Origin of the sequence: Pseudomonas sp. PICF141 (assembly GCF_002286815.1) — a bacterium.
Lineage (GTDB): Bacteria > Pseudomonadota > Gammaproteobacteria > Pseudomonadales > Pseudomonadaceae > Aquipseudomonas.
Genome location: NZ_MUNM01000067.1, coordinates 1 through 57,671 on the forward strand (window position 1 = coordinate 1; position 57,671 = coordinate 57,671).

Annotated in this window: 47 protein-coding genes; 22 read left to right on the forward strand and 25 right to left on the reverse strand. The window is 60.0% G+C overall.

The features are described from left to right. Positions 1 to 159: 159 nt before the first annotated feature. Entirely contained in the window at positions 160 to 789 is a 630-nt protein-coding gene (locus BZL43_RS18635) for a glutathione S-transferase (RefSeq protein ID WP_095633732.1), read from the forward strand. A 34-nt stretch (positions 790 to 823) separates the two neighbouring features. Here the strand turns inward: BZL43_RS18635 and BZL43_RS18640 are convergent, their stop codons facing one another. Next, on the reverse strand, positions 824 to 1,330 hold the full coding sequence (locus tag BZL43_RS18640) for an ATP-dependent zinc protease (RefSeq protein WP_095633658.1): 507 nt from the start codon (positions 1,328 to 1,330) through the stop codon (positions 824 to 826). Positions 1,331 to 1,625: 295 nt separating this feature from the next. Between BZL43_RS18640 and BZL43_RS18645 the strand changes: the two genes are divergently transcribed. Beyond that, positions 1,626 to 2,510 (forward strand): acyltransferase, encoded by an 885-nt coding sequence (locus BZL43_RS18645; protein WP_095633659.1) that lies wholly within the window; start codon positions 1,626 to 1,628, stop codon positions 2,508 to 2,510. 1 nt (position 2,511) lies between these two features. On the opposite strand, the gene BZL43_RS18650 is transcribed toward BZL43_RS18645, so the two are convergent. The 9 genes from BZL43_RS18650 to BZL43_RS18690 all read right to left on the reverse strand — a co-directional run bounded on the left by BZL43_RS18650 (position 2,512) and on the right by BZL43_RS18690 (position 13,537). Continuing rightward, the gene (locus BZL43_RS18650; RefSeq protein WP_095633660.1) at positions 2,512 to 3,144 is read right to left on the reverse strand and encodes a DUF2780 domain-containing protein; all 633 of its coding nucleotides are present in this window, start codon (positions 3,142 to 3,144) and stop codon (positions 2,512 to 2,514) included. Between the two features lie 315 nt (positions 3,145 to 3,459). Next, positions 3,460 to 4,659: a formaldehyde dehydrogenase, glutathione-independent gene (gene fdhA, locus BZL43_RS18655; protein WP_095633661.1), complete on the reverse strand. Its 1,200-nt coding sequence runs from the start codon at positions 4,657 to 4,659 to the stop codon at positions 3,460 to 3,462. A 201-nt stretch (positions 4,660 to 4,860) separates the two neighbouring features. Next, positions 4,861 to 5,718: a formyltetrahydrofolate deformylase gene (purU, locus tag BZL43_RS18660; RefSeq protein WP_095633662.1), complete on the reverse strand. Its 858-nt coding sequence runs from the start codon at positions 5,716 to 5,718 to the stop codon at positions 4,861 to 4,863. 143 nt (positions 5,719 to 5,861) lie between these two features. Next, positions 5,862 to 6,494: a sarcosine oxidase subunit gamma gene (locus BZL43_RS18665; protein ID WP_095633663.1), complete on the reverse strand. Its 633-nt coding sequence runs from the start codon at positions 6,492 to 6,494 to the stop codon at positions 5,862 to 5,864. A 129-nt stretch (positions 6,495 to 6,623) separates the two neighbouring features. After that, the gene (locus BZL43_RS18670) at positions 6,624 to 9,641 is read right to left on the reverse strand and encodes a sarcosine oxidase subunit alpha (protein ID WP_095633664.1); all 3,018 of its coding nucleotides are present in this window, start codon (positions 9,639 to 9,641) and stop codon (positions 6,624 to 6,626) included. Further along, on the reverse strand, positions 9,638 to 9,967 hold the full coding sequence (locus BZL43_RS18675; RefSeq protein WP_008008142.1) for a sarcosine oxidase subunit delta: 330 nt from the start codon (positions 9,965 to 9,967) through the stop codon (positions 9,638 to 9,640). The genes BZL43_RS18670 and BZL43_RS18675 overlap by 4 nt, the downstream gene beginning before the upstream one ends. Before the next feature lie 14 nt (positions 9,968 to 9,981). Then, the gene (locus tag BZL43_RS18680) at positions 9,982 to 11,232 is read right to left on the reverse strand and encodes a sarcosine oxidase subunit beta (RefSeq protein WP_095633665.1); all 1,251 of its coding nucleotides are present in this window, start codon (positions 11,230 to 11,232) and stop codon (positions 9,982 to 9,984) included. A gap of 23 nt (positions 11,233 to 11,255) precedes the next feature. Next, positions 11,256 to 12,509, reverse strand: a complete 1,254-nt coding sequence (gene glyA / locus BZL43_RS18685) for a serine hydroxymethyltransferase (RefSeq protein ID WP_095633666.1) — start codon at positions 12,507 to 12,509, stop codon at positions 11,256 to 11,258. Between the two features lie 311 nt (positions 12,510 to 12,820). After that, a complete protein-coding gene (locus tag BZL43_RS18690) occupies positions 12,821 to 13,537 on the reverse strand; it encodes a TraX family protein (protein WP_095633733.1) in 717 nt (238 codons plus the stop codon). Positions 13,538 to 13,659: 122 nt separating this feature from the next. Between BZL43_RS18690 and BZL43_RS18695 the strand changes: the two genes are divergently transcribed. The 3 genes from BZL43_RS18695 (at position 13,660) to BZL43_RS18705 (ending at position 16,427) form a co-directional block, all read left to right on the forward strand. Continuing rightward, entirely contained in the window at positions 13,660 to 14,700 is a 1,041-nt protein-coding gene (locus tag BZL43_RS18695; RefSeq protein ID WP_095633667.1) for a low specificity L-threonine aldolase, read from the forward strand. A gap of 238 nt (positions 14,701 to 14,938) precedes the next feature. Then, entirely contained in the window at positions 14,939 to 15,472 is a 534-nt protein-coding gene (locus tag BZL43_RS18700) for a transposase (protein ID WP_095633668.1), read from the forward strand. A gap of 130 nt (positions 15,473 to 15,602) precedes the next feature. Further along, complete coding sequence (locus BZL43_RS18705) at positions 15,603 to 16,427, forward strand: NAD(P)-dependent oxidoreductase (RefSeq protein ID WP_095633669.1); 825 nt, start codon at positions 15,603 to 15,605, stop codon at positions 16,425 to 16,427. 142 nt (positions 16,428 to 16,569) lie between these two features. On the opposite strand, the gene gbcB is transcribed toward BZL43_RS18705, so the two are convergent. Next, positions 16,570 to 17,670 (reverse strand): glycine-betaine demethylase subunit GbcB, encoded by a 1,101-nt coding sequence (gene gbcB / locus BZL43_RS18710; RefSeq protein WP_095633670.1) that lies wholly within the window; start codon positions 17,668 to 17,670, stop codon positions 16,570 to 16,572. A 282-nt stretch (positions 17,671 to 17,952) separates the two neighbouring features. Here gbcB and gbcA point away from each other — a divergent pair, with 282 nt between their 5' ends. Beyond that, entirely contained in the window at positions 17,953 to 19,248 is a 1,296-nt protein-coding gene (gene gbcA / locus BZL43_RS18720; RefSeq protein WP_095633672.1) for a glycine-betaine demethylase subunit GbcA, read from the forward strand. A gap of 40 nt (positions 19,249 to 19,288) precedes the next feature. Here the strand turns inward: gbcA and BZL43_RS18725 are convergent, their stop codons facing one another. The 10 genes from BZL43_RS18725 to BZL43_RS18770 form a co-directional block, all read right to left on the reverse strand. Then, on the reverse strand, positions 19,289 to 20,539 hold the full coding sequence (locus tag BZL43_RS18725) for a metallophosphoesterase (protein ID WP_095633673.1): 1,251 nt from the start codon (positions 20,537 to 20,539) through the stop codon (positions 19,289 to 19,291). A 26-nt stretch (positions 20,540 to 20,565) separates the two neighbouring features. Further along, positions 20,566 to 22,434 carry a hypothetical protein gene (locus BZL43_RS18730; protein ID WP_095633674.1) on the reverse strand — a complete coding sequence of 623 codons (1,869 nt, stop codon included), beginning with the start codon at positions 22,432 to 22,434 and terminating at the stop codon, positions 20,566 to 20,568. A 233-nt stretch (positions 22,435 to 22,667) separates the two neighbouring features. Then, entirely contained in the window at positions 22,668 to 26,120 is a 3,453-nt protein-coding gene (locus tag BZL43_RS18735; RefSeq protein ID WP_095633675.1) for a GMC family oxidoreductase N-terminal domain-containing protein, read from the reverse strand. Between the two features lie 1,062 nt (positions 26,121 to 27,182). Continuing rightward, positions 27,183 to 27,749: a GNAT family N-acetyltransferase gene (locus BZL43_RS18740; protein WP_095633676.1), complete on the reverse strand. Its 567-nt coding sequence runs from the start codon at positions 27,747 to 27,749 to the stop codon at positions 27,183 to 27,185. 233 nt (positions 27,750 to 27,982) lie between these two features. Beyond that, positions 27,983 to 28,753 (reverse strand): electron transfer flavoprotein subunit beta, encoded by a 771-nt coding sequence (locus BZL43_RS18745; protein ID WP_095633677.1) that lies wholly within the window; start codon positions 28,751 to 28,753, stop codon positions 27,983 to 27,985. A 15-nt stretch (positions 28,754 to 28,768) separates the two neighbouring features. Next, entirely contained in the window at positions 28,769 to 29,989 is a 1,221-nt protein-coding gene (locus tag BZL43_RS18750; RefSeq protein ID WP_095633678.1) for an electron transfer flavoprotein subunit alpha/FixB family protein, read from the reverse strand. Continuing rightward, positions 29,989 to 31,938, reverse strand: coding sequence for a dimethylglycine demethylation protein DgcB (gene dgcB / locus BZL43_RS18755; protein ID WP_095633679.1), 1,950 nt, complete (start codon positions 31,936 to 31,938; stop codon positions 29,989 to 29,991). The genes BZL43_RS18750 and dgcB overlap by 1 nt, the downstream gene beginning before the upstream one ends. 111 nt (positions 31,939 to 32,049) lie before the next feature. After that, a complete protein-coding gene (gene dgcA / locus BZL43_RS18760; RefSeq protein ID WP_095633680.1) occupies positions 32,050 to 34,110 on the reverse strand; it encodes a dimethylglycine demethylation protein DgcA in 2,061 nt (686 codons plus the stop codon). Positions 34,111 to 34,125: 15 nt separating this feature from the next. Further along, positions 34,126 to 34,656 (reverse strand): DUF5943 domain-containing protein, encoded by a 531-nt coding sequence (locus tag BZL43_RS18765; protein WP_007907543.1) that lies wholly within the window; start codon positions 34,654 to 34,656, stop codon positions 34,126 to 34,128. A gap of 78 nt (positions 34,657 to 34,734) precedes the next feature. Next, entirely contained in the window at positions 34,735 to 35,712 is a 978-nt protein-coding gene (locus BZL43_RS18770) for a dipeptidase (RefSeq protein ID WP_007907542.1), read from the reverse strand. Positions 35,713 to 35,956: 244 nt separating this feature from the next. Here BZL43_RS18770 and BZL43_RS18780 point away from each other — a divergent pair, with 244 nt between their 5' ends. From BZL43_RS18780 to BZL43_RS18795, 4 genes are all read left to right on the forward strand, one after another. Then, complete coding sequence (locus BZL43_RS18780; RefSeq protein ID WP_095633682.1) at positions 35,957 to 36,358, forward strand: lysozyme inhibitor LprI family protein; 402 nt, start codon at positions 35,957 to 35,959, stop codon at positions 36,356 to 36,358. 214 nt (positions 36,359 to 36,572) lie between these two features. Further along, complete coding sequence (locus BZL43_RS18785) at positions 36,573 to 36,827, forward strand: type II toxin-antitoxin system RelE/ParE family toxin (protein WP_095633683.1); 255 nt, start codon at positions 36,573 to 36,575, stop codon at positions 36,825 to 36,827. Beyond that, positions 36,811 to 37,134, forward strand: a complete 324-nt coding sequence (locus tag BZL43_RS18790; RefSeq protein ID WP_095633684.1) for a helix-turn-helix domain-containing protein — start codon at positions 36,811 to 36,813, stop codon at positions 37,132 to 37,134. The genes BZL43_RS18785 and BZL43_RS18790 overlap by 17 nt, the downstream gene beginning before the upstream one ends. A gap of 26 nt (positions 37,135 to 37,160) precedes the next feature. Next, on the forward strand, positions 37,161 to 37,577 hold the full coding sequence (locus BZL43_RS18795; protein ID WP_095633685.1) for a DUF3010 family protein: 417 nt from the start codon (positions 37,161 to 37,163) through the stop codon (positions 37,575 to 37,577). 131 nt (positions 37,578 to 37,708) lie between these two features. Here the strand turns inward: BZL43_RS18795 and BZL43_RS18805 are convergent, their stop codons facing one another. Then, positions 37,709 to 38,653, reverse strand: coding sequence for a GlxA family transcriptional regulator (locus BZL43_RS18805; RefSeq protein ID WP_095633686.1), 945 nt, complete (start codon positions 38,651 to 38,653; stop codon positions 37,709 to 37,711). Positions 38,654 to 38,877: 224 nt separating this feature from the next. Here BZL43_RS18805 and BZL43_RS18810 point away from each other — a divergent pair, with 224 nt between their 5' ends. From BZL43_RS18810 to BZL43_RS18845, 6 genes are all read left to right on the forward strand, one after another. Beyond that, positions 38,878 to 39,822: a choline ABC transporter substrate-binding protein gene (locus BZL43_RS18810; RefSeq protein ID WP_095633687.1), complete on the forward strand. Its 945-nt coding sequence runs from the start codon at positions 38,878 to 38,880 to the stop codon at positions 39,820 to 39,822. Between the two features lie 100 nt (positions 39,823 to 39,922). Beyond that, the gene (locus BZL43_RS18815) at positions 39,923 to 40,810 is read left to right on the forward strand and encodes a 3-keto-5-aminohexanoate cleavage protein (RefSeq protein WP_095633688.1); all 888 of its coding nucleotides are present in this window, start codon (positions 39,923 to 39,925) and stop codon (positions 40,808 to 40,810) included. Positions 40,811 to 41,019: 209 nt separating this feature from the next. Beyond that, positions 41,020 to 41,985: an L-carnitine dehydrogenase gene (locus tag BZL43_RS18825; protein ID WP_095633689.1), complete on the forward strand. Its 966-nt coding sequence runs from the start codon at positions 41,020 to 41,022 to the stop codon at positions 41,983 to 41,985. 65 nt (positions 41,986 to 42,050) lie between these two features. Beyond that, positions 42,051 to 42,539, forward strand: coding sequence for a thioesterase family protein (locus tag BZL43_RS18830; protein ID WP_095633690.1), 489 nt, complete (start codon positions 42,051 to 42,053; stop codon positions 42,537 to 42,539). Between the two features lie 11 nt (positions 42,540 to 42,550). Continuing rightward, the gene (locus BZL43_RS18835; RefSeq protein ID WP_095633691.1) at positions 42,551 to 43,714 is read left to right on the forward strand and encodes a gamma-butyrobetaine dioxygenase; all 1,164 of its coding nucleotides are present in this window, start codon (positions 42,551 to 42,553) and stop codon (positions 43,712 to 43,714) included. 374 nt (positions 43,715 to 44,088) lie between these two features. Continuing rightward, on the forward strand, positions 44,089 to 44,352 hold the full coding sequence (locus BZL43_RS18845) for a hypothetical protein (RefSeq protein ID WP_095633693.1): 264 nt from the start codon (positions 44,089 to 44,091) through the stop codon (positions 44,350 to 44,352). A 129-nt stretch (positions 44,353 to 44,481) separates the two neighbouring features. On the opposite strand, the gene BZL43_RS18850 is transcribed toward BZL43_RS18845, so the two are convergent. Continuing rightward, the gene (locus tag BZL43_RS18850; RefSeq protein WP_095633694.1) at positions 44,482 to 45,585 is read right to left on the reverse strand and encodes a GlxA family transcriptional regulator; all 1,104 of its coding nucleotides are present in this window, start codon (positions 45,583 to 45,585) and stop codon (positions 44,482 to 44,484) included. A gap of 569 nt (positions 45,586 to 46,154) precedes the next feature. Further along, positions 46,155 to 47,531 carry an L-serine ammonia-lyase gene (locus BZL43_RS18855; protein ID WP_095633695.1) on the reverse strand — a complete coding sequence of 459 codons (1,377 nt, stop codon included), beginning with the start codon at positions 47,529 to 47,531 and terminating at the stop codon, positions 46,155 to 46,157. A gap of 437 nt (positions 47,532 to 47,968) precedes the next feature. Between BZL43_RS18855 and BZL43_RS18860 the strand changes: the two genes are divergently transcribed. The 3 genes from BZL43_RS18860 (at position 47,969) to choV (ending at position 51,017) form a co-directional block, all read left to right on the forward strand. After that, positions 47,969 to 48,919, forward strand: a complete 951-nt coding sequence (locus BZL43_RS18860) for a choline ABC transporter substrate-binding protein (protein WP_095633696.1) — start codon at positions 47,969 to 47,971, stop codon at positions 48,917 to 48,919. Positions 48,920 to 48,996: 77 nt separating this feature from the next. After that, a complete protein-coding gene (gene choW / locus BZL43_RS18865) occupies positions 48,997 to 49,842 on the forward strand; it encodes a choline ABC transporter permease subunit (protein WP_095633697.1) in 846 nt (281 codons plus the stop codon). Beyond that, positions 49,839 to 51,017, forward strand: a complete 1,179-nt coding sequence (gene choV / locus BZL43_RS18870; protein WP_095633698.1) for a choline ABC transporter ATP-binding protein — start codon at positions 49,839 to 49,841, stop codon at positions 51,015 to 51,017. Before choW ends, choV begins: the two co-directional genes overlap by 4 nt. Positions 51,018 to 51,270: 253 nt before the next feature. Here the strand turns inward: choV and BZL43_RS18875 are convergent, their stop codons facing one another. Beyond that, positions 51,271 to 53,220 (reverse strand): BCCT family transporter, encoded by a 1,950-nt coding sequence (locus BZL43_RS18875; RefSeq protein WP_256582881.1) that lies wholly within the window; start codon positions 53,218 to 53,220, stop codon positions 51,271 to 51,273. A 380-nt stretch (positions 53,221 to 53,600) separates the two neighbouring features. Here BZL43_RS18875 and betI point away from each other — a divergent pair, with 380 nt between their 5' ends. From betI to betA, 3 genes are all read left to right on the forward strand, one after another. Beyond that, on the forward strand, positions 53,601 to 54,194 hold the full coding sequence (betI, locus tag BZL43_RS18880; protein WP_095633700.1) for a transcriptional regulator BetI: 594 nt from the start codon (positions 53,601 to 53,603) through the stop codon (positions 54,192 to 54,194). A gap of 106 nt (positions 54,195 to 54,300) precedes the next feature. Then, positions 54,301 to 55,773 (forward strand): betaine-aldehyde dehydrogenase, encoded by a 1,473-nt coding sequence (gene betB / locus BZL43_RS18885; protein ID WP_095633701.1) that lies wholly within the window; start codon positions 54,301 to 54,303, stop codon positions 55,771 to 55,773. 145 nt (positions 55,774 to 55,918) lie between these two features. Then, a complete protein-coding gene (gene betA / locus BZL43_RS18890; protein WP_095633702.1) occupies positions 55,919 to 57,622 on the forward strand; it encodes a choline dehydrogenase in 1,704 nt (567 codons plus the stop codon). Positions 57,623 to 57,671: the final 49 nt, after the last annotated feature.

Genomic DNA, 57,671 nt, shown 5'->3' on the forward strand with positions numbered 1-57,671 from the left:
GCGAGGCTTGCCCGCGAAAGCGGAGTGTCATTCAACGCTGATGCCGACTGGCACTCCGCTTTCGCGGGCAAGCCTCGCTCCTGCAAAGGTTAAAGCCATCTTGAGCTATCGGGTCAACGCGCTATGCTGCCGACATTGCCCATGATCGAGATCATTGCCATGTCCGCTCCCAGCATGACCTTATTCCACAACCCCGCGTCGCCCTTCGTTCGCAAAGTCATGGTGCTGCTGCACGAAACCGGTCAAATGAACCGAGTGGCGCTGCAAGCCAGCCAGCTCACGCCGGTCAGCCCGGATCAGGCCCTCAACAAAGACAACCCGCTAGGCAAGATTCCAGCCCTGCGCCTGGCCGACGGCAACGTGTTGTATGACAGTCGGGTGATTCTCGACTATCTCGATTACCAGCACGTCGGCAACCCGCTGATTCCTCGTGAGGGCTCGGCGCGCTGGCGGCGTCTGACCCTGGCCTCGCTGGCCGACGGGATCATGGATGCCGCGGTGATGGTTCGCTACGAAGTGGCCCTGCGCACCCCGGAAAAGCACTGGGACGAATGGCTCGACAATCAGCGCGACAAGATTCGTCGCGCGCTGGCATCACTGGAAGCCGACGCGATTGCCGAGCTGACCAGCCATTTCGATGTGGCGGCGATCAGTGTGGCCTGTGCCTTGGGTTACCTGGATCTGCGCCATCCGGATCTGCAATGGCGCAAAGACAATCCGAAACTGGCGGACTGGTATTTTGAGGTGAGTCAGCGGCCATCGATGATTGCGACGATGCCCAAGGCCTAGGTCTTTACTGACCCCAGCAGCCTCATCGCGAGTATCAGCAGTCGGGTTTGTCTGCCGTGAAACGCCGTGCCGGATTCACCGCCGCACCGAATTCACGCAGTGCTTTGGCGCCGATCAACAGTGGGTAATTGAAGCTGCTGCGGTCGGTGAGATTGACTTCGACGGTGCGCTTGACGTTGCCCAGGCACAGCTCCAGATCGACCACCGGGCGCTTGGTGGGTTCGATCGCTTCCTTGTCATCGTCGTCTTCTTCGGCGCGGGTCTTGATCTTGCTGATCCGCGCGACCTTGTGTTCGTAGACCTTGTTGCTCGCGCCTTTGGTGGCGAGGCGGAAACGCACCCATTCGTCGCCGTCGCGGGTGAAGGTTTCGATGTCCTTGGCCGACAGGGATGCGGTCAGGGCGCCGGTGTCCATTTTGGCCTTGAGGACTTCGCCGCCGATTTCCGGCAGCGCGATGTATTCGTAACGCCCGTAGAGGGTCGGTTCAGCGGCCAGGACCGGCAGGGCCACGAGGGAAAGCAGTGCAAGGAGAGATTTCACGTAACGGGCTTCCTTGAAGAGTGGGCAACGGGATTTTAGAACCCCGGCCTTTGAATTCGTTCGTTGGATGATCGTTCCCATGCTCTGCGTGGGAATGCCTCATGGTGACGCTCTGCGTCACGCTTTGGGGACGCGGAGCGTCCCGGGCTGCATTCCCACGCAGAGCGTGGGAACGATCGCTATTCAAATTCGCTCAAGCATACCGCCGCAAACGTGAAACATTCGTCACCACCGATTTGGCCTGCCGCCTGAAGCTGCTTATCATGGCGCGCCCATACGTTTTCAAGAGTGACTTATGCGCCGCCTGCTCACCGGCTGTTTCGTTACCCTGCTGCTATTGCTCAACACCCTGGTGCTGTTCGGGCCTTTGATGGTGTTCGCCGTGCTCAAACTGATCCTGCCCGGGCGCTTTCGCGATCACGCTTCGGCGGCGGTGATGTGGATTGCCGAAACCTGGGCCGAAATCGACAAGTTGATCTTCCGTCTGTGCATTCCCACCCAATGGGACATTCGCGGCGGCGATGATCTGCGCCGCGACACCTCGTATCTGGTAATCGGCAACCATCAGTCCTGGGTCGATATTCCGGCGCTGATCCAGGCGCTTAACCGGCGTACACCGTTCTTCAAATTCTTCCTCAAGAAAGAACTGATCTGGGTGCCGTTCCTGGGCCTGGCCTGGTGGGCGTTGGACTATCCGTTCATGAAGCGCTACACCAAAGCGTTTCTGGCAAAGAACCCGGAGCTGGCCGGCAAGGACCTGGAAATCACCAAAAAGGCCTGCGAGCTGTACAAGCGTCAGCCAGTGACGGTGGTCAATTATCTGGAAGGCACCCGCTACACCTCGGCGAAAAGCGCCCAACAGCAGTCACCCTTCACCCACCTGCTCAAGCCCAAGGCTGGCGGCGTGGCTTTTGTGCTGGCGGCAATGGGTGAACAGCTGGATGCCGTTCTCGATGTGACAGTGGTGTATCCACAGCAGCAGATTCCGGGGTTCTGGGATCTGATCAGCGGCAACGTGCCCAAGGTGATCATCGACATCCAGACCCGCGAACTGGACCCGGCGCTGTGGCAAGGCGATTACGAAAACGACCCGGTATTTCGCGAGAAGGTCCAGAACTGGGTCAACCAGCTCTGGATCGAGAAGGACCGGCGCATCAAGGCGCTACGCGCCGAGGGCTGATTCAGCTGCCTATACCGGTGCCGGTGTCAGTACCTATGCCGGTGCCGGTGCCAGTACCCCAGATCCCGCCAAGATTTTGCAGCAGCGAACCGGCGACGCCTTGCTGACCCAGGTATTGCAGAATCACCGGGGCAAACACGCCGATCATGCCGGTGTCCATGCCCAACGCGCTGAAGGCATTGTTCAGGTCATTGGTGTCCTTGACGTTACCCAGCAAGCCATCAAGCAACGCATTCTTGTCCGAACCCGCGCCGAGCAGCCCACCCAGCCCGTTCAGGCCACCGATGGCACTGTTGCCAGCGATCTGACTGAGGCCCGGCACGTTTTTACTCAGCTCGGAGAAGTCTTCGCCGCTGAGTTGATTCCTGGCCAGGCCCAACATCGCACCGGCACCGCCCACGGCCTGCTCCGGCGTGATATCGAGCTGCGAGCCCAGGGTATTGAGCAAACCGGCCGCCTTGGGCGCCGCCGCCACAGCGCCTTCGCCCTCATTGGTTGGGTCGCCCTGCATCGCCGAAATCACACTGGCTGCATCGCTGAGGCTGAACTGTGCAAAGGCCGGATTGGCGGCCAGCGTTGTCAACGAAACGACAGCCAGGAGCGATGCCAGCACAAAACCGCGTGAAACATTCATCCAGACATCCTCTTGTGCCATGAGAACCACCCGGGAGGGCAGCAAAACTGCCGATTTGACCGGGTATCGAGTGGCATGTTCCTCGTGTGCGCAGGCATTTTTCCTGAGATGACGACTTTTGTGGCGAAGGGGTTTGCCCCCGTTCGGCGGCGCAGCCGTCGTAAACACAGGCATTGCATGTTGTCTGACACACCGTGGGGAATGGTTTGGGATTGCTTCGCAGCCCAACGGGGGCAAGCCCCCTCGCCACAGGGTCAGTGTGACGCAAAACAAAAACGGCGACCCGAAGGTCGCCGTTTTGTTTTGCGTGAAGCCTTACGCCGCGCTGAACATCTTGTGCGGATCGATCACAAACTTCTTCGGCACGCCCGCATCGAACTCGCCATAACCACGTGGCGCGTCATCCAGGCTGATGACTTCAACACCCACGATGTCAGCAATCTTGATGCGGTCCCACATGATCGCCTGCATCAGTTGGCGGTTGTACTTCATCACTGGCGTCTGGCCGGTGTGGAAGCTGTGGGATTTGGCCCAGCCCAGGCCGAAGCGGATGCTCAGGCTGCCCATTTTCGCGGCTGCATCCACAGCACCCGGATCTTCAGTCACGTACAGGCCAGGGATACCGATTTTGCCGGCCACGCGAACCACGCCCATCAGCGAGTTGAGCACGGTGGCCGGAGCCTCGTGCTTCACGCCGGCATGGCCGTGACCGCGAGCTTCGAAGCCTACGGCATCGACGGCGCAGTCCACTTCCGGTTCGCCCAACAGTGCAGCGATTTGTTCGTGCAGTGGGGTGTCTGTCGACAGGTCGGCGATTTCGAAACCCTGAGCCTTGGCATGGGCCAGGCGGATCGGGTTGACGTCACCGACGATCACCACCGCAGCACCCAGCAGACGAGCGGAAGCGGCAGCTGCCAGGCCAACCGGGCCGGCGCCGGCGATGTACACGGTGCTGCCTGGGCCAACGCCGGCAGTCACTGCGCCGTGGTAACCGGTGGGCAGGATGTCGGAGAGGCAGGTCAGGTCACGGATTTTTTCCATGGCCCGGTCGCGATCTGGAAGTTTCAGCAGGTTGAAGTCGGCATACGGCACAAACGCGTATTCGGCTTGGCCACCGGTCCAGTCACCCATGTCGACATAACCATAGGCACCGCCCGGACGCGCCGGGTTAACGCTCAGGCAGACGCCAGTATGTTGCTCTTTGCACGAACGGCAACGGCCACAGGCTACGTTGAAAGGTACCGACACCAAGTCACCGATCTGCAGGTTCTCGACACCGCTGCCCTTCTCGATCACTTCACCTGTGATCTCGTGGCCCAGCACCAGACCGGTCTGAGCCGTGGTACGCCCGCGCACCATGTGCTGATCGGAACCACAGATGTTGGTGGAAACTACGCGCAGGATGACACCGTGCTCGATCTTCCTGCCGCGCGGGTCCTGCATTTTCGGATAGTCGATTTTCTGTACTTCGACCTTGCCAGCGCCGAGATACACCACACCACGATTGCCAGACATGCTTTCACCTCGCTGTTGTTTTTATGTAGCGGTCGCGTCGCCAGGAAGGGGCGGCACGTTGATTGCTCGGGTTGTTGCTATCTTGTGTTGTCTGTTATGCCGCCATCGCGGGCAAGCCCGCTCCCACAGTGGATCGGGGGGTACGCAAGGTCTGTGAACAACACAAAACCTTGTGGGAGCGGGCTTGCCCGCGATGGCGATCTACAGAACGACGGTGCGATTGGCGTTCAAAAACACCCGTCGTTCAATGTGATAACCAACGGCCCGCGCCAGGGTCAGCCCTTCGATATCCCGCCCTTTGGCGATCAGATCTTCGGGGTAATGACTGTGATCCACAGCCTCCACGCCCTGGGCGATGATCGGGCCTTCGTCCAGGTCGTTGTTGATGTAATGCGCCGTGGCGCCGACCAGTTTCACGCCCTTGTTGTAAGCCTGGTGATAGGGCTTGGCACCCTTGAAACCCGGCAGCAGGGAGTGATGAATGTTGATTGCCTTGCCGTCGAGTTTGCGGCACAGCTCCGGCGACAGAACCTGCATGTAACGGGCAAGGATCACCAGTTCGGCACCGGCCTCCTCGATCACCTGCCAGACCTGACGCTCCTGGGACGGCTTGTCGTTCGGGTCCAGGGGAAAGTGGTAATACGGAATCTGATGCCAGTCAGCCAACGGCTTGAGGTCCGGATGGTTGGAAACCACGGCGACCACGTCCATCGACAACTGGCCGATGCGCTGGCGGTAGAGCAAGTCGTTGAGGCAGTGATCGGCCTTGGAGACCATGATCACCACTTTGGGCCGGTGATGCGGCGGGGTCAGTTCAAAGACCATCCCGAAGGCGTCACCGCGTTCCGCCAGACCCGCGCGAAAGGCTTGTTCGTCAAAGCCGTCGGGCTGACGGAATTCCACCCGAATGAAAAAACGACCCGAAAGCCGGTCATCAAAGGAATGGTGCTCGGTGACGTAGCAGCCCTGCTCGAACAGAAAGCGGGTCACCGCATCCACGGTGCCGAGGACGCTGGGGCAATCGGCGGTCAGAATCCATGTGTCTGGGGCGCGGCTCATAATGCGGTGACTCCTGTAGCGAAACTGATCGTTCCCACGCTCTGCGTGGGAACGCCGCCATGGACGCTCTGCGTCCGCTTTGGGACGCGGAGCGTCCCGGGATGCATTCCCACGCAGAGCGTGGGAACGATCTTTACCCTGTGTTACGCCTGGACGCTAAGCCCGTATTCAGCGGACGCATCCTGCAACCACAACCACCAGTAATCCGAGAAGCTGCGGCGGATCAGCAGTTCCCAGGTGTCTTCGGCGGTGTGGCGAATAACCAGTTGCGACTTGGCAAACACGGTGCCCACAGCCTTGCCCACCGGGAAGTTGTTGGGGTGCACGTCGTAGCTGGTGGATTTCATCAGCACTTGACGCACGTTCGGGCCGCTGAGTTCGAGGATCTGCTGGCCACCGCTGACGTTGACGATCTGGATGTGCAAGTCGCCCAGTGCCTTGCGCAGCTTTTGCTCGGCAGCAAATTCTTCGCCGGTCGGCACGATCAGCAGCCATTCATCCGGCCCCATCCATTGCAGGCTGGTTTCGCCTTTGATCACCACGGTCAGCGCGGCGGGCAGTTCCAGGCCCAGGGCCTTGTGCACGCCAGCAGCGAACGCTGGGTCATGGGCATCGCCACGGATGGTCAAGTGGCCGAGGAGTTTTTTCTCACGCACGATCACGCCGGCGTTCTTGCGGCCCTTGCCCACCAGGCTGGCGAGGTCTGCATGATGCAGCGACGACTCGGCCTTGGCCCCGGTGGTTGGGCGTTGTTGGTAAACATTGGCTGCGGTCATAAAGCACCTTTCTTTTGTTGATCGTTCCCACGCTCTGCGTGGGAATGCCGCCATGGACGCTCTGCGTCCGCTCTTGGGACGCGGAGCGTCCCGGGATGCATTCCCACGCAGAGCGTGGGAACGATCGACTTACACGTTCTGGCGATCGCCCTTCGGATCGAAGAACACCGAAGAAACGATTTCCGCCTCGATCACGCTGCCGTCGGCCAGCGGCGCAAACACCCGCTCACCCATGCGCTTCAAGCCGCCCTTGACCACACCCATGGCAAACGAATAGCCCAGGGAGTTGTGCAGGTAACTGGAAGTCACGTGACCGACCATGGTCATCGGGATGGTTTGCTTGGTGTTGAACACCAGTTGCGCCCCTTCCGGCAGCCATTTGGTCGGATCGATCGGCTTCAGGCCAACCAACTGTTTGCGCTGATCACGCACGCAGTCTTCGCGGTTCATGCCACGCCAGCCGATCCACGAGAACGGTTTGGTGCGACCGACACACCAGCCCATGTTCAGGTCGTCCGGGGTCATCGAGCTGTCAGTGTCCTGACCGACGATGATGAAACCCTTCTCTGCCCGCAGCACGTGCATGGTTTCGGTGCCGTACGGAGTCAGGTTGTACTGCTTGCCGGCCTCGACGATTTTCTCGAGTACGCCCATGGCGTAGTCGGCCTGCACGTTGACTTCGTACGACAGCTCACCGGTAAACGAAATCCGGAATACCCGCGCCGGCACACCACCGACCAGACCTTCTTTCCAGGTCATGAACGGGAAGGCTTCGTTGCTCAAGTCGATGTCAGTAACTTCGCTGAGCAGCTTGCGGCTGTTCGGCCCCGACAGGGTCATGGTTGCCCAGTGATCCGTCACGGAAGTGAAGTACACCTTCAGCTCTGGCCATTCAGTCTGATGGTAGATTTCCAGCCATTGCAGCACGCGTGCAGCGCCGCCGGTGGTGGTGGTCATCACGAAATGGTTGTCGGCCAGGCATGCAGTCACGCCGTCGTCGAACACCATGCCGTCTTCTTTACACATCAGGCCATAACGCGCCTTGCCCACGTCGAGCTTGGTCCAGGCGTTGGTGTAGATGCGGTTGAGGAACTCACGGGAATCCGGGCCCTGAATGTCGATCTTGCCCAGGGTCGAAGCGTCCAGCAGGCCGACGCTGTCGCGCACGGCTTTACATTCGCGTTTTACCGCGGCGTGCAGGTCTTCACCGTTTTTCGGGAAGTACCAAGGACGTTTCCATTGACCGACGTCTTCGAATTCGGCGCCGTTCTTCACATGCCAGTGATGCAGCGCGGTGAAGCGAACCGGCTCGAAGATGTGCCCACAGTGACGACCGGCCACGGCGCCGAAAGTCACCGGCGTGTAGTTCGGACGGAACATGGTGGTGCCCATCTGCGGGATGGTCACGTTCAGCGAACGGGCGGCGATAGCCAGACCGTTGACGTTGCCGAGCTTGCCTTGATCGGTGCCGAAGCCCAGTGCGGTGTAGCGTTTGACGTGCTCGACCGATTCGAAGCCTTCGCGGGTCGCCAGTTCGATGGCGGCAGCGGTGACGTCGTTCTGCAGGTCGACGAATTGCTTCGGCGCCCGTGCAGTGGCTTTTTCGTGAGGCACCTGGAACAGCGCCAGCGTCGGTTCTTCCAGACGGCTCAGGGCTTTCGGCAAGGTGCCTTCGACCACACTGAAACCGGCTTCGCTGGCAGCGCGAGCACCGCCTGCAAAACCATCGGCCAGCGAATCGCCGAGGCCGTAGACGCCGTTGATGCCACCCACGCATACGCGTTTCTGCGGTGCTTCGCCCGGTACGAAACCGAGGATGTCTTCACGCCAGATCGGCTTGCCGCCCAAGTGCGAGGCCAGGTGAACCACCGGGCTGTAACCGCCGGAACTGGCGACCAGGTCGCAATCGAGCCATTCGCCCGGGCTGGTCACGGTGTGTGCTTTTACATCGATCGCGGCAACGCGAGCGGCGGTGACGTGCTTGCTGCCACGGGCTTCGATCACGGCGCTGCCGGTCAGGATGCGGATGCCTTTGGCGCGAGCCTCTTCCACCAGCGCACCACGTGGGTTGCTGCGGGCGTCGGCAATCGCAACCACTTGCAGGCTGGCGTCGAGCCAATCCAGTGCCACGCGGTAGGCGTGATCGTTGTTGGTCGACAGCACCAGTTTCTTGCCCGGAGCCACGCCGTAACGACGAACATAAGTCGACACAGCACCGGCGAGCATGTTGCCCGGCACGTCGTTGTTGCCGTAAACCAGTGGACGCTCGTGAGTACCGGTCGCCAGCACTACACGCTTGGCGCGAACCCGGTGGACGCGCTGACGCACCTGGCCGATCGGGGCACGGTCACCGAGGTGATCGGTGAGGCGCTCGTGAATGGTCAGGAAGTTATGGTCGTGGTAACCGTTGACCGTGGCGCGGGGCAACAGCAGCACGTCCGGGGTGTTTTTCAGCTCGGCGATGACGCTGGCGACCCATTCGGTGGCAGGCTTGCCGTCGAGGCTTTCGCGGGAATCGAGCAGGCTGCCGCCGAACTCTTCCTGCTCATCGGCCAGGATCACACGCGCACCGCTACGGGCAGCCGCCAGTGCAGCCGCCAGACCCGCTGGGCCCGCGCCGACGATCAGCACGTCACAGTGCTGGTTCATGTAGTCGTAGGTGTCCGGGTCGTTCTCGGTCGGCGAGCGGCCAAGGCCGGCAGCCTTACGAATGTACTTCTCGTAGGTCATCCAGAACGACTGCGGATACATGAAGGTCTTGTAGTAGAAGCCCGGCGGCATCAGCTTGCCGCCGACCTTGCCGAGAATCCCCATCATGTCGTTGTTCACGCTCGGCCAGCCGTTGGTGCTGGTGGCGACCAGGCCTTGATACAGCGCTTGTTGCGTGGCGCGTACGTTAGGGATTTGCGTGGCTTCGGTCGCACCGATCTGCAGCACGGCGTTCGGTTCTTCGGCACCGGCGGCGAAGATGCCGCGAGGGCGCGAATACTTGAAGCTGCGGCCGATGATGTCGACACCGTTGGCCAGCAAGGCTGCGGCCAGGGAGTCGCCTTCAAAGCCTTTGTAGATCTGGCCGTTGAAGGTGAAGCTCAGCACTTTGTTGCGGTCGATGCGTCCGCCGCTGGACAGGCGATTGATCTGGCTCATACCTTCTCTCCCAGAGCCGTGGCGGCCGCTTTCGGGCTGTCGGTCTTGTCGGTGAACTGCGGCTTGGCGCCGATCTTGTAGGTTTCGAGAATCTCGTAGGTCACGGTGTCACGGGTCACGTTGAAGTACTGACGGCAACCGGCGACGTGGTCCCACAGTTCGTGGTGCAAACCGCGAGGGTTATCGCGGAAGAACATGTAGTCGCCCCACTCCTCGTCGGTGCAGCTGTTCGGATCCAGTGGGCGCGGGATGTGCGCCTGGCCGGATGCATGGAATTCCTCTTCGGAGCGCAGTTCGCCACAGTGAGGACAGAAGATATGCAACATAGGGATTTCTCCTGTTAGTGGGCGACTGCTGCAGCGCCGTGTTCGTCGATCAACGCACCGCTATGGAAACGGTCGATGGAGAAAGGTGCAGCCAATGGGTGCATTTCACCCTTGGCCAGGCTTGCGGCAAACACGTTGCCCGAGCCAGGTGTTGCCTTGAAGCCACCGGTGCCCCAACCGCAGTTGAAGAACATGTTCGGGACCGGGGTTTTCGAGATGATCGGGCACGCATCCGGCGTGGTGTCGACGATGCCGCCCCACTGACGGTTCATGCGTACGCGCGACAGCACCGGGAACATCTCGACGATGGCCTGGATGGTGTGCTCGATCACCGGGTACGAACCACGCTGGCCGTAGCCGTTGTAGCCGTCGATACCGGCGCCGATCACCAGGTCGCCCTTGTCGGACTGGCTGATGTAACCGTGTACGGCGTTGGACATGATCACGCTGTCGATAATCGGCTTGATCGGCTCCGACACCAGCGCTTGCAGCGGGTGGGATTCGATCGGCAGACGGAAACCGGCGAGCTTGGCCATGTGCCCGGAGTTACCGGCAGTGACCACACCGACGCGCTTGGCGCCGATGAAGCCCTTGTTGGTTTCCACACCGATGCACACGCCGTTTTCCTTGCGGAAACCGATCACTTCGGTCTGCTGGATCAGGTCCACGCCAAGTGCGTCGGCGGCACGGGCAAAGCCCCAGGCCACAGCATCGTGACGGGCCACGCCGCCGCGGCGCTGGACGGTTGCGCCCATCACCGGGTAGCGAGTGTTCCTGGAGCAGTCGAGGTACGGAATCTCGTCGGCCACCTGTTTGGCATCGAGCAGTTCACCGTCCACGCCGTTGAGGCGGTTGGCGCTGACCCGACGCTCGGAGTCACGAATGTCTTGAAGCGTGTGGCACAGGTTGTAAACGCCGCGCTGGGAGAACATCACGTTGTAGTTCAGGTCCTGGGACAGGCCTTCCCACAATTTCATCGCGTGTTCGTACAGGTGCGCCGACTCGTCCCACAGGTAGTTGGAGCGAACGATGGTGGTGTTGCGCGCGGTGTTACCGCCGCCCAGCCAGCCTTTCTCGACCACGGCCACGTTGGTGATGCCGTGTTCCTTGGCCAGGTAGTAGGCGGTCGCCAGACCATGCCCGCCACCGCCGACGATGACCACGTCATAGACCTTTTTAGGGGTCGGCGTGCGCCACATCTTCTGCCAGTTTTCGTGATGGCTGAGGGAGTGTTTGAAGAGGCCGAAGCCCGAATAGCGTTGCATAGTCATTTACTCCAAAACCGCGCTCAGCGATAAACCGGGAAGTCCGCGCACAGGGCTGCCACATGCTGCGCGACATTGGCCTCGACATCGGCGTCGCCGAGGTTGTCGAGGATGTCGCAGATCCAGCCGGCCAGCTCAACGCACTGGGCCACTTTGAAGCCGCGAGTGGTCACCGCCGGGGTGCCAATGCGCAGGCCCGAGGTCACGAACGGCGACTGTGGATCGTTCGGGACAGCGTTCTTGTTCACGGTAATGTGGGCGCGACCGAGTGCTGCGTCCGCCTCTTTACCGGTGAGGCCCTGACGGATCAGGCTGACCAGGAACAGGTGGTTATCGGTACCGCCGGACACTACATCGTAGCCGCGTTTGATAAATACGCCGGCCATCGCCTGGGCGTTATCGATCACTTGTTGCTGGTAAGCCTTGAAGCCTGGCTCCAGCGCTTCCTTGAAGCACACCGCCTTACCGGCGATAACGTGCATCAGCGGGCCGCCCTGAGCGCCAGGGAACACGGCAGCGTTGAGCTTCTTCTCGATTTCTTCGTTGGACTTGGCCAGGATCAGACCGCCACGCGGACCGCGCAGGGTCTTGTGGGTGGTGGTGGTGACCACGTCGGCGTACGGCAGCGGATTAGGGTACAGGCCGGCAGCGACCAGACCGGCAACGTGCGCCATGTCGACGAACAGCAGTGCACCGACCTTGTCGGCGATCTGGCGGAAGCGCGGGAAGTCGAGGGTCTTGGAATAGGCCGAGAAGCCGGCAACGATCATCTTCGGCTTGCACTCGACGGCCAGGCGCTCGACTTCGTCGTAGTCGATCAGACCGGTATTGGTGTCGATGCCGTACTGCACGGCGTTGTACAGCTTGCCCGAGGAAGACACTTTGGCGCCGTGGGTCAGGTGACCGCCATGGGCCAGGCTCATGCCCAGAATGGTGTCGCCGGCTTGCAGCAGGGCCAGGTACACGGCGCTGTTGGCCGAAGAGCCGGAGTGTGGCTGGACGTTGGCGTAGTCGGCACCGAACAGTTGCTTGGCGCGTTCGATGGCCAGGGCTTCCACCTTGTCGACGTGCTCGCAGCCGCCGTAGTAGCGCTTGCCTGGATAGCCTTCGGCGTATTTGTTGGTCAGGCCGCTGCCTTGCGCTTGCATCACGCGCTTGCTGGTGTAGTTCTCGGACGCGATCAGTTCGATGTGATCTTCCTGGCGTTGCTCCTCGGCATTCATCGCCGCCAGCAGTGCATCGTCGTAACCTTGGATCTGGTCTTGCTTGCTGAACATCGCGTCTCTCCCAGCGGCATCTATGCGCCATTCGTCTCGGTAAGGCCCTGGCATTACGGCAGTGCCCTTTGGAAGCGATGGTATGACCGGCGCAGACAGGTCAAATGCCTATGGACGCCACGCAAAGGTGCGTTTACGACATGGCGAGAAATGGCATGCCGAACACAACCTTCAAATCAGAAAGGATCCCTGTGGGAGCGGGCTTGCCCGCGATAGCGGTGGGTCATCTGACATCAATGCTGGATAGGATGCCGCCATCGCGGACAAGCCCGCTCCCACGGGGTTTTGCGCCCCTCTTTAGAAGCCCAGGGTCAGGCGATAAGCTGGCGCAAGGCCAGAAGCACGAGGAAATGTGCGGGATAGAGCCCATACGCCCAACGGCGCATCGGCGGCGGCCGAATGTCTTGGGCGTGTCGCAATAGCAACAGCCCCAGCAATGGCGCGATCAGACAAGCGGCAATCCCGAGGATGGCTGGATTGCTGTGAAGTCGCGCAGCGTAATACAGCACTTGCCACTGATTCGCCGCCAGGCAGACCAGCCCCGGCAGCAGGCTGAAATACCACGGGCGGTTAATCACCCACAACATCGTCAGCGGCAACAGCACGCCAAAGAAACCGAACATCAGTCGCTCCGGGAACAGTGCCGCCAACAACAAGGCACCGGCCGCCAACAGACGCGACGCAAGCATCCGGTTCTGCCAGCCAAGGGCGACCAACAGCCCCAGAATCAGCGTGGGCAACACGTTTAAGGTGTTGTGATCCGGAATGTACATCCGATAAGGGATTTCGCTGACCGCGCTAAACAGCAACAACCAACCGAAGTAGCGCCACTGCCCGTCAGTGGTTACCGGGCGAGCCCGCGACAGGTTCGCCGCCATCGCCAGGCAGAACCAGGGGAACGCCATTCTGCCCGGCACATACAGCAGATCGACGGAGTAACCGACATATCGCAGGTGATCGAGCACCATGCTCAGCAGCGCCAGCCATTTGAGCAGATCCAGCGCCCCGTCCCGTTGCGTCATGTGCATAATTGCCCGTATTTTTCTGACAGCATCATCCCGTGTGCTCTCCTGACGATCTTGGGTAAAGTGCGCACCATCATTGACCACGATGCTCTTCACCATAAGAGCCTCGACCACGGAAGCCGGCCATGACCGACAAGAGCCAACAATTCGCCAGCGACAACTATTCCGGTATCTGCCCTGAAGCCTGGGCTGCCATGGAACAGGCCAACCACGGCCACCAACGCGCTTATGGCGACGACGAGTGGACCGCCCGCGCGGCCGATCAATTCCGCAAACTGTTCGAAACCGATTGCGAAGTGTTCTTCGCCTTCAACGGCACCGCGGCCAACTCATTGGCGCTCTCTTCACTGTGTCAGAGTTACCACAGCGTGATCTGCTCGGAAACCGCCCACGTCGAAACCGACGAATGCGGTGCACCGGAGTTTTTCTCCAACGGTTCCAAGCTGCTCATTGCCCGCACCGAAAACGGCAAGCTGACGCCGGAGTCGATCCGCGAAATAGCCCTCAAGCGCCAGGACATCCACTACCCCAAACCCCGTGTCGTGACCCTGACCCAGGCCACCGAAGTCGGCAGCGTGTATACCCCGGAAGAAATCCGCGCCATCAGCGTCACGTGCAAAGAACTGGGCCTGAACCTGCACATGGACGGCGCTCGCTTCTCCAATGCGTGCGCGTTTCTTGGCTGCTCGCCAGCCGACCTGACCTGGAAGGCCGGCGTTGACGTGCTGTGCTTCGGCGGCACGAAAAACGGCATGGCGGTGGGCGAAGCGATTCTGTTCTTCAACCACAAACTGGCCGAAGACTTCGATTACCGCTGCAAGCAAGCCGGACAACTGGCGTCGAAGATGCGCTTCCTTTCGGCACCGTGGGTCGGGATTCTGGAAAACGATGCCTGGCTCAAATATGCTCGCCACGCCAACCACTGCGCACAGCTGCTGGCCGAACTGGTGAGCGACATTCCGGGCGTGGAACTCATGTTTCCGGTGCAGGCCAACGGCGTGTTCCTGCAACTGTCGGAACCGGCCATTGCCGCACTGACCGCCAAGGGCTGGCGCTTCTACACCTTCATCGGCAACGGCGGCGCACGGTTCATGTGCTCGTGGGACACCGAAGAAGAACGCGTACGGGAATTGGCGACGGATATTCGGCACGTCATGTCGACCTGATTGTACTGATCATTCCCACGCTCTGCGTGGGAATGCCTCTTGGGACGCTCCGCGTTCCTGCCTCAACGCCGACGCAATGCCCAATACCGCAGTGACGCAGAGCGTCACGGGCTGCATTCCCACGCAGAGCGTGGGAACGATCACGGTGGCGCATCGCAATTTCTTACTCACTGCGCGGCGCTGTCCTCTAGCCCCCTCACGCAACCCCGTAGTCATTCCCACGCAAAGGAATGCATCCATGGGCCGAAGCCGCTACACCATCACCGAACCCGACAAACCCCATTTCCTGACCTGCACAATCATGGAATGGCTCCCACTGTTTATCCGCCCCTACATTGTCGATCACCTGCTCAATTGCTGGCGCTATCAACAAACCTGCCAAGGTCTAAAGCTGTATGGTTACGTCGCCCTGGAAAACCATCTGCATTTCGTTGCCGAAGCTCCAGACCTGAGCAAATGCCTGCGCCAGTTCAAATCCTTCACCGCCCGCCAAATCATCGACGATCTGCAAAACAAAGGCGCAGAGCGCGCGTTGCAGCGCCTGCGTTTCAGCAAGCGCGCTCATAAGAAAGATCGGGTTTATCAGTTGTGGCAGGAAGGTTCACACGCAGAGATGGTGTACAGCGAAACGGTGATGCGCCAAAAGCTGGATTACATCCACTACAACCCGGTTAAGCGTGGGTACGTAGATCTGCCGGAGCATTGGCGCTATTCCAGTGCGAGGAATCATGCAGGGATGGAGGGGCTGATCGAAATACAGCGTTGGTATTGAGGCTCATAGCCCCCCAAACCTGATCATTCCCACGCGGAGCGTGGGAACGATCAATGATCCCGCAAGGTTGGTCTACATTGACTGGCGAGCCGTTTCGATCCGCATCGATACAACAATCAGGAGCGTACGCATGTCATTACAAGGCAAAACCCTGTTCATCACCGGCGCCAGCCGTGGTATCGGGCGTGAGATTGCGCTGCGGGCCGCCCGCGATGGGGCCAACATCGTGATTGCCGCCAAAAGTGCCGCCCCTCATCCCAAACTGCCCGGCACCATTTTCAGCGTGGCGGCGGAAGTTGAAGCCGCGGGAGGCAAGGCACTGGCCTTGCAGGTGGATGTGCGTGATGAAGTTACCGTGCGCCAGGCCATGGCCGACGCCAGCGCGCATTTCGGCGGCATCGATGCGTTGATCAACAATGCCGGGGCAATCAAGCTGACCGGCGTGCAACACATTGAACTCAAGCGCTTCGACCTGATGCACCAGATCAACACCCGCGCCGTGCTGCTGTGCAGCCAGGCCGCCCTGCCTTACCTGAAAATAACTGGCGGCCACATCCTCAACCTGTCGCCGCCGCTGAATCTGGCCACCAAGTGGTTCGCCCAATACAGCCCCTACACGGTGACCAAATACGGCATGAGCATGCTGACCCTGGGCATGAGCGAGGAGTTCGCCAACTACGGCATCAGCGTCAATTCCCTGTGGCCACAGACCATGATTGCCACGGCGGCCATTGAATTTCAGTTGGGGTCACGCGAGTCGTTCAAACATGCGCGCACACCGGCGATCATGGCAGATGCCGCCCATGTGATTCTGGACAGCGGTAGTCGCAGCATCACCGGGCGGTTGCTGATCGATGAGGAGATTCTGCGGGAGCATGGCGTGACGGATTTTGAAGGGTATCGGTTTGCGCCTGATTCCACCGACAAACTGATGACGGATCTGTTTGTCGACTGATTGAAGCGCCCCCCTTTTTTTGCCGGCCCCTGTAGGAGCTGCCGAAGGCTGCGATCTTTTGATCTTGATCTTAAAAAAGGTCAAAAGATCGCAGCCTTCGGCAGCTCCTACAGGTCGGCAGCCATCAAAGATGAAGCGTTATCTAGTACTCGATCCGCACGTCGCCCTTCGGCACGCTGCAGCACGACAGGATGAACCCTTCGGCTTCGTCTTCCTCGGTAATCCCGCCGTTGTGGTCCATTTCGACCTCGCCGCCCAGCTTCATTACCTTGCACGTCCCGCAGATCCCCATCCCGCAGGCTTTCGGGATCAGCAAGCCAAGCTTGGCCGCCGCCGCATGCACGGTTTCGCCCGGCGCCACGCGAATGCTTTTGCCGGAGGCGGTGAATTCCACCTGATGCAGATCCGCCACATCGACTTCCGGAGCATCCGCCGCTTGTTCGGCTTGCTCCACTGCATCAGCGCGGGCTTCCGGCGGCGTCGCGCCGAAGGATTCCTCGTGATAACGCTTCATGTCGAAACCCGCCGCCTCAAGCATGCGCTTGACCGCGTTCATGTACGGGGTCGGGCCGCAGCAGAAGACTTCACGGTCGAGGAAGTCCGGCGCCATCAGTTCGAGCATCTTGTGGTTCAGGTAACCGCGATAACCGGCCCACGGCTCGCCCAGACCGTGCTTCTCGCAGATCAGGTGCAGGCTGAAATTGTCGATCCGCGACGCCATGTGTTCCAGTTCGCGGTGGTAAATGATGTCTTTCGGTGAGCGGGCGCTGTGGATGAATACCATGTCGACATTGCCGTTGGTGTCGTAGAACCAACGGGCCATGGACATGCACGGCGTAATACCGACGCCGCCACTGAGGTAGAGCACTTTCGGCGCAGGGAAGTCCATGGCGTTGAACAGCCCGACCGGCCCGTGCACCGCCAGCTCCTGGCCTTCATGCAGAGTGTCGTGCAGCCAGTTGGAGACTTTGCCCCCCGGCACGCGCTTGATGGTCACCGAAAAGCTGTATGGCACCGACGGCGAGCTCGAAATGGTGTACGAACGCATGATCGGCACGCCTTCGATTTCCAGCTCCAGGGTGACGAATTGCCCCGGCTTGAAAAAGAACATGATCGGCTGGTCGGCCATAAAGCAGAAGGTGCGCACATCCCAGGTTTCCTGGATGACTTTGACGCAACGGACGATGTGTCGACCATTGGCCCAGGTCTGGGTGGTTACCGGATTCAGGAAGCTGTTGGACATGCTGTTCTCCACGGCCGACTACCGGCCTTTATGTTGGCGATTCTGCTTATAGCGCAGCCCCTCCATTTACCTATCTGCGACATTCACATACTTATCGCGACCAGCCCCCAATTACCGGGGGTTACGCGTCGGGAACAGATTGGGCCATGTCGCCCATGGATAAGGTTCTGGCGAGCGCCGGCCCCACACTCGCCCCATACCAAGAGATAACCTTTACACCTTGCGTAGCAAACCTGATCAGCCACTTTCGCGGCCACGCAGATGGCCTTGAGGAAACACACGATGGACGTCACCACTACCCTGAGCCTGGGCGATCCACTGGAACCCGCACGCAAGGCCACCGCGCAGATGCTGCAAGAGCGCGAGCGCACTTTCTCGCTGCCGCAGCCGTTTTACTCTGACGAGCGGCTGTTTGATATCGACATGCAGGAAATCTTTCAGAAAGAGTGGTTGATCGCTGGCATGACCTGCGAGATCCCGACCAAGGGCAACTACCTGACCCTGCAAGTCGGCAAGAACCCGATCATCGTGATTCGTGGCGCCGATGGCGTGGTCCATGCGTTCCACAACGTCTGCCGTCACCGTGGTTCACGGCTGTGCACCAGCGAAAAAGGCAAAGTCGCCAAGCTGGTCTGCCACTATCACCAGTGGACGTATGAGCTGGACGGTCGCCTGCTGTTCGCCGGCACCGAGATGGGCGCCGACTTCGACATGAAGCAATACGGCCTCAAGCCGGTAAACGTAAAGACCGCGGGTGGCTACATCTTCATCAGCCTGTCGGAAAACCCGCCGGCCATTGATGACTTCCTGTCGACGCTGAACCATTACATGGAACCGTACGACATGGAAAACACCAAGGTGGCGGTGCAAACCACCTTGATGGAGAAAGCCAACTGGAAACTGGTGCTGGAAAACAACCGCGAGTGCTACCACTGCAACGCGTCGCACCCGGAACTGCTGAAAACCCTGCTGGAATGGGACGACGTCACCGACCCGCGTGCCGACCAGGCCTTCAAGGACCACGTCGCTGCGTCGGCCGCCGCCTGGGAAGCCGAGAAGATTCCTTACGCTCACGCCAGTTTCGGCCTGCGTAACCGCATCGTGCGCATGCCGCTGCTCAAGGGCACCGTGTCGATGACCATGGATGGCAAACAGGGCTGCGCCAAACTCATGGGCCGCATCAAGAACCCGGATCTGGGCTCGATGCGCATCCTGCACCTGCCGCACTCGTGGAACCACTGCATGGGCGACCACATCATCGTGTTCACCGTGTGGCCGATCAGCGCTCAGGAAACCATGGTCACCACCAAGTGGATCGTGCACAAGGACGCGGTCGAAGGCGTGGACTACGATGTGGAGCGCATGCGCCAGGTCTGGGATGCGACCAACGACCAGGACCGTCGCCTGGCCGAAGAAAACCAGCGCGGCATCAACTCCACCGCGTACCAGCCAGGGCCTTACTCCAAGACCTATGAGTTTGGCGTGGTGAACTTTGTGGATTGGTACAGCGAGCGCATGCTGAACAACCTTGGGGCCGAGCCTGCGCCGTACCTCAAAGGGGTTCCGGTTCAAGGCTGACCTGTCACGCTGATCGTTCCCACGCTCCGCGTGGGAATGATCAATGGGCTGACGAACACCACCGCACCGATCCATCCTCGCCAATAAACGTCTCCTCGATGTTTTCCCCCACCAGCCGCACCTTCACATAACCGTTCAACACCCGATCCGGGTACGCCTCATCCCGCGCATTTTGCGTTTCCGACCACAGCACCCGCGAATGCCCGTTCAGCTCGCTGGCATTGCCGTAGGGAATCGCTCCGTGCCCGGCGCAGCGCGCATGCAGCCCGCCTTGTGCGGCATAGCAAATGCCGTTGTGCAAATGCCCCCAATACCAGTAATCCGGCTCACGCCCCAAGGCATCGCACACCGGTTGGTACAGCGCCGTCTTGTTGTGCCCGGTAATGTCGAACCCCTGATGATGACTGAGCACCATGATTTTCTTGCGCTGAGGCAGCCCCTTCATCCAGTCGATCTGCTCCTGGTTCAGCGCACCGTCCATGTACAGGTTAATCGGATCCGAGGCATACGCCGTATCGAGGCCGATCACCAGCCAGTCATCGTTGTACAACGCAAAATAACTGGTGCCCTGCTGCGCCGGAAAACGCTTGGCCAATTCCTTGAAATAACCATGCGCGCCGCTGTACATCTCGTGGTTGGAGTTGAGGGTGAACGAGCCCTGCTTGCCCATGGGCCAGCCGACCATGTCGACGTCTTCCTGGGAGTGGGTGCCGGCGTAATACACATCCCCCAGATGAACGGTGAAATCGGCCTGGGCCAGTTGCATCTGGTTGGCCACCGATACCGCCGGTGCATGGCTGTCGAACGGCCCGGTGCCCCAGTCGCCGGCGATGGCCAGGGTCACGTCACTGTCCATGCGCATCAACGCCGGGTTGGTGGCAAACGGTGCGTGATGCCGCAGGTTCTCGATCCACTTGAGCAGCGCCTCGCTCCACAACAGATCCAGCAGTTCCCATTTGCGACAACCGAGCAAGCTGCCGTCCTTGAGCACTCGGGTTTGCAGCTCGTCTGCCGATTGCGGCAAGGGAGTGGCGTTACCGATATGCAGGATCGACAATCCGTGGGCCAACTCCCACGGCACACTCGGTTGATCGTCGGGCAAGTCGCCGTTTTTGAGGACGTAGTGCGCCTGATCGTGGCCCCGTTTCAACAGCGCGACGATGGCCTCGTACTCCTTGGGTTCAAGCTCGCTGACGAGCTTCTTCCAGGCCATTTCCAGACGAGTGACCACGCCGTGCAGGCGCAGCTTGACCTTGTCGTACTCGTGCTCCCAATGACTGACCAATGACATGTCGCGTTCCTCCATCCGTAGTGGAATTACAGGGTTTTCATGAACTCGATGAGCGCCCGCTTATCGAGCTCCGACAGTTGCGTGCCGTACAGGTGGCCGCCGTTGTGGTTGCCCTCCAGGCGCGTGTCGTATTTGAAGTCCGCCGAGGCCTTCATCTGCTGGCCACTGGTGACGAAACCGACTTTGTCCTGGTCGTACACATCGGAGCCGGTGAAGAACACCAGCGGTCTCTTTTCCGGTGGTTGCAACAAATCCCACAGGGTCGGCACCGAACCGTTGTGCAAGTACGGCGCGCGCAACCAGACGCCGTCGGTGGGTGTGTTGCTATAGCTCTGGGTCTTGCGGTAGGCGCCAAAGTCGAACGGCGATTTCTTGAAGCCATGGAAAGCCGTCACCAAACCATTGGTGAACGAGTTCAGCCGATGGGGATCGGTACCCAGTTCCTCAATGTTGGTGGTGACCTGGCCGGTGTCGGTGCGGCCGAAATCATGGCAACCGGCGCAGTTGTTTTCCCAGACCGGTTTGCCCCGTGCGACCTTGGCCTGATCCAGCGCGAACGGCCAGGCCGGCGCCTTGTGGCCCAGCAGCCAGTTGGTCACTCGATTGAAGCTGGTCGGCAACACCGACTCGGGCGTTGCGCCCACGGCCATGGCCGCCGCGTAGTTACGCTCATGGATGTCGTTGTTGTTGCCGTCCCAGTGCAGGTACAGCGATTCCCGAGGCTTCTGGTTCCAGACTTGCGGCAAGTCGACGGTGCCGATGGTCGAGTCATCCGGGAAGCCGAACACCACCATTTTCGTCGGGTTGAACGTGTCGGTGCGCCCCGGCCCTTGCGGGGCGCGCAGGCGTTGCCAGGCATAGGCCTGCTTCTGCTTGACCAGCGCGCTCGTGGCCATCGGAATGATCACGTAGCGGTTGTACAGGCGCTCGAAGAATCCGAGCTGGAACTTGCTGTTGATCGCCGTCATCACCGCCTCAGGGGTGAATGTCGGGTCACTGGCGCAATTGTAGGCAAACCACTGGAAGGCCTGCAGCTGCAGGGTATTGGCCGGCGCGGTGGCCACCGGGATGGCGACGTCGCTGGTAGTGGCCCGGTAGGAACCGGTGTGGCACAGGGCACAGTTGGGTTCCACGGTCGGGTAACCGATCTGCCGCTTGGCCATGCCGATCGGCAGGTCCTTGCCGTTCTCGTAGAGGAAACCGAAAACTTCGTAGCCGCCGGGTTTCGGCAGCTTATCCGGGCACATCTGCGGCAATACGGCGAACAGGTAATAGGGAATCCGCGCTTCGATGCCCAGGCCGATGGCGCCGTATTTGTAGTGGTCCTCATCGGAGGCGTATTGCTCTGCCGGCACCACCCGCAGCATCTGGTACCAGGTTTCGTAGCCGATAAATCCCAGCGCCAGCACCACGACCAGTGTGGCGACTTTGAAGCTGTGCCGCTGCCAGCGTCGCGCCCAGGCTGCGCGCCACGCATGCCAGCCGTCGCGGAGCAATGCCCAGGGTCGATTGGCCGGCGCGCTACCCAGGTACAGCAGAACCCCCAGGATCAGGAACAGGCTCAGATCGCCCAGCAGCATCGGTACGAATACCTGAGCCTGGTTGCTGGTGTTGATCAGGTAGATCCAGAACGCCACGGCAACCAATCGGGACAGCACGCACAGCCATGAATGCACGACGTATTTTGGCGCGTTGAAACCTGACGGCATGTAGAACAGGCTGATCCCCACCAGCAGCATGCCGGCGTTTTCCAGCCATGGATCGGAGAGTTGCGGCGGCATCCCGAGCATCGAGGTCAGCAACGCCGGCGCGAACAGCGCCGGAATTGCGAAGACCATGTTCATCACAATGCCTAGCCAGATGAAGCGTTGAAACCAGCGGATGTAACTGTCCATGGCATCCATTTCCTTTTTTGACCCAATCCACCAACAAATCTTGAGTGGGCACATACCTGTGGCTAGAGGCTTTTGTGGCGAGGGGGCTTGCCCCCGTTCGGCTGCGAAGCAGTCGTGAAACCTGCAATCGCGGTGTTCCTGAATGACCGCATTTGCCAATTTTGGACCGCTTCGCGGCCCAACGGGGGCAAGCCCCCTCGCCACAACAAGCACCCGGCCACAGGTAAGCAGTGCTAGCCGAGGGCGGTTTTCTCCAGATGCTGCAGGATGATCGGGTACACATCGAGCACCGCATTCTTGCCGAACATGCAGTCGATATGCCCGTAACCCGGCACCACATGCCGGCTGTAGCGCTCCGGTCCATGGGCTTTGCACACGCGCTCATAGGTCTTGAGCGTGCTTTCCGGCAGGTAGCACTGGTTGTCTTCGCCGCTGATGAAACAGATCGGCATGGTCAGCCGGTCGAAGTGCGGCATGTAGACGTCCTGGCCTTTGAAATCCACCAGATGGCCTTTGCGCAGGATCAACGCCAGGTGCTCGAAGGTTTGCATGTTCGATTCGCCGAACAGCTCATGCAGGTTGTCGTGCAGGGTGTCGTTGAGCGTGTCGTGGCGGTACAGCGATGCGTACATGAAAGTGATGCGATGGCACACCGGGTTGGTGCAGTAGCCTTGGGCCTCGATGCGGGCGTAGCCGTTGAGGGCCTTGTCGTAAAGTTTGTTGAACCAGCTCTCCTTGTTGTCGGCATACGCGGTGAGGGATTTGATGCCGATGGCGTCAAGCATCCCCGGAAGGTGCAGGCCGGCCTTGAGCCCGGTTGCCGTGGCGACCACCGTATCCGCGGCAATCTGCGAACACACCACCGACCGCACGCCCTGCAACCCGGCCAGCAGCGACATGAAGAAAGTCGTCGCCCCGTAGCAATGCACCACGCATTGCACGTCCGCGGCCTTGGTCGCTTGCTGGATCTGCGCGATGGCGGCCTTGAAGTCGTACTGCGCAATCTGATCGCCGTTCCATTCGTGCTTGCTGGCCGGTATCAGAATGCTGACCCGGAAATCCAGCAACCAGACGTCGTATTCATGCTTGCACAAGTACTCCAGCAGGTTGGTCTGGATGGTGTCGGTGGAGAAAATATTCGAACCCACCCCCAAGCCATGCACCAGCATCACCGGCCCTTTGCTGCCACCCTGGTAACGGGTCAGGCGTAGCTGTACGTTGTCTTCGGTCTGGAAGAACTGCACGCTCGGGATCGGCGCATCCAATGGGCGTTTCTGCCGCGGCGGTGCATCGGGATTGAAGTAAATGTCGCCAGCGAATACCCCGCCGTAGCTCTCCCACAAGATGCCGGCGAAGAACTTGCCGAACCGCGCCAGACCTTCGATGCGCTCGCGTTCGTTGCGCGCGTTGAGCACCTTCATGGTGGTCATCTGCTTGGCGAAATCGGCGGGATGGATGTGCATCACCCCCGAGCCCAGCACTTCACCGCTCTTGTCCGACCCGCGATACAGCGTCACGTAAAGGGTGCTGGTGTCGTGCCAGACATTCAGCACGCCGTTGTCTTCGGGCACGGTCTTGAACGCACTGAAGAAATAATCGCTGCCGTCCTCGGCGGTCAGTTTCATGTCGTAATTCATGTGCCGCACGCCCACCTGTTCCTGATATTCCTCGAACAGGTTGAACACGCCATTGCTGGCGGTCAGCGGTTCCGGTGAAAGAGCCGGCGCATCGAGCGTGCCGACCAACGTTGCGGCGTGTTCCGGTTCCTTGATCATGCGGTTGAGGTCGTTGGCGGTGATGGTCAAAGTGAACTCGATCGGCGAGTTCTCCGACTCGCCACGTTTGGCCGCCGCTTCGTAGAGTTTGAGATCCGTGCCTTGAGGCTGAGTGAACGCCTTGGAGAAATAGCCTTTCATGGTTTCGGTGAACTGCACGCCAAGGGTTGGCGGTGCCACCTGTTTGCGCGGTGCCGAAGGCAGCGTGTAGTCGATGTGCCAACCGCGATCGGCCGCCAGCAGCCCCATGTTGCGCTCGCTCACGGCAGAAATGGTCAGCAGCGGATTGACCGCCAGGGAAGTCGGAATCACCGCACCGTCGGCCACGTACAACCCGGCGTAGACATCGGTGCCACGGGTGCTGCTGAATACCTGCCCCTTGTGGTTGACCACGCCCTGCTCCGCGTCCTCGCCCATCACGCAACCGCCCAACGGGTGAACGGAAACGATGCTGTGTTTGAGCAGCTCGGTCCAGATCGGATTCTCCACCCAGATCCCGCCTAATGCCTTGGTGCTCTGGTGCAGTCGCTCGTTACCGAGTTTGACGTTTTCCTGCTCGCCAACACCCGGCCAGTCGATGCGCAACTGATCCTTACTGTCGAGCACCATGCGACCCTTGCCGTCGTCGTGGCTCATGATCAGGTAGGTCTGCATGTTGTGCAGAGCGCCGTGATACGGGCCGCGCAGGAAGCTTTCGGTTTCGCGCCCGGCGTACTTGAGCTTGCCGGCGAAGCTGTCATCGGTGGGCTTGCCGATCAAACCGGCGAATGCGGCCATGCTTGGCACCATCGGCCGGCCGAGTGCGCCGGGGATCGAGCCTTCTTCGATGACCATGCGGCTGCGCCAGTCGCCTTCGGTGCGCATGTCGATGATCGAGGTGATGCACGGGCCGACCGGTTTCATTTCACTGGCCGGATGGGCGCCGAAACCGATGCCGTTGATCGCTTGGTCACAGTTGTGGCCAAAGCCGAGAATGTCACCGTTGCCGCTCATGTTCTCGCCGAGCTGATTGGACGTCGACAAACCTTTGTCCCGCGAGCGCAGGAGAATTTCGGTGGAACCCAGGGTGCCCGCCGAAACCACGACGACGTCAGCCTTGACGAACAGCGTCGGTGCCGAGAACTTCTCGCGGCCGCTGTCCAGGTACTGGAAATGCACGACCCAGCCGTCGGCGTCGCGTTCCAGATGTCGCACCTCGGCCTGACAGAAAATCTCTGCGCCGTGGTTCCAGGCATCCGGCAGGTAATTCATCAGCGTGGTGTTCTTGGCCTTGTTGTTACAGCCCGACACGCAGTCGCCGCAGTGATTGCATGGCAGTTGCTCGACGCCGACGTGGTTGAGATTGTTCGGCAGTTTGTCGAAGGTCACGTTGATCGGCGGTTTGTAGAAATGCGCCCCTTGCTTGAGATACTCCGCAGATTTTTTGTTGGCCTCCAGTTTCGGCAGCACCGGCGAGGTGCTTGGGTAGGGATTGGGCTTGAGCATTTCCCGAGCGCGGGCGTACCCATCCTTGAGTAACGTGTCCCGGTGTTCACGCACTGCCAGCGGCCAGCGCGGATCGTCGAACACGCCGGGCTCCGGTTCCAGCGCAACGTTGGCATTGATCAGCGACGTGCCGCCCAGGCCGCAACCGACCACCACGTTCTGCTGGGCATTGACGTGCAGGTCGAACAGCCCGGTACGCGAACCGATGTGCCCGTCCGGGTCATGGACTTGCAACTCTTCGGTGGCCGCCAACATCGTATTGGGGTATTCGCCGGGCTGGATTTCCCGGCCCCGCTCCAGCAGGCACACCCGCTTGCCGGCCCGGGAAAGGCGCGAGGCCGCGATCCCGCCGCCGTAGCCGGAGCCGATGACAATCACGTCGTAATGTTCCTTGATGTCGCTGATGGGCGTGGCGATCCGTGGCATGGGTCATTTCCTCTCAGGCAGGTGGGCAACTCTGTGGTTGCCTGCAATCGATAAACGAACAAACACTTGGTCGCCGGGCACGGTCGAGCCTCAACGGCAGCGGCGTCAGGGTATGGAAAGGCTTCGGGTGCTATAGGCGAGCGCGCTGATTGGTAGCGCGACGGTGAATCCGTTTACGCAGCAAGGTGGCGGGTGTCGGGACACAGGTCACGCAAGGGCTTGGGTGCTGACGTGGCTGGCTATCCATCACGCGTTCTCCCTGAACCAGATGTGGATAAGTGACGGCTATCCTTTGTGCCATGAGAGTGAAGACAGGCGACAGATCGAAGTCAAGAAGCGCCTTAGAACTGTATGAAATCTGATCTATCGCGTTGTGGCCTATAGGGGCCGTGGCTTGCAGGGTTTAGCGAACAAGTTATCCACATCTCCACCCACAGCTATTGGGGACAACTGCGGACGAGAGCGCAAATTTATTCACAAAAAAGGAAGAAAAACCGTGACTTATCCGCAAGCAGGGTTTTATGCAGGCGATGATCATTTTTTGATCAGAAGCCTGTAAGGCACGGTTTATATGGCGCGTAGACGACGGCGAACACCTTATCCACAGAAGCGCCAACAGACTTTGGGGGCAACTTTGCAGGTTCTGTGGAAAACCGCTGAAAGCCGCAAGAATTGCGGGTTTGCGCAAGAATCAATGAAGGAAAACGAGCAATTGAACATTATTTGATCAACTCGCTGTAAGCCACGGTTTGTATAGCTTGTAGCGGACAGCGAACATCTTATCCACAGAAGCGCCAACAGAGATTGGGGGCAAGTATCAGCTTGCAAGCGCCATCACTCTGTGGAAAAAGCTCGAAAAAACCGTGGCTTAGGCTGGTTATTTTTTGTACGGAAGGCTGCAGGGCTTGCTGGGCATGGGGTGTAGCGAGGGGCGAACATGTTATCCACAGAAGCGCTAACAGGGATTGTGGGTAAATGCCCAACCCTGGGTCAGGCAACATCGATGGTGAATGTCAGTCTGTCATCGCGGGCAGGCTCGCTTGTCGCAGGTGTTCGATATTCTTACGGCCGATACATCAAATACGCCTCCCCCGTCACCCGAATCATCGGGTGGGGCGTGATCTGGCAGGTATCGACGATCCGGAAGCCATGGCGCTCATAAAATCGTCGGGCGCCGGTGTTCACTGCGTAGTCGATCAGGCTCAAGCCGTTGAGCCCCAGCTGATTGGCACGGTCGTAGGCGTAGGCGAGGAATTGTTGACCCAAGCCCTGATTGCGCCAGCCCTCATGCAGGGCCAGGCTCGAAATATAGAGGGTATCGGGGATTTCCATCGTGGCGTACGGCGCCAAAACCGGATCGGTCACGGGAGCGGCTTGAGGATCGTGGCGCATCGCATAGCTGTGCAGCATGCCGATGACCTCTCCCTCGGCCTGCGCAATCAGGCAGTTCTGATAGGAGAAGTCGACGTCTTCACGAGCGTAACGACTGGCACCGACCTCCAGGAGGTCCTGACCGGGTTGCGCCAGTTGGCTCCAGATGTAATCCGCCGCACCTTCCGATGAAATCTGAAACAAGCGAGCAATTTCCCGCGCATCCGCACGCACCGCCGGACGAAATTCAACAGCCATTATTTCCCCAATAAACTTCGGTGAGATGATTTTCAGGTTCTGCGTTTCCGGTATTTCATCTGCCCGGCACGAGCACTCTGTGGGAGCGAACCTCTGTGGCGAGGGCTTGCCCCCGTTTGAGTGCGCAGCACTCACAAGATCTTTGGTACATCAGAGATTTCAGGACTGCTGCGCAGCCCAACGGGGGCAAGCCCCCTCGCCACAGAGGCTCCTACATCTATGGTGACGACTTATCAGCGAACCACGCCTTCTTCAATCAGCAACTTGAGAATGGCTTCAGCGCCCGCTTGCGCGGTCACGCCTTTCAGCACCTGCCCACCGCCACCACTGGCCTTGGCCGTCGCGGCTTTCATGCGGTCCGCACCACTCTTGGCCTTGATTACTTTCAAGCGTTTGGGCCGTGGCTTGGCCGGTTGCAGCGTAGCCATCGCCAGCAGTTCATCGTCGATCACTTCGACTTCATCCGCCTGCAATACCCCGCGACGTGCCGGACCGTAGGCGCTCTGCCGAGGCTTGGGGGCGGCGTTATCCACAGTCGCCAAAAAGGGCAGGCGCACTTTCAAGCGCCGACGCTGCCCGCGAGGTAGCGCCTGCAGCACCAGCGCCGAGCCACCGTCGATGGATTCGACCTGGGCCAACCCCACCACCAGCGGCCAGCCAAGGCTTTCGGCCAACAGGAACGGCAACATGCCCGAGCCTTCGCCGGTTTCCGCCTGACTGCCGGTCAGCACTACTTGAACGCCCGCATCGCGCAAATACGCGGTCAACGCCGGCAGCGCATCCGCGCCCTCCGGTTGCTCCAGCACATGCAGCTGTTCCAGGCCCATGCCCAGATAAGCGCGCAGCGCCGGCTCCGCGACGTCGCCGGCATGCAACACTTGCAGGTTATCCCCAGCCAGTTGCAAACCCAGTTCAACCGCCCGCGCATCTTGCTCGGCGCGACGTGGCCGGCCGGAGGTCGGGTGGGCGCCGATGGACACCAGGCTGATGATTTTCGTGCTCATAACCCTTTCCTTTCCTTAAGCCGCATCGCGCTTGGCTTCATTACGGTAAGCCGCTACCGCATCGATCAAGGCTTGAAGAAGCTCGGCGCTTTCGCCGATCACCGACAGGTCGGCCCGTTTGATCATGTCGCAACCAGGATCGAGGTTGATCGCCACCACCTTGTCGCAGGCACCGATGCCTTGCAGGTGCTGGATCGCCCCGGAAATGCCCACCGCCACGTAAACCCGTGCCGTGACCCAAGTGCCGGACGCACCGACCTGACGGTCGCGAGCCATGAAGCCGTCGTCCACCGCCACCCGCGATGCCCCTTCGGTCGCGCCCAACGCCTCGGCCGTCCTGTGGAAAAGTTCCCAGTCCTTGACCCCGTTGCCCCCGGAGAAGATGAACTCCGCTTCAGCCATCGGAATCGCCGCCGGGTCCACCGCCACCGCGCCCAGATCTTCGATCCGCGACAGGCTGCGGGCGACCGCTGTGGATAACTCCACTGGCAAAGCTTCGTGACGGGTTTCGCTGACCGGTTCGGCGCATTCGGCAGCCGCCAGAATCAGGCGGGCGACCGGACGCGCAAGGTCTTGCAAACCAGCACCGGCGCGGCCGATACACTCCTGATCCTTGACCTGCCAGACCCGCGTGGCCGGGCGTTCGCCCAATGCGGCGGCAAAGCGTCGACCCAATTCGCCACCACCGCTGCGGCTGTCGGGCAGCAACCAGTGGCGGGGGCTGAACTGGTTATCCACAGCTCGCAGGCCCTGAACCCGTTGTTCCGGTGCATAACCGCTGAACTCGTCGCCTTCCAGTACCAGCAAGCGGTCAACGCCAGCCGTGGCGAAGGCGTTTTCCTTGTGCTCACCGAACACCACAGCCAATACCGCGCCGTCCTTGCCGGCCAACTGATGGGCCAGGCCGAGCAAGTCGCGGTCGTGGCTGCTCAAGCGGCCGCCGACCATGTCCGGCACCACGCTGATGTAGAACGCAGGTGCAGCCACTTGATGCAGCGGCAATTGCACTTCAACCGCGGCCGAGCGTTTGGTCGCCCCGCCCTGCTGAGCACCGCTGCGGTCGATCCGTTTGATACCGTTGGGGCCGATAAAACCGATCCCGTGAGGGTTCTTGCGGATGATGCCGTTAGGCCCCATCCAGCTGTGTTGCGCCGGTTGCATGGCCGCATGCAGCGGGTGCAGGCGGTTGCGGGCGATCCATTCGGCGCGTGGGTCGCGGCGGATAATGTCGCTCATCAATGCACCTCCGCAGGTTCACGTTTGGCCGGTGCCGATGGCTTTCCCGGCGCGGCGTCTTCGAGCAGCGCATCAGCCACCAGTTCGGCGATGTCCTTGATTAATGGGCGCGGTTCGACCACGCCTTCGAGCATCGCGGTGCACTGTGGGCAACCCACGGCCACCAGTTCGGCGCCGGTTTCGCGAATGTCTTCCATGCGCATGTCGGGAATCCGCTGTTTGCCCGGAATGTCGGTGATTGGCGCACCGCCACCACCGCCGCAGCAGCGTGAACGGAAACCGGAGCGTTGCATTTCCTTGATCTCGATGCCCAGGGCACGCAGCACTTCACGCGGCGCCTCGTATTCGCCGTTGTAGCGGCCGAGGTAGCACGGGTCGTGATAGGTCACGCTGCTGCCTTTGTGCTGACCCAGGTTCAGGGCGCCATCGCCAATGATCTCCGCCATGTAGGTGCTGTGGTGTTGCACGAGGTAGTTGCCGTCGAAGGCGCCGTACTCGTTTTTCAGCACGTGGAAACTGTGCGGATCGCAGGTGACGATGCGGTTGAAGCTGTACTTCGCCAAGGTCTGGATGTTGCGTTTGGCCAACAGCTGGAAGGTCGCTTCGTCGCCCAGGCGTCGTGCCACGTCACCGCTGTCGCGCTCTTCAAGCCCCAGCACCGCGAAGTCGACCTTGGCCGCTTTCAGCACTTTGACGAAGGCACGCAAGGTGCGCTGGTTGCGCATGTCGAAGGCACCGTCGCCGACCCAGAACAGCACGTCGGTGGATTTCTTCTCGCTGAGCAGGTTCAGGTTCAAATCCGCCGCCCAGTTCATCCGCCCGCCCGGCGCGAAGCCGCCCGGGTTGTCGGTGGCGATCAGGTTTTCCAGGACTTCGGCGCCCTTGTTCGGGGTTGCGCCTTTTTCCAGCGTCAGGTGACGGCGCATGTCGACGATGGCGTCGACGTGCTCGATCATCATCGGGCATTCCTCGACGCAGGCACGGCAAGTGGTGCAGGACCACAGGGTTTCAGCGTCCACCAGACCGTTGACGATCGGTTGATGCGGATTGCCGCCGTGTTCGCCGATGGCTTTGCCTGGATACGGGCTGCCAGCGAATTTGGCGTCGGTACCGCCCGCCAAACCAACGACCATGTCCTGAATCAGTTTCTTCGGGTTCAGCGGCTGACCAGCGGCAAACGCCGGGCACGCGGCTTCGCATTTACCGCACTGCACGCAGGCGTCGAAGCCCAGCAGCTGGTTCCAGGTGAAATCCTTGGGTTTTTCCACGCCCAGTGGCGCGTCCGGATCATTCAGGTCCAGCGGCTTCAAACCGGTGGAACGGCCGCCGCCAAAACGCTCGGCGCGACGGTGCCAGGCCAGGTGCAAGGCACCGGCGAAGGCGTGTTTCATCGGCCCGCCCCAGGTCATGCCGAAGAACAGTTCCGACACGCCCCAGAGCACCCCGACGCCGAGGATCGCGGCGACCAGCCAGCCACCGAAGTTTTCCGGAAGGATGCCGGCGACCGGCAGGGTTAGCAGGAAGAACGATGCCGAGAACGCCATCAGGCTTTTCGGCAGGCGCATCCACGGCCCTTTGGACAAGCGCGCCGGGGGGTTGCGACGGCGCAGGAACATGAAGATCGCGCCGACAAACATCACCGCCGACATCAACAGCAGTGCATAACCGAGGATGCGGTTATGCAGGCCAAAACCATGCACCAGAATCGCCAGCACAATGGAAGCCACCGCACCACCAGCCGTGGCGACGTGGGTATTGGCAATGTATTTGTCCCGCGCGACGACATGGTGCAAATCGACCATGTAGCGTTTGGGCATGGCGAACAGGCCACCGATCAGGTCGACTTTCGAAGCCCGGCCTCGGCGCCACATAGCCACCCGCCGCAACGCGCCCAGGACAGCCAGGCCCAAGGCAGCGAACAACAGGATTGGAAGAAGGGTGTTCAACATCAGAGTCACCTCTGGCGAGGTGCAAGCTACAAGCTACAAGCTGCAAGAAAGAGCAGCGGCGAGGCTGAGCTTTTACTTGCGGCTTGCAGCTTACGGCTTGCAGCTACGCCGTCAAAAATCCTTACAGAGCCGGAGTGCGTCATAAATGGCGGCGTGGGTGTTGCGCTGCGCCACGCAGTCGCCGATGCGGAACAGCAAGTAGCCGTCGCCCGCCTGACTCAGCGAAGGTTGCGGCTTGATCGCGAACAGGGCTTCGATGTCCATCTGGCCTTTGTTGCGCGAGCCTTCCTTCAGCGCGTAATAGATTTCTTCGTCCGGGCGCACGCCGTTTTCGACGACCACCTGATCCACCACCCGCTCCTCTTTGGCGCCGGTGTATTCGTTTTCCAGCACCGCCACCAGCTTGTCGCCTTCGCGGTAGACCTTCTCCAGCATCATGTCGCCGGTCATGATCACTTCTTTGGGGTACATGCTGCGGTAGTAAGTCGGGAACGACGTACCGCCGATGGCCACGCCCGGCTTGATGTCGTCGGTGACGATCTCGACCTGGCTGCCCTTGTCAGCAAGGAAGTCGGCAACCGACATCCCCGTGAACTCGCAAATGGTGTCGTATACCAGCACGTTCTTGCCCGGTGCGACTTTGCCGTCCAGCACGTCCCAACTGCTGACCACCAGGCCTTCAGCCGCGCCCCAGTGTTCGTTCTGCTCCAGGAACGGATGACCGCCAACGGCGAGCACCACCACGTCCGGACGCAGGTCGAGAATGGTCGCCGCATCCGCCGCCACGCCCAGGCGCAGGTCGACTTTCAAACGTGCCAGTTCCAGCTGGAACCAGCGGGTGATACCGGCAATCTGATCCCGTTGCGGGGCTTTCGATGCGGTAGTGATTTGCCCGCCGATGAATTCTTTCTTCTCGAACAGGGTCACGTCGTGACCACGTTCGGCCGCCACCCGAGCGGCTTCCATCCCGGCAGGACCGGCACCGACCACCACGACTTTGCGCTTCACACCGGTCGATTTCTCGATGATGTGCGGCACGCCCATGTATTCACGGGAAGTCGCGGCGTTCTGGATGCACAAGACGTCCAGGCCCTGGTACTGACGGTCGATGCAATAGTTGGCGCCGACACACTGTTTGATCTGGTCGACCTGGCCCATCTTGATCTTGGCGATCAAATGCGGGTCGGCAATGTGGGCGCGCGTCATGCCGACCATATCGACGTAACCGCCTTCCAGAATTCGGGTCGCCTGGTTCGGGTCCTTGATGTTCTGCGCGTGCAAAACCGGAGCCTTCACCACTTCCTTGATACCGGCGGCCAAATGCAGGAACGGCTCCGGTGGATAACTCATGTTCGGAATAACGTTGGCCAGGGTGTTGTGGGTGTCGCAACCCGAGCCCACGACGCCGATGAAGTCGATCATGCCGGTGTCGTCGTAGTACTTGGCGATCTGTTTCATGTCCTCGTGGGACAAGCCGTCCGGGTGGAATTCGTCGCCGCACAGGCGGATGCCGACGCAGAAGTCCGGCCCCACTTCCTTGCGCACAGCCTTGATCACTTCCAGGCCGAAACGCATGCGGTTTTCGAAGCTGCCGCCCCATTCGTCGGTACGCTTGTTGACCCGCGGGCTCCAGAACTGGTCGATCATGTGCTGGTGCACGGCAGACAGCTCGACGCCGTCCAGGCCACCGGCCTTGGCCCGCGCGGCTGCGCTTGCGTAGTTGCCGATCACCCGCCAGATTTCTTCCGGCTCGATGGTTTTGCAGGTGGCACGGTGCACCGGCTCGCGGATGCCCGACGGCGACAGCAGCGTTGGCCAGTGCTCGCCGTCCCAACGGGAACGACGACCCATGTGGGTAATCTGGATCATGATCTTGGCGCCATGCTTGTGCATGGCGTCGGCCAGATTCTGGAAGTGCGGAATGATCCGGTCGTCGGCCAGGTTGACCGACTTCCACCAGCCTTGCGGGCTATCGATGGCCACGCTGGAAGAACCGCCGCAAATCGCCAGGCCGATCCCGCCCTTGGCTTTCTCTTCGTAATACTTGACGTACCGGTCGGTGGTCATGCCGCCGTCGGTGGCGTAGACCTCGGCGTGCGCGGTGCTGAGCACGCGGTTGCGGATGGTCAGTTTGCCGATTTGAATCGGTTGAAACATTGCTTCGAAAGCCATGGCGGGTTCCTCGACTTACAACGGCTTGACGGTGAACAAACCGTCGTCGTGGCCTTCTTCGGAGCCACCGTAAACCTGTTCTGCAACGGTGCGGATCGAGCTGCCACGGGCTTGAAGAATCTGGTCCATGGCACCGGCGAACCAGCCAGTGAACATGTAGTCGACCTTGCGCCCGACCTTGCCGTACACGTAGACAAATGCGGAGTGTTCGAGCTTGACGCTGGCGGTGCCTTTGTCGAGGTCGATGTCCTGAATCTTGAATAGGCCCCAGCCGCGTTGCGACAGACGCTTCATGTAGTGCTCGAACACTGCGACGCCTTCCAGGCCATGGCATTCGGCTTCTTTTTCACACCAGTGCCAGGCGGACTTGTAGCCGGCCTTGTAAAGGATTTCGGCGTAAGCGTCGGCGCCCAGTACTTCCTCGATGCCCATGTGGTTGTTGACGAAGAAATGGCGCGGCACGTACAGCATCGGCAGGGCGTCGGAGGTCCAGACACCGGTTTCGCTGTCGACTTCGATTGGCAATTGCGGGGCGATCTTGGCCATGGAAACTTAACTCCAGAAAATTCGTTGTGTTGCCCCCGGCACGGACGGCCGGGGGAAAGGATTCAGAAATGCGGTGGCTTATTCGCCCCAGACGTCCTTGAGGACATTCACCCAGTTCTCGCCCATGATCTTGCGCACCACCCGCTCGGAGTGGCCGCGTTTGAGCAGGGTTTCGGTCAGGTTCGGGAACTCGCCCACGGTGCGAATGCCCAGTGGGTTGATGATCTTGCCGAAGCTGGTCAGACGGCGGGCGTAGCCCTTGTCATGGGTCAGGTATTCAAAGAAGTCCTGGCCATGGCCTTGAGTGAAATCGGTGCCGATGCCGATGGCGTCTTCGCCAACGATATTCATGGTGTATTCGATGGCTTCGGCGTAGTCGTCGATGGTCGAATCGATACCCTTGGCCAGGAACGGAGCGAACATGGTCACGCCGACGAAACCGCCGTGATCGGCGATGAATTTCAGCTCTTCATCGGACTTGTTGCGCGGGTGCACTTTCAGACCCGACGGCAGGCAATGGGAGTAGCAGACCGGCTTCTTGGACTCGAGGATGACTTCTTCGGAAGTTTTCGAGCCAACGTGGGACAGGTCGCACATGACGCCGACACGGTTCATCTCGGCGACGATTTCACGACCGAAGCCCGACAGGCCGCCATCGCGCTCGTAGCAACCGGTACCGACCAGGTTCTGGGTGTTGTAGCACATCTGCACGATACCGACGCCGAGCTGCTTGAACACCTCGACATAGCCGATCTGGTCTTCAAACGCGTGAGCATTCTGGAAACCAAAGAGGATGCCGGTCTTGCCCTGTTCCTTGGCCTTGCGGATATCGGCGGTGGTGCGCACCGGAATCACCAGGTCGCTGTTCTCGCGGATCAGCTTCTGGCTGGCGGCGATGTTGTTGACAGTGGCCTGGAAGCCCTCCCACACCGACACGGTGCAGTTGGCCGCGGTCAGACCGCCCTTGCGCATGTCTTCAAACAACTCGCGGTTCCACTTGGCAATAATCAGCCCGTCGATAACGATGCTGTCGGCGTGCAATTCGGCTGGGCTCATCAGGCTGTCCCCTATTAGCGATTCATGCGCCGAATCGTGTGCCGGCGCTTTGGGGCCAGCATATGCCTCGGTGCAGGGGTAGCCGGGTGCAAAAACGACAGGGGGTTTGCCGAAAGCGTCAATCCGCGACAAAGGGTCGTCAATAGGCGTCGTTGCCTACCTATCCAATGTCGCCCGCTTGGGCCAGAATTCGCCGCACTGGATGTTTACTGAATGCATGACTGGATTAAGGGGCGGCGGCGTAATGAAATCGATCTTCCTGGCTTTGGCACTGATAGCGACGGGCGTACAAGCCGCTGAAGAAGCCGACGACAACCCCTGCGACGCCGTCGAAAACGAAATCCAGACCCTGGAATGCTCCGCCTACAGCAGAACCACCGCCGAACAACTGCTGAGCGAAAACTACCAAAGCCTGACCGAGCGCATGCAAACGCTTTACGGCAACAACAAGACGCAACTGACCGACATCACCGCCAAAATCAAAACCGCGCAACAGCAATGGCTGAAAACCCGCGACGCGGATTGTGCAGTCGAAGCATTCCCGGCGACGAGCGGTAGCAAGGCGTTCACCATCGCGCAAAATGATTGCGTGGCACGCATGAGTGACGAGCGGTCGGAGTTTTTGGAGTCGATTGGGCAGGAGTGATCCTGAATCGTCCGTCGAAAGCTGGTAGCCCCACCAGCTTTTTTACCTTCAATTAAGATCTTTCCCACAGGTGTCACCGAGCAAGCCTACAACTCTCGCTGAGTAAGGGTTAAAGCAGTTTTTTTCGAGCAACATCCCGACAAATTTCGTTTATTGGCCACCTGAAAAATATAAGTAAAGATTCGCAAAATCTTATAAAAGACTTATATTCTCCATGAACAGCATTCACTGGACTCGAAAGGCCGTTAAGCAGCTCTTGAAATTGCATTCCGTTCATCAGATCCAGGTTCGTGATGCCATCACGGCGCTAGCTGGCATGCCTGATGTAGGCAATGTCAAAGTACTGGTTGGTCATGATTACGCCTATCGACTGCGAGTCGGTCGTTATCGGGTCATGTTCAACTGGGATGGCGCGATCAAAGTGGTCAGTATTCAAGAGGTCAAAAAACGCGATGAACGCACCTACTGAAATTCAAATCATCAACGACGCGGAGGGAAAACCGGCATTCGTGGTCATTCCTTACGCGCAGTATGTGGCGCAGAAGATCGAGCCCGATCTGATCCCCCACGAAGTGGTCAGTCGCATCGTCGATGGCGCGACACCCATTCGCGCCTGGCGCGAATACCTGAACCTTACGCAGGATGAAGTTGCCAAGCGCATGGGCATTTCCCAACCGGCTTTCGCCCAGCAAGAGACGGTCGCCAAGCCCCGCAAGGCAACCCGTGAAAAAATTGCCGCTGCTTTTGGCATTACTGCCAACCAACTAGAGTTGTAAGTTGAACGCCAGGAAAAGGGACTGAAATGAGAATCTGCGGCATTGAAATCAAAGGCAGCGAAGCGATCATCGCCGTGGCCTCCCTCGACGGTCAGGCGCTCAGTCACGTCGCCCTCGCCACCAGGAAAATCGCCCTCGACGAGGACGACGAAGCCGCCAATGTCAAAATCTTTGCCGCTCAGGTGGCGTCGTTTGTTCGCGAGAATTCCATCGACCGGATCGTGATCAAGAAGCGCAGCAAGAAAGGCGAATTCGCCGGTGGGCCGACCACGTTCAAGATCGAGGGGATTTTCCAGTTGCTGGAAAATTGCGAAGTGACGCTGCTGTCGCCCCAGACCATCAATGCGCAGAACAAGAAGTTCGATTTTGCCCTGCCGGAGACGCTGAACAAGTATCAGCATGAGGCGTACAAGGCGGCGTGCTCGGCACTGATGAAGAAGTAACATTTACTCTCATCAACACAGATCATTGTGGGAGCGGGCTTGCCCGCGATGGCGGTGTGTCTGTCAACATCAACATTGAATGTGCCGGCCTCATCGCGGGCAAGCCCGCTCCCACAGGTTTCTCGGTGTCGTCACGCTTGGGCGGTACGCCTATCTTCCCGCGGGCACCGCTCAAACTTCGCCCGATAGCTTCGGGTGAAATACGACGGTGATTCAAACCCGCACGCGATACTCACTTCCAGCACGCTCATATCGGTCTGGCGCAGCAATTGCCGGGCTTTCTCCAGCCGCAAGCGCAGGTAGAAATTGCTCGGCGTGTCGTTCAGGTGCAGGCGAAACAGGCGTTCCAGCTGGCGCCGGGTCACTTTGATCGATTCGGCCAACTCCAGCGTACTCAGCGGCGGTTCGCTGTGCTGCTCCATCTCTCCGATCACGTGAACAAGTTTCTTGTTGCTGATGCCATAGCGCGTGGCGACTTCCATGCGCTGGTGGTCTTTGCGCGGGCGAATGCGCCCGAGCACGAATTGTTCGCTGACCTGGATCGCCAGTTCCGGGCCGTGGGCCTGGCCGATAAGGTCAAGCATCAGGTCGATGGAGGCCGTGCCGCCGGCAGAGGTAATGCGCCGACGGTCGATCTCGAACAATTCCTGGGTAACGCTCAGCTGTGGATAAGACTCCTTGAAGGCGTCGATGGCTTCCCAGTGCAGGGTCAGGCGATGGCCGTCGAGCAGGCCGGCTTCAGCGAGGATGAAGCTGCCGGTGTCGATGGCGCCGAGGGTCACGCCTTCGTTGTCCAAGCGGCGCAACCAATGCTCCAGTGCCGGGCTGGTGAACTTCAGCGGCTCGAAACCGGCGACTACCAGCAAGGTAGCGCCTTTCTTCAGGGGTTCCAGCGCCGCATCGGCGTTGACCGACATGCCGTTACTGGCCAAAACCGCCCCGCCATCCGCGCTCAATACATGCCAGCGGTACAGCTCGCCGCGAAAGCGATTGGCGACCCGCAGCGGCTCAATGGCCGAGATAAAACCGATCGCCGAAAAACCCGGCATCAACAAGAGGTAGAAATCCTGGGGCATGGAGCGCACTCGCTTAGCAGGTAAAAAGAGGCCAGGTAACGAGAGGGCGGCTAGCGTGTGGACGTTGATACGCCACTTGCAAGCGGCATTCAAGGGCTCAGGTCGCCGCAGTGCAAGAGCTGGTCGCCGCAGTGCGTTTTCACGGGCCTTGAGCTGCGTAACTTGGCACCACCGGCGCACAAAGATGACCGGACCCACAATAACGACCTGCCGAGGAACCCGACATGAAACGACTGATCAGCAGCTGTGTTCTTGCACTCAGCGGTACCGCTTTCTTGAGCGCCAGTGTCATGGCGGCCGAACCCGCATCGTGCCAGAACGTGCGCATGGGCGTAGTGAACTGGACCGACGTGATCGCCACCAGCGCCATGACCCAGGTCTTGCTCGACGGTCTCGGCTACAACACCAAACAGACCAGCGCCTCCCAGCAAATCATCTTCGCCGGGATTCGCGACCAGCGCCTGGACTTGTTCCTGGGCTACTGGAACCCGCTGATGACGCAGACCATCACCCCGTTCGTCGATGCCAGGCAGGTCAAAGTGCTCGAAGCACCCAACCTCAAGGATGCCCGCGCCACCCTCGCCGTCCCGACCTACCTCGCCGATAAAGGCCTGAAAACCTTCGCCGACATCGCCAGATTCGAAAAAGAACTGGGCGGCAAGATTTATGGCATCGAGCCTGGCTCGGGCGCCAATACGCAGATCAAGGCGATGATCGCCAAGAACCAGTTTGGCTTGGGCAAGTTCCAGCTGGTCGAGTCCAGCGAAGCCGGCATGCTGGCAGCGGTGGATCGCGCCGTGCGGCGCAAGGAAGCCGTGGTGTTTTTCGGCTGGGCGCCACACCCGATGAACGTCAACGTGCAGATGACCTACCTCACCGGCAGCGAAGACGCTCTCGGCCCGAACGAAGGCATGGCCACCGTGTGGACGGTCACCGCGCCCGATTACTTGCAGCAATGCCCGAATGTCGGGCGCCTGCTGAGCAACCTGACGTTCACCGCCGAAGACGAGAGCCGGATGATGCAGCCGTTGCTCGATCACAAGGACGCTTTCGAATCGGCGAAGCAATGGCTCAAGGATCACCCGCAAGACAAGCAACGCTGGCTCGAAGGCGTGACCACCTTCGACGGCAAACCGGCGGCTGAAAACCTCAAACTGACCAGTCAATAAACCCGAAATGAACCACCTATTCGCAGCCCGATGCGGGCTGCGAACGGAATCGTCACGCCCAGAGCCACACCCATAATCACGCCTGTAAGGAACCTGCCCCATGAACCACGACGTCATCATCACCTGCGCACTCACCGGTGCTGGCGACACGACCGCCAGAAGCCCACATGTGCCGGTCACCCCGAAACAGATCGCCGCAGCCGCCGTGGAGGCCGCCAAGGCTGGCGCCACCGTGGTCCACTGCCATGTTCGCGACCCGCAAACCGGCAAGTTCAGCCGTGACGTGGCGCTGTACCGCGAACTGATGGAGCGTATCCGCGAGGCCGACGTCGACATCATCGTCAACCTCACCGCCGGCATGGGCGGCGACCTGGAAATCGGCGCGGGCGAGCACCCGATGGAGTTCGGCCCGAACACCGACCTGGTCGGCCCACTGACCCGTCTGGCCCACGTCGAAGAATTGCTGCCGGAAATCTGCACCCTGGATTGCGGGACCCTGAATTTCGGCGATGGCGACACCATTTACGTGTCCACCCCGGCGCAACTACGTGCTGGCGCCAAACGCATTCAAGAGCTGGGCGTTAAGCCTGAGTTGGAAATCTTCGACACCGGTCACCTGTGGTTCGCCAAACAGATGATCAAAGAAGGCCTGCTCGATAACCCGCTGTTCCAATTGTGCCTGGGCATCCCGTGGGGCGCGCCGGCGGACACCACCACCATGAAAGCCATGGTCGACAACTTGCCGGCCGATGCGGTCTGGGCCGGGTTCGGCATCGGACGCATGCAAATGCCCATGGCGGCGCAAGCGGTGTTGCTGGGAGGCAACGTGCGGGTGGGCCTGGAAGACAACCTGTGGCTGGACAAGGGTGTTTTGGCGACCAACGGCCAACTGGTCGAACGCGCCGGCGAAATCCTCAGCCGTCTCGGCGCCCGCGTTCTGACCCCGGCTGAAGGCCGCAAGAAAATGGGCCTGACCAAACGCGGTTAACCCACATACAAAACCTGTAGGAGCGAGGCTTGTGTGGCGAGGGGGCTTGCCCCCGTTGGGTCGCGAAGCGGCCCCAAAACCTGTAGCCGCGGAGTGTCAGCCACACCGCATGCAATGTTTTACGACTGCTACGCAGCCGAACGGGGGCAAGCCCCCTCGCCACACAAGCCCGCTCCTGCAAAGATCACCGAACTCTTTAGGACGTCGCCATGAGCTTTATCACTGATATCAAAACCTTCGCCGCCCTGGGCAGCGGTGTCATCGGCAGCGGCTGGGTGTCTCGCGCCCTCGCCCACGGCCTCGACGTGGTGGCCTGGGACCCGGCGCCGGGTGCCGAAGCGGCCCTGCGCAAACGCGTCGCCAATGCCTGGGGCGCACTGGAGAAACAAGGCCTGGCACCCGGCGCGTCACAGGATCGTCTGCGCTTTGTCGACACCATCGAAGAATGCGTTCGTGACGCGGATTTCATCCAGGAAAGCGCTCCGGAGCGACTGGAGCTGAAACTGGAACTGCACAGCAAAATCAGCGCGGCGGCCAAGCCCAATGCCTTGATCGGTTCCAGTACATCGGGGCTGTTGCCGAGCGAATTTTACGAGAGCTCGACCCACCCGGAACGCTGCGTGGTCGGGCACCCGTTCAACCCGGTTTACCTGCTGCCATTGGTGGAAGTGGTCGGTGGCAAGAATACCGCGCCGCAAGCGGTTCAGGCGGCAATGAAAGTCTATGAATCCTTAGGGATGCGCCCCTTGCATGTGCGCAAGGAAGTACCTGGTTTTATCGCCGACCGCTTGCTCGAAGCGCTATGGCGGGAGGCGTTGCATCTGGTCAACGACGGCGTGGCGACCACGGGTGAAATCGACGATGCGATTCGTTTTGGCGCGGGCCTGCGCTGGTCGTTCATGGGCACCTTCCTGACTTATACCCTGGCGGGTGGCGATGCGGGCATGCGGCACTTCATGGCGCAATTCGGGCCAGCGTTGCAGTTGCCCTGGACCTATCTGCCGGCACCGGAACTGACCGACCAATTGATCGATGACGTGGTGGATGGCACCCGCGAGCAGTTGGGCCAACACAGCATCTCGGCGCTGGAGCGCTATCGTGATGATTGCTTGCTGGCGGTGCTGGAGGCGGTGAAGACCACCAAAGAGAAGCATGGAATGGCGTTCAGCGAGTAATCCCTTGCACTGATCGTTCCCACGCTCTGCGTGGGAACGATCATCCACCTTCCGGAACCCCAATCATGCCCACCCTCACCACCTACCAAACCAGAATCATCCCCGACTGGGTCGACTACAACGGCCATCTGCGCGATGCCTTCTACCTGCTGATTTTCAGCTACGCCACCGACGCGCTGATGGATCGACTGGGCATGGACAGCAACAACCGCGAAGCCAGCGGCAATTCGCTGTTCACCCTCGAACTGCACCTCAATTATCTGCACGAAGTGAAGCTCGACGCCGACGTCGAAGTGCACACCCAGATCATTGGCCATGACAGCAAGCGCCTGCATCTGTATCACAGCCTGCATCTGGCAGGCACTGACAAGGAGCTGGCGGGTAATGAACAAATGCTGCTGCACGTCGACCTCGCCGGACCTCGATCCGCCCCGTTCAGCGAAGAAACCTTGAGCAAGTTGCAAGCCATTGTCGCCGAGCAAGCCGACTTGCCCGCCCCCGCCTTCATTGGCCGAGTGATCGCTTTGAGAACGCCCCCTACGCCCGAAAAATAAAGGAGCTCGTCATGAACACCGCCGCCGCTGTTGCCGATTTCCGCACCTACCCGTTAATCAGCGCGTTGACCGCCGTGCACACCCTGGCGGACCGCATTCACGTGCAGTGGGCGGACGGTCGGGTCAGCCCTTTTCATCATCAATGGCTACGGGACAACTGCCCATGCCCGCAGTGCGTTTACACGGTGACCCGCGAGCAAGTGCTGGAAATCGTTGATGTCGCGGAAGATCTGATCGCCAACAGTGCACAGATCGATGCCGAGGGTTGTCTGTGTGTCGCTTGGCAGGACGGCCACCTCAGCCGCTTCGACCCGGGCTGGCTGCGAGCCCACGCCTATGACGATGAATCCCGCGCCGAACGCCGGGCCGCCAAACCGAAAAGCAAGTTGTGGGACAGCCACCTGAAGCTTGCAGTGTTCGACTATCAGGCACTGATGGATGACGACAATGCTTTGCTGCAATGGCTATTGGCGGTGCGCGACATCGGCCTGACCCAGGTTCGCGGCGTACCCACGCAGCCAGGCTCGCTGAAGCTGATTGCCCAACGGATTTCGTTCATCCGCCAGAGCAATTTCGGCGTGCTGTTCAACGTGCAATCCAGGGCCGATGCCGACAGCAATGCCTACACCGCCTTCAACCTGCCTCTGCACAGCGACCTGCCCACACGAGAGCTGCAACCGGGACTGCAATTTCTGCATTGCCTGGTCAATGACGCCGACGGTGGCGAGAGCATTTTCGTCGACGGTTTTGCCATCGCCCAAGCCTTGCGCCAGGAAGATCCCGAGGCATTTCGGGCCTTGTGTGAAATCCCCGTGGAATTCCGCAACAAGGACCGCCACAGCGACTACCGCTGCCTGGCGCCGATCATCGCCCTGGACGCTTTCGGGCAGGTGTCGGAAATCCGCATGGCGAACTTTCTGCGCGGGCCGTTCGATGCTTGCGTCGAGCAAATGCCCGGGTTCTATCGCGCGTACCGACGCTTCATGGCGATGACCCGCGAGGCGCGGTTCCGGGTGATGACGCGGCTCAACCCCGGCGAGCTGTGGTGCTTCGACAACCGCCGCACCCTGCACGCCCGCAACGCTTTCGACCCCGCTACCGGCGCCCGGCATTTCCAGGGGTGTTATGTCGACCGGGATGAGTTGTTGTCGCGAATTCTGGTGTTGCAACGCTAGACCGCGTCATCGTTCATCGCGGGCAAGCCACGCTCCCACAGGCATCACGCAAAACTCTGTAGGAGCGAGGCTTGCCCGCGAAAGCGTCAGCCCAATCAACACTTTTCATCACTGATTCACAGGCAAAAAAAACCCCGATCAAGCCGTGACAGGATCGGGGCAGAGGTGGGTACTGTTGAGGAGCTGTTGCGCGAGGGTGACCAAACCTTCGTGAAGCCAGCTGAATCCAGTGTGCCCACTCTCCTTGTTTGCAAGTTAGCCGAAAACGACATGTTCATAGCCAATGCGGCCATTGCGACAAATCGTCCTTGCCGCCACCCCCAGCCCCTACCAGAATCGAGCCACGACACCGTTCCCAGAAGAAGGATTGCGTCATGATGCACGCCGATTTGATTGACCAGGAAGACCTGTTGGGCCAGCTGAAATCGTTGGGCTTTCAAGTGCCGAATGGCTCTACAGCCGAGCAGGCTTGCGAGTGTGCGGTACGTGGCTTGAACGATGAGCGGGCGATGACGCTACGCACGATGGTGAAGCAGATGTACACCAGCAGCGCGACCATCCTGCCGGCCGTGCGCCAGGCGATCGACAAGCAATTGCTGCCGGCGTTGGCGGCGTACCAGCAAAGCCGTAGCGCCTGATTTCTGGGGTGTTAACACTTTGTGGCGAGGGGGCTTGCCCCCGTTGGGTCGCGAAGCGGCCCTGAAATCTTTGCGACTGCTACGCAGCCGAACGGGGGCAAGCCCCCTCGCCACAATAGCCCGCGCGGTCTACAGCCTTACGCTCGCAAACGTCGACTCATTGCGCGCCTGACTCAATGCCGACAGCGGCCCGGACAATGGCGACAGCACCAACGCTTGCGGCAGCGGCATCATCGCCACTTGTTGCGTGGTGTTGGACCCCACACGCTCGTCGCGCGGCGGAATGCCGAAGTATTCGCGGTAGCACTTGGAGAAGTGCGGCGTAGACACGAAACCGCACACAGACGCCACTTCGATGATCGACATCGGCGTTTGCTTGAGCAACTGCCGGGCACGGATCAGGCGCAGCTTCAGGTAGTAACGCGACGGCGAACAGTGCAGATATTTCTGGAACAACCGCTCCAGCTGACGACGCGACACGGCGACGTACACCGCCAGTTCGTCGAGGTCGATCGGCTCTTCGAGGTTGGCTTCCATCAATGCCACGATTTCCTGCAGCTTCGGCTGGTTGGTGCCGAGCATGTGCTTGAGCGGCACGCGCTGGTGATCCTGCTCGTTGCGGATGCGTTCGTAGACGAACATTTCCGAGATCGCGGCCGACAGTTCGCGACCGTGATCGCGGCTGATCAAGTGCAGCATCATGTCCAGCGGCGCAGTGCCGCCGGAGCTGGTGAAACGGTTACGGTCGAGGGTGAACAACCGGGTGCTCATGGCCACTCGAGGGAAAGCTTCCTGCATCGACGCCAGGCATTCCCAGTGCACGCTGCAATCGAAACCGTCCAGCAGACCGGCGCACGCCAGAGCCCAGCTACCGGTGCAGACTGCGCCCAGACGACGGGACTGACGCGCCTGGCTTTGCAGCCACGACACATGCTCGCGGGTTACGGTGCGCTGAATGCCGATACCGCCGCATACGATGACGGTGTCCATGGGAGGCGCTTTGTGCATGGAGGCGTCGGGGGTGATCTGCAGACCGTCACTGGCCCAGACCTGACCGCCATCGACGGTGAGTGTGCTCCAGCGATACAGCTCGCGGCCGGACAATTGGTTGGCCATTCGCAGAGGTTCTACTGCGGAGGCCAGAGAAATAAGCGTGAAATTGTCCAGCAGCAAAAAGCCGATGGATTGAGGCGCACGGTTCTGGGGTTGAGCCCCGGAGTTGAACGTCGTCATCGCGGTATCTCCTCACACAAAGCGGGTGATGGCCTCAGGCGGAGGCTCTTTTTATTGCCATCGTTCTCGCGTGGGAGACGGGCTTTGTAATGACAGAGCAATTGCCATGCCTAAAATTGAATACGTGTTCAATAACTCCTGAAAACGACGTCGCGATGCGTCTAGATATGGCGCGCAGAGATAAGAGGTCATAAGTGCCATTAGAGGCCGCAAACCCGCTACCCCGTTGCCTGTGAGCAAATCGGTAGCACTTGTGGGAACAGGGCTGCGAGGCTCCAGGGGAGAGTGTCACCGCAAGCACGGCGACGGACGGTCAGGCGTGAATTGGATCCCTGGCGGGGGCAGACAGGCTTACCTGTTTGCGACGCGCCAAAACGTGGCACGTTTTGGTGCGAGTGTTCACTTGGTGCGCAGTTTTGACTGTTTTGATGGGAATGAGATCGCGGTGGCGAGGGGGCTTGTCGGAACGCCGCATCGCCCCGTTCGGCTGCGCAGCAGTCGTAAAGATTTCAGGGGCGCTGCGCGACCCAACGGGGGGGCAAGCCCCCTCACCACAGGTCAACCCGGTATCAGCACTCGACCGCGCTGACTGCTAACCCACCGCGCGATGTCTCTTTATATTTGTCGTGCATGTCGGCACCGGTATCACGCATGGTGCGGATCACCCGGTCCAGCGAGATAAAGTGCTGACCGTCGCCGCGTAGCGCCATCTGAGCCGCGTTGATCGCTTTCACCGCGGCAATCGCATTGCGCTCGATGCACGGCACTTGCACCAGCCCACCCACGGGATCGCAGGTCAGGCCGAGGTTGTGTTCCAGGCCGATTTCCGCCGCGTTGCACAATTGCTCCGGTGTGGCCCCGAGAATTTCCGCCAACCCGGCCGCCGCCATCGCGCAAGCCGAACCGACTTCACCCTGGCAACCGACCTCGGCACCGGAAATCGAGGCGTTCTTCTTGCACAGAATCCCCACCGCCGCGGCACTGAGGAAGTAATCGACCACGTTGGCGTCTGTCACTGCCTCGCTGAACTTCATGAAGTAGTGCAACACCGCCGGAATGATCCCAGCCGCGCCGTTGGTCGGCGCCGTCACCATGCGCCCGCCGGCAGCGTTTTCTTCGTTGACCGCCAGGGCGAACAAGTTCACCCACTCCATGGCGCTCAGGGTCGAGCCGATCACGTTGGGCTTGTTCAGTTCTTGCAGGCTGCGGTGCAATTTGGCTGCGCGACGACGCACATTCAGGCCACCGGGCAAGATGCCTTCGTGCTTGAGGCCTTGCTCCACGCAATCTTGCATCGCGCGCCAGAGTTTCATCAGGCCGGCGCGAATTTCTTCTTCGCTGCGCCAGACTTTCTCGTTGGCCATCATCAGCTCTGCAACGCGCAGGTTGTGCTGCTTGCAGAGACTGAGCAGCTCGACGGCACTGGAGAAATCGTAAGGCAGCACGGTGCGGTCCAGATCCACCACGCCGCTGGAAGCCTGTGCCTCATCGACGACAAAACCGCCACCGATGGAATAGTAGGTGTCGCGATGCAATTCACCGTGATCGCCTTCGGCAACCAGGGTCATGGCGTTGGGATGGAACGGCAGGTTCTCGTCGATCAGGCGCATGTCCCGGGCCCAGATGAACGGGACCGACAAGCGACCGTCGAGCAATAACGTGTCGGTTTCACGCAGGGTCTGGATGCGGATGCCGATTTGCGACGGATCGATCGCGTCCGGCCACTCGCCCATCAGGCCCATGATCACTGCGTTGTCGCTGCCGTGACCGATACCGGTGGCCGAAAGCGACCCATAAAGCTGAACCTCAACGCGCCGTATCTGCTCCAAAAGTCCCTGTTCACGCAAACCTTGCACGAACAGCGCCGCGGCGCGCATAGGCCCCACGGTGTGCGAACTGGAAGGGCCGATGCCGATTTTGAACAAGTCGAAAACGCTGATAGCCATTACTGCTGAACTCCTGGATGTGCCTGCTCCAGGCGCAAAAGCGCCCAGTGGCGGAGCTGCTACGCTCAAGCTGCAATCCGCCGAGATGGCCGCATCATCAGGCTTTTGTCATGTCGCTCAACGTCTCACACCGACGCACTCATGCCCGCTAGCGCCGCAAGCCGCTTACGCAATGTTTTCGCCGTTTTTTTGCGGATCAGCGGGGCTGAACCGGCTGAAAAAAGCTGTAAACGACGTTACCGACACTGGATGCGACCATCCCTGTACTGGTTACGACGCACCCTGTAGGCGTCAGATTTTCACTGGTACATGATCGTATCGACTCGATTGCAAGGCGCCGTGGTAGAGATGTCTCCAAAACGCCATCCAACCGCAACAGATAAGTGCGGTGGTCCAGTCGGAACACTGCCAAAAAAAACACCAAGGAGTCGCCCCTTATGAAAGGTTCCCCGTCGTTGTTGTTGGCCGCCATGCTGAGTATGCCGTTCCTGGCTCAAGCCGCAGAACCGGCCCAATGCAACACCGTAAACTTCTCCGATGTCGGCTGGACGGACATTACCGTCACTACCGCCACCACCAGCGTCGTTCTCGACGCCTTGGGCTACAAGACCAAGACCACGATGATTTCCGTGCCGGTGACCTACAAGTCGCTGGCCGACGGCAAGAACATGGACGTGTTCCTCGGTAACTGGATGCCGACCATGGAAAACGACATCAAGGCCTACCGCGATGCCGGCACCGTCGAGACGGTGCGCGCTAATCTGGAAAACGCAAAATACACACTCGCCGTCCCCGAAGAGTTGTATAACAAAGGTCTGAAAGATTTCGCCGACATCGCCAAGTTCAAGAAAGAACTCGACGGCAAGATCTATGGCATCGAACCGGGTAACGACGGCAACCGCCTGATCCAGAGCATGATCGACAAGAACGCCTTCGGCCTCAAGGACGCCGGCTTCAAGGTGGTCGAGTCCAGCGAGGCAGGCATGCTCTCGCAAGTCGATCGCGCCGAGCGCCGCAACACCGCCGTGGTGTTCCTGGGCTGGGAACCGCACCCGATGAACACTCGATTCAAGATGAAGTACCTGACCGGCGGCGACGAATACTTCGGCCCGAATTTCGGCCAGGCGACCATCTACACCAACACCCGCAAGGGTTACACGCAGGAATGCAGCAACGTGGGTCAGTTGCTGAAGAACCTGGTGTTCACCCTCGACATGGAAAGCACACTGATGGGCAATGTCCTGGACGACAAAATGAAGCCTGACGCGGCCGCCAAGGCCTGGCTGAAAAAGAATCCACAGGTGCTCGATACCTGGCTCGCTGGCGTGACCACCATTGACGGTAAACCAGGCCTGGAGGCCGTGAAAGCCAAGCTCGCGCAGCCTTGATTTAGGGAGCATCGCTTACGCCGGACGGCTTCGGCTGTCCGGGCTGTTTATTTCCTTGCATGCGGACGTTCACTACCATGCTGATTGATCAGAAAATACCTTTAGGCCAGTACATCGCGGGCTTCGTTGAATGGTTGACGCAACACGGCGCCAACACCTTCGACGCAATCGCCGTGTCTCTGGAAACGATGATCCACGGCGTGACTTTTGCGCTGACCTGGTTCAACCCGCTGGCATTGATCGGCCTCATCGCGCTACTGGCGCACTTCATTCAACGCAAATGGGGCCTGACCGCTTTCGTCGTCGCCTCTTTTCTGCTGATCCTCAATCTGGGGTACTGGCAGGAAACCATGGAAACCCTCGCCCAGGTGTTGTTCGCGACCATGGTGTGCGTGCTGATCGGCGTGCCGTTGGGCATCGTCGCCGCGCACAAACCGATGTTCTATACAATGATGCGGCCGGTGCTCGATCTGATGCAGACCGTGCCGACTTTCGTGTACCTCATTCCTACCCTGACCCTCTTCGGTCTGGGTGTGGTCCCGGGTCTGATTTCGACGGTGGTGTTCGCGATTGCCGCGCCCATCCGCCTGACCTACCTGGGCATCCGCGATGTGCCGCAAGAACTGATGGACGCCGGCAAGGCCTTTGGCTGCTCGCGCCGTCAGCTGCTCTCGCGAATCGAACTGCCCCACGCCATGCCAAGCATCGCGGCCGGTATCACCCAGTGCATCATGCTGTCGTTGTCGATGGTGGTGATTGCGGCACTGGTGGGCGCCGACGGCCTGGGCAAACCTGTGGTCAACGCACTGAACACTGCTGATATCGCACTGGGCTTCGAAGCAGGCCTGGCGATCGTACTGCTGGCGATCATGCTCGACCGTATCTGCAAACAACCCGAAGCCAAAGTAGGGGGTGACGCATGAGCATTATTCGCTTTGAAGACGTGGACGTGATCTTCTCCAAAGACCCGCGCGCCGCGCTCAAGCTCCTCGACGAGGGCATGACGCGCAATGAGATCCTGAAAAAGACCGGGCAAATCGTCGGTGTCGAAAAGGCCAGCCTGGACATCGAAAAAGGCGAAATCTGCGTGCTGATGGGCCTGTCTGGCTCAGGTAAATCCAGCCTGTTGCGCTGCATCAACGGCCTCAACACCGTCAGCCGTGGCAAATTGTTCGTCGAGCATGAAGGCAAGCAGATCGACATTGCCTCCTGCACGCCGGCGGAACTGAAAATGATGCGTACCAAACGCATCGCGATGGTGTTCCAGAAGTTCGCCCTGATGCCTTGGCTGACGGTGCGCGAGAACATCAGCTTCGGCCTGGAAATGCAGGGTCGCCCCGAGAAAGAACGTCGCAAACTGGTGGACGAGAAGCTTGAGCTGGTGGGCCTGACCCAGTGGCGCAACAAAAAACCCGATGAGCTTTCCGGCGGTATGCAACAGCGTGTCGGCCTGGCCCGAGCGCTGGCAATGGATGCCGATATTCTGCTGATGGACGAACCGTTCTCGGCCCTCGACCCGCTGATTCGCCAAGGCCTGCAAGACGAACTGCTGGAACTGCAACGCAAACTGAGCAAGACCATCGTTTTCGTGAGCCACGACCTCGATGAAGCCCTGAAGCTGGGCAGCCGTATCGCCATCATGAAAGACGGCCGGATCATCCAGTACAGCAAGCCGGAAGAAATCGTCCTCAACCCTGCGGACGATTACGTGCGTACCTTCGTCGCCCACACCAATCCGTTGAACGTATTGTGCGGTCGCAGCCTGATGCGCACCCTGGACAACTGCAAACGCATCAACGGTTCGGTGTGCCTGGATCCGGGCGGCGATTCGTGGCTGGACCTGGCCGAAGGCAACACCATCAAAGGCGCACGCCAGAACGGTTCGAGCCTGGACCTGCAGAACTGGATACCGGGGCAAGCGGTTGAAGGTCTGGGGCGTCGCCCAACGTTGGTAGATTCCAGCATCGGTATGCGCGATGCGCTGCAGATTCGTTACCAGACTGGTAACAAGCTGGTGCTGCACGACAACAACAAGGTTGTCGGGATTCTCGGCGACAGCGAGCTGTACCACGCGCTGCTCGGCAAGAACCTGGGGTAAAAAGCAACAGACACAAAAACGCCGCGAGAGATCGCGGCGTTTTTGTTTGTGCAGATATTTGGTTGTAAACGCGGCCCCCTGTGGCGAGGGGGCTTGCCCCCGTTGGGTCACGCAGCGGCCCCAAAACCAGACACCGAGGTATTCAGAAAGATCGCGCTGGCCGGGTTTACGACTGCTTCGCAGCCGAACGGGGGCAAGCCCCCTCGCCACAATGGAGCTGCGGCGCATTCACTGCACCGCATCTCCTCAAACCTCAGCTATAAACCCGGCCAAGCAGTTGCCGATGGCTTTCAAACTGATCGAGCACATCACGGGTGATCTGATCCTGAGTGAAGCCCATCAGGTCGTAATCCTGGCTGCCGTTGTGCAGGTACACCTCGGCGCGGTAGTAACGTGCGCGCGGTTCATCGGCGCTTTCAGCAGACACGGTGTCACTCGCTGCCGCCAGGTAACCGTCCAGGCTCACTTCGTAGACAAAAGGGTTACCCTCTTCCATCTCGATCCGCACGCCCATGCAGCGCTTGGCCTTGCCCAGCAACGTCTGCACATCCAGGCCCTGAGCACGCAATTGCACAGCCGCGTCTTCCAGCGCCGGGCTGACGCGCTTGTCCATGAAACGCTGAACGATCGACTGGTTCGGTTGCAGGTCCAACTGGGTCAGACGCTCGCTGAAACCACGACGACCACGCGCCGCCAGTTGCGCTTGCTCCTGTTCGATTTGCACGTCCTGGCGCATGGCCTTGTGCAAGCCGAACATGAAGAACACCAGCACTACCGAGAACGGCAGCCCCGCCAGCACCACCATGGTTTGCATGGCTTCGAAGTTACCGGCGAACAACAGACCGATGGTCACCAGGGTAATCACCGCCGACCAGAAAATCCGCAGCCAATGCGGCGCATCTTCGTCAACATTGCCGCCCTTGCACGAAAGGTTGGCCATCATCACCGCGCCGGAATCCGCCGGGGTCAGGAACAGCACGAAGCCGACAAAAATCGACACGCCGATCACGATCTTCGACGCCGGGTAATGCTCAAGTAACTGGTAGATCGCCATTGACGGCTGTTCCAGTGCCGTCTTCCCAAGCTCCACCGCCCCATGGTTCATCACCAAGTCCAGGGCCGAGTTACCGAAGATCGACAGCCATGCCAGGGTGAAACCCAGCGGAATCAGCAACACGCCGGCCACCAGTTCACGCACCGTGCGACCACGGGAAATACGCGCGATGAACATGCCTACGAACGGTGCCCAGGAAATCCACCAGGCCCAGTAGAACAGAGTCCACAGGCCCAACCAGCGGTCGGACTTCTCACTGTCGCCTTCATACACATAGAGGTCGAACGTCTTGAGCACCACACCGTTCAGGTAGTCGCCGATGTTCTGCACGAAGCCGTTGAGCAGGTGCAAGGTCGGGCCGAACAGCAGCACGAAAATCAGCAGACCGCTGAACAGCACGATGTTCAGGTTGGACAGGCGGCGAATACCGTTTTCCACGCCAGACACCGCGGCGATGGTCGCCACGGTGCTCATCACGATAATCACGATCAGCAGGTTGGTGTTGCTGTGCTCCATGCCGAACAGGTTTTCCAGCCCCGACGACACTTGCAGCGAACCAATCCCCAGGTTCGTCACCAGCCCCAAGAGGGTCACGAACATGCCGAAGCCGTCCACCGCATGACCGGCCGCGCCTTTGACCCAACGCTCGCCGACCAGCGGATACAGCGCCGACCGCAACGCCAGCGGCTGGTTATGACGGTAAGCGAAGTACGCCACGGCCAGGCCGACCAGTGCGTAGATTGCCCAGCCATGCAGGCCCCAATGCAGGAACGTCAATTGCACCGCCTGACGAGCCGCGAGATTGCTGCCGGCCACGCCTTCCGGCGGATTGAAGTAGTGGTCCAGCGGCTCGGATGCACCGAAGTACAACAACGAGATGCCGATACCCGACGAGAACAGCATCCCCGCCCAGGCGCCGTAGCTGAAATCCGGGGTATCGTCCTTGCTGCCCAGTTTGAGTTTGCCGTAGGACGAAAACGCCAGGCCCACCACAAAAACCAGATAAGCGGCGATCACCACCATGTAGTACCAGCCGAAGCTGCGGGACAACCAAGCCTGGGCAATGCCGAGCATTCTGCCGGCCTCTTGCGGGGCGATGATCAGAATGGCGGTCAACAGCAGAATCAACACGGTAGAGGTGTAAAACACCCAACCGTTGACCGTCACCTTCTCGGGTGGGGTCTTTATTAGAGAGGCAGAACTCATGGCACAGATGCTCCAGGCAGTGCGAGAGAAGGACACAAGGCAACGCGTTACCCGACCAATCGGTTAGTTGGCAGCCGACCGGCGGGTGATATAAAGACACCCCGAAAAAAGCCCGAAACCCTTGGAACGCCTGCGCGTGTGGGTTTCGAGCATTTTTGGATGTCGTTTTTCCGCCAACTACGCGTAGGAAAAACCTGTAGGTAGCGACGATTTGTCGCAGATCTTATTCTTTGTTGATTGAACGTTCAATCAAAACAAAATAGACTGGCCCACAGCCCGGTAGCCGTTTTTCGTCTACGGGAAGGCCTAAGGAGATGTGCAAGATGCCCAAGGTCGGTATGCAACCCATCCGCCGCCAGCAATTGATCGAAGCCACGTTACAGGCGGTCGATCAGGTCGGCATGGGGGACGCCAGCATTGCGCTGATCGCCCGTTTGGCCGGTGTCTCGAATGGCATCATCAGTCACTACTTTCAGGACAAGAACGGCCTGATCGCCGCCACGGCGCAGTATCTGATGAGCGTCCTCAGCGAGAACGTCACCGCGCGCCGTCAGGCGCTGGAGGACAACAGCCCACGGGCGCACCTCCAAGTGATCATCGAAGGCAACTTCGACGCCAGCCAGGTCAGTGGGCCGGCAATGAAAACCTGGCTGGCCTTCTGGGCCACCAGCATGCACCACCCGTCATTGCACAGGTTGCAGCGGATCAACGATCACCGTCTGTATTCAAACCTGTGCTGCCAGTTCCGCCGTGTATTGCCGCTCGATGATGCGCGCAGTGCAGCTCGAGGTCTGGCAGCTCTCATCGACGGTTTGTGGTTGCGCGGCGCGTTGTCGGGAGATGCTTTCGACACCGGGCAGGCGCACCAGATCGCTTACGAATACATGGATTTCCAACTGGCCAAGCAGGTGAGTTAGAGCACACAGAACCGCTCAGCACCTGAACCGCTACCGACCGCGACGCCACTGCTACACGGCTCGCCCGGTGGTCAACGCCAACCACTTATGCACTTGCGAGGACTTTATGGCCCGTTTCGAACTGCAAAAACTCTACATCGATGGCGGCTACAGTGACGCCAGCAGCGACGCCACCTTCGAAGCCATTAACCCGGCTAACGGTGAAGTCCTCGCAACCGTACAGCGTGCAACCCAGTCAGACGTTGAGCGCGCTGTGGTCAGCGCCGAAAAGGGTCAGAAAATCTGGGCTGCGATGACCGCCATGGAGCGTTCGCGCATCCTGCGTCGTGCCGTCGACATCCTGCGCGAGCGCAACGATGAACTGGCCGCCCTGGAAACCCTGGACACCGGCAAGGCCTACTCTGAAACACGTTACGTCGACATCGTCACCGGCGCTGACGTGCTGGAGTACTACGCAGGTCTGGTACCCGCCATCGAAGGCGAGCAGATTCCGCTGCGCACCACCTCTTTCGTCTACACCCGTCGCGAGCCACTGGGCGTCGTGGCCGGCATCGGCGCATGGAACTACCCGATCCAGATCGCTTTGTGGAAATCCGCACCAGCCCTGGCGGCCGGTAACGCGATGATCTTCAAGCCAAGCGAAGTCACTTCCCTGACCACCCTGAAACTGGCCGAGATCTATACCGAAGCTGGCCTGCCAGCCGGCGTGTTCAACGTATTGACCGGCAGCGGCCGTGAAGTCGGCACCTGGCTGACCGAACACCCACGCATCGAAAAAATCTCCTTCACCGGCGGCACCGACACCGGCAAGAAGGTCATGGCCAGCGCTTCCGCTTCGTCGCTCAAAGACGTGACCATGGAACTGGGTGGCAAATCCCCGCTGATCATCTTCGACGACGCCGACCTCGATCGCGCCGCCGACACCGCGATGATGGCCAACTTCTACAGCTCCGGTCAGGTCTGCACCAACGGCACTCGCGTGTTCGTGCCGAGCCACCTGAAAGCCGCGTTCGAAGCCAAGATCGTTGAGCGCGTTGCGCGCATTCGCGTCGGCAACCCGGAAGACGAGAGCACCAACTTCGGTCCGCTGGTCAGCTTCGCCCACATGGAAAGCGTGCTGGGCTACATCGCCAAAGGTAAGGAAGAAGGCGCCCGGGTGTTGTGCGGCGGCAGCCGTCTGACCGACGGCGAATTCGCCAAAGGCGCGTTCGTGGCTCCGACCGTGTTCACCGATTGCACCGACGAGATGACCATCGTTCGCGAAGAAATCTTCGGCCCGGTGATGAGCATCCTGACCTACGAAACCGAAGAAGAAGTGATCCGTCGCGCCAACGACACCGAGTTCGGCCTGGCCGCTGGCGTCGTCACCAAAGACTTGAACCGCGCTCACCGTGTGATCCATCAACTGGAAGCCGGTATCTGCTGGATCAACGCCTGGGGCGAGTCCGACGCCAAGATGCCGGTCGGCGGCTACAAGCAGTCGGGCGTGGGCCGTGAGAACGGGATCAGCTCTCTCAATAACTTCACGCGCATCAAGTCCGTGCAAGTCGAACTGGGTGAGTACGTTTCGGTATTTTGATTAGCTGATCCAGCTACAAGCGGCAAGCTTCAAGCTGCAAGTAAAAGCAGTTTGCGTTTGCCGCACCACCCGATTTCAGAGACACCGCTCGCTGCTTTTCCTTGCAGCTTGAAGCTTGTGGCTTGCAGCTCCCCCAGGAGAACACATGACTACAGAATACGACTACATCATCATAGGGGCCGGTTCCGCAGGTAACACACTTGCCACCCGTCTGACTGAAGACGAAGGCGTCACCGTCCTGCTGCTCGAAGCGGGCGGCCCGGATTACCGTCTGGATTTCCGCACGCAAATGCCAGCCGCCCTGGCGTTCCCGCTGCAAGGTCGTCGCTACAACTGGGCTTATGAAACCGATCCAGAGCCACACATGGACGGTCGCCGGATGGAATGCGGTCGCGGCAAGGGCCTGGGCGGTTCTTCGCTGATCAACGGCATGTGCTACATCCGCGGCAACGCGATGGACTACGACAACTGGTCGAAGCTGCCCGGCCTGGAAGACTGGACCTACCTCGACTGCCTGCCGTATTTCCGCAAGGCGGAAACCCGCGACATCGGCCCGAACGACTACCACGGTGGCGACGGTCCGGTCAGCGTGACCACGCCAAAAGCCGGCAACAACCCGCTGTTCGCCGCGATGGTTGAAGCAGGCGTGCAAGCCGGTTATCCGCGCACCGAAGACTTGAACGGCTACCAGCAAGAAGGTTTCGGCCCGATGGATCGCACCGTGACGCCGAACGGTCGTCGCTCTAGTACCGCGCGCGGTTACCTGGACATCGCCAAGAAGCGTTCGACCCTGACCATCGTCACCCACGCCCTGACCGACAAGATTCTGTTCGAAGGCAAGCGTGCGGTCGGCGTGCGTTACCTGATCGGCGCCGCTGAAGAGCGCATTGAAGCCCGCGCCCGCAAGGAAGTGCTGCTGTGCTCCGGCGCCATCGCTTCGCCGCAGATTCTGCAACGCTCCGGCGTCGGCCCGGCCGAACTGCTGAAGAAACTCGACATCCCGGTGGTCCATGACCTGCCAGGCGTCGGTGAAAACCTGCAGGATCACCTTGAGCTGTACCTGCAATACGCCTGCACCCAACCGGTCTCGCTGTACCCCTCGCTGCTGCTGCACAACCAGCCGGCCATCGGTGCCGAGTGGCTGTTCAACGGCACCGGCATCGGCGCCAGCAACCAGTTCGAAGCCGGCGGCTTCATCCGCACCCGTCCGGAATTCGAGTGGCCGAACATTCAGTACCACTTCCTGCCGGTGGCGATTAACTACAACGGCAGCAACGGTGTGAAAGAGCACGGTTTCCAGGCGCACATGGGCTCCATGCGTTCGCCAAGCCGTGGTCGCATCCAGGCCAAGTCCAAGGATCCGCGCGAGTACCCGAGCATCCTGTTCAACTACATGGCCACCGAGCAGGACTGGCAGGAATTTCGCGATGGCATCCGCCTGACCCGCGAGATCATGCAGCAACCAGCGCTGGACGCCTTCCGTGGCCGCGAAATCAGCCCGGGCATCGAGGTGCAAACCGACGAGCAGCTGGACAAGTTCATTCGCGAACACGCCGAAACCGCGTTCCACCCGTCCTGCTCCTGCAAGATGGGCACCGACGAGATGGCCGTGGTCGATGGCGAAGGTCGTGTGCATGGCATGCAGGCCCTGCGCGTGGTCGATGCCTCGATCATGCCGATCATCACCACCGGCAACCTGAACGCGCCAACGATCATGATGGCCGAGAAAATCGCCGACAAGATCCGCGGTCGCAAGCCATTGCCGCGCAGCAAGGCTGCTTACTACGTGGCCGGTGATGCACCGGTGCGTGGCAAACCGTTGCGGGATGTGAGCCCTACCGCGCAGTAATCGCTGCACCGTGGTGCAGCCATCGCGAGCAGGCTCGCTCCCACAAGTT

What these genes read in the sequence shown, in the direction of transcription:
- choV (WP_095633698.1), top strand. Translation starts at nt 49,839, where the DNA reads ATGAGCATTATTCGCTTTGAAGACGTGGACGTGATCTTCTCCAAAGAC.
- BZL43_RS18860 (WP_095633696.1), top strand. Translation starts at nt 47,969, where the DNA reads ATGAAAGGTTCCCCGTCGTTGTTGTTGGCCGCCATGCTGAGTATGCCG.
- purU (WP_095633662.1), bottom strand. Translation starts at nt 5,718, where the DNA reads ATGAGCCGCGCCCCAGACACATGGATTCTGACCGCCGATTGCCCCAGC.
- BZL43_RS18825 (WP_095633689.1), top strand. Translation starts at nt 41,020, where the DNA reads ATGAGCTTTATCACTGATATCAAAACCTTCGCCGCCCTGGGCAGCGGT.
- BZL43_RS18680 (WP_095633665.1), bottom strand. Translation starts at nt 11,232, where the DNA reads ATGCAACGCTATTCGGGCTTCGGCCTCTTCAAACACTCCCTCAGCCAT.
- BZL43_RS18635 (WP_095633732.1), top strand. Translation starts at nt 160, where the DNA reads ATGTCCGCTCCCAGCATGACCTTATTCCACAACCCCGCGTCGCCCTTC.
- BZL43_RS18835 (WP_095633691.1), top strand. Translation starts at nt 42,551, where the DNA reads ATGAACACCGCCGCCGCTGTTGCCGATTTCCGCACCTACCCGTTAATC.
- glyA (WP_095633666.1), bottom strand. Translation starts at nt 12,509, where the DNA reads ATGTTCAGCAAGCAAGACCAGATCCAAGGTTACGACGATGCACTGCTG.
- BZL43_RS18855 (WP_095633695.1), bottom strand. Translation starts at nt 47,531, where the DNA reads ATGGCTATCAGCGTTTTCGACTTGTTCAAAATCGGCATCGGCCCTTCC.
- BZL43_RS18740 (WP_095633676.1), bottom strand. Translation starts at nt 27,749, where the DNA reads ATGGCTGTTGAATTTCGTCCGGCGGTGCGTGCGGATGCGCGGGAAATT.
- BZL43_RS18795 (WP_095633685.1), top strand. Translation starts at nt 37,161, where the DNA reads ATGAGAATCTGCGGCATTGAAATCAAAGGCAGCGAAGCGATCATCGCC.
- betB (WP_095633701.1), top strand. Translation starts at nt 54,301, where the DNA reads ATGGCCCGTTTCGAACTGCAAAAACTCTACATCGATGGCGGCTACAGT.
- fdhA (WP_095633661.1), bottom strand. Translation starts at nt 4,659, where the DNA reads ATGTCTGGCAATCGTGGTGTGGTGTATCTCGGCGCTGGCAAGGTCGAA.
- betA (WP_095633702.1), top strand. Translation starts at nt 55,919, where the DNA reads ATGACTACAGAATACGACTACATCATCATAGGGGCCGGTTCCGCAGGT.
- dgcB (WP_095633679.1), bottom strand. Translation starts at nt 31,938, where the DNA reads ATGTTGAACACCCTTCTTCCAATCCTGTTGTTCGCTGCCTTGGGCCTG.
- BZL43_RS18845 (WP_095633693.1), top strand. Translation starts at nt 44,089, where the DNA reads ATGATGCACGCCGATTTGATTGACCAGGAAGACCTGTTGGGCCAGCTG.
- dgcA (WP_095633680.1), bottom strand. Translation starts at nt 34,110, where the DNA reads ATGGCTTTCGAAGCAATGTTTCAACCGATTCAAATCGGCAAACTGACC.
- BZL43_RS18790 (WP_095633684.1), top strand. Translation starts at nt 36,811, where the DNA reads ATGAACGCACCTACTGAAATTCAAATCATCAACGACGCGGAGGGAAAA.
- BZL43_RS18700 (WP_095633668.1), top strand. Translation starts at nt 14,939, where the DNA reads ATGGGCCGAAGCCGCTACACCATCACCGAACCCGACAAACCCCATTTC.
- BZL43_RS18745 (WP_095633677.1), bottom strand. Translation starts at nt 28,753, where the DNA reads ATGAGCACGAAAATCATCAGCCTGGTGTCCATCGGCGCCCACCCGACC.
- BZL43_RS18650 (WP_095633660.1), bottom strand. Translation starts at nt 3,144, where the DNA reads ATGAATGTTTCACGCGGTTTTGTGCTGGCATCGCTCCTGGCTGTCGTT.
- BZL43_RS18815 (WP_095633688.1), top strand. Translation starts at nt 39,923, where the DNA reads ATGAACCACGACGTCATCATCACCTGCGCACTCACCGGTGCTGGCGAC.
- BZL43_RS18830 (WP_095633690.1), top strand. Translation starts at nt 42,051, where the DNA reads ATGCCCACCCTCACCACCTACCAAACCAGAATCATCCCCGACTGGGTC.
- gbcA (WP_095633672.1), top strand. Translation starts at nt 17,953, where the DNA reads ATGGACGTCACCACTACCCTGAGCCTGGGCGATCCACTGGAACCCGCA.
- BZL43_RS18645 (WP_095633659.1), top strand. Translation starts at nt 1,626, where the DNA reads ATGCGCCGCCTGCTCACCGGCTGTTTCGTTACCCTGCTGCTATTGCTC.
- BZL43_RS18665 (WP_095633663.1), bottom strand. Translation starts at nt 6,494, where the DNA reads ATGACCGCAGCCAATGTTTACCAACAACGCCCAACCACCGGGGCCAAG.
- BZL43_RS18750 (WP_095633678.1), bottom strand. Translation starts at nt 29,989, where the DNA reads ATGAGCGACATTATCCGCCGCGACCCACGCGCCGAATGGATCGCCCGC.
- BZL43_RS18705 (WP_095633669.1), top strand. Translation starts at nt 15,603, where the DNA reads ATGTCATTACAAGGCAAAACCCTGTTCATCACCGGCGCCAGCCGTGGT.
- BZL43_RS18670 (WP_095633664.1), bottom strand. Translation starts at nt 9,641, where the DNA reads ATGAGCCAGATCAATCGCCTGTCCAGCGGCGGACGCATCGACCGCAAC.
- BZL43_RS18765 (WP_007907543.1), bottom strand. Translation starts at nt 34,656, where the DNA reads ATGGCCAAGATCGCCCCGCAATTGCCAATCGAAGTCGACAGCGAAACC.
- BZL43_RS18770 (WP_007907542.1), bottom strand. Translation starts at nt 35,712, where the DNA reads ATGAGCCCAGCCGAATTGCACGCCGACAGCATCGTTATCGACGGGCTG.
- BZL43_RS18850 (WP_095633694.1), bottom strand. Translation starts at nt 45,585, where the DNA reads ATGACGACGTTCAACTCCGGGGCTCAACCCCAGAACCGTGCGCCTCAA.
- BZL43_RS18785 (WP_095633683.1), top strand. Translation starts at nt 36,573, where the DNA reads ATGAACAGCATTCACTGGACTCGAAAGGCCGTTAAGCAGCTCTTGAAA.
- BZL43_RS18675 (WP_008008142.1), bottom strand. Translation starts at nt 9,967, where the DNA reads ATGTTGCATATCTTCTGTCCTCACTGTGGCGAACTGCGCTCCGAAGAG.
- BZL43_RS18735 (WP_095633675.1), bottom strand. Translation starts at nt 26,120, where the DNA reads ATGCCACGGATCGCCACGCCCATCAGCGACATCAAGGAACATTACGAC.
- BZL43_RS18725 (WP_095633673.1), bottom strand. Translation starts at nt 20,539, where the DNA reads ATGTCATTGGTCAGTCATTGGGAGCACGAGTACGACAAGGTCAAGCTG.
- BZL43_RS18805 (WP_095633686.1), bottom strand. Translation starts at nt 38,653, where the DNA reads ATGCCCCAGGATTTCTACCTCTTGTTGATGCCGGGTTTTTCGGCGATC.
- choW (WP_095633697.1), top strand. Translation starts at nt 48,997, where the DNA reads ATGCTGATTGATCAGAAAATACCTTTAGGCCAGTACATCGCGGGCTTC.
- BZL43_RS18730 (WP_095633674.1), bottom strand. Translation starts at nt 22,434, where the DNA reads ATGGACAGTTACATCCGCTGGTTTCAACGCTTCATCTGGCTAGGCATT.
- BZL43_RS18810 (WP_095633687.1), top strand. Translation starts at nt 38,878, where the DNA reads ATGAAACGACTGATCAGCAGCTGTGTTCTTGCACTCAGCGGTACCGCT.
- BZL43_RS18780 (WP_095633682.1), top strand. Translation starts at nt 35,957, where the DNA reads ATGAAATCGATCTTCCTGGCTTTGGCACTGATAGCGACGGGCGTACAA.
- BZL43_RS18690 (WP_095633733.1), bottom strand. Translation starts at nt 13,537, where the DNA reads ATGCACATGACGCAACGGGACGGGGCGCTGGATCTGCTCAAATGGCTG.
- BZL43_RS18695 (WP_095633667.1), top strand. Translation starts at nt 13,660, where the DNA reads ATGACCGACAAGAGCCAACAATTCGCCAGCGACAACTATTCCGGTATC.
- betI (WP_095633700.1), top strand. Translation starts at nt 53,601, where the DNA reads ATGCCCAAGGTCGGTATGCAACCCATCCGCCGCCAGCAATTGATCGAA.
- gbcB (WP_095633670.1), bottom strand. Translation starts at nt 17,670, where the DNA reads ATGTCCAACAGCTTCCTGAATCCGGTAACCACCCAGACCTGGGCCAAT.